Origin of the sequence: Pseudorhizobium endolithicum (assembly GCF_902153245.2) — a bacterium.
Classification (GTDB): Bacteria; Pseudomonadota; Alphaproteobacteria; order Rhizobiales; family Rhizobiaceae; genus Neorhizobium; species Neorhizobium endolithicum.
Map to the genome: position 1 here is coordinate 174437 of NZ_CABFWF030000011.1, position 56544 is coordinate 230980.

General features: G+C 58.8%; 57 protein-coding genes and 1 riboswitch (1 of these 58 running past the window's edge). Of the genes, 27 read left to right on the plus strand and 30 right to left on the minus strand.

The window, feature by feature from the left end; genetic code table 11:
- Positions 1-320, plus strand: a 320-nt coding sequence (locus tag RTCK_RS08885) for a DMT family transporter (protein ID WP_185927965.1), incomplete at its 5' end; no start/stop codon positions are given.
- Positions 321-637: 317 nt separating this feature from the next.
- On the opposite strand, the gene RTCK_RS08890 is transcribed toward RTCK_RS08885, so the two are convergent.
- Positions 638-1621: a GlxA family transcriptional regulator gene (locus RTCK_RS08890; RefSeq protein WP_142592545.1), complete on the minus strand. Its 984-nt coding sequence runs from the start codon at positions 1619-1621 to the stop codon at positions 638-640.
- A 265-nt stretch (positions 1622-1886) separates the two neighbouring features.
- Here RTCK_RS08890 and RTCK_RS08895 point away from each other — a divergent pair, with 265 nt between their 5' ends.
- The 6 genes from RTCK_RS08895 to RTCK_RS08920 all read left to right on the plus strand — a co-directional run bounded on the left by RTCK_RS08895 (position 1887) and on the right by RTCK_RS08920 (position 8089).
- The gene (locus tag RTCK_RS08895; RefSeq protein ID WP_142523400.1) at positions 1887-2729 is read left to right on the plus strand and encodes an alpha/beta fold hydrolase; all 843 of its coding nucleotides are present in this window, start codon (positions 1887-1889) and stop codon (positions 2727-2729) included.
- Between the two features lie 369 nt (positions 2730-3098).
- A complete protein-coding gene (locus RTCK_RS08900; RefSeq protein WP_142523199.1) occupies positions 3099-3833 on the plus strand; it encodes a gluconate 2-dehydrogenase subunit 3 family protein in 735 nt (244 codons plus the stop codon).
- A 34-nt stretch (positions 3834-3867) separates the two neighbouring features.
- Positions 3868-5628 carry a GMC family oxidoreductase gene (locus RTCK_RS08905; RefSeq protein WP_142592546.1) on the plus strand — a complete coding sequence of 587 codons (1761 nt, stop codon included), beginning with the start codon at positions 3868-3870 and terminating at the stop codon, positions 5626-5628.
- Positions 5625-6854: a c-type cytochrome gene (locus RTCK_RS08910; protein WP_142592547.1), complete on the plus strand. Its 1230-nt coding sequence runs from the start codon at positions 5625-5627 to the stop codon at positions 6852-6854. Before RTCK_RS08905 ends, RTCK_RS08910 begins: the two co-directional genes overlap by 4 nt.
- Before the next feature lie 28 nt (positions 6855-6882).
- Positions 6883-7398, plus strand: a complete 516-nt coding sequence (locus tag RTCK_RS08915; RefSeq protein WP_142592548.1) for a superoxide dismutase family protein — start codon at positions 6883-6885, stop codon at positions 7396-7398.
- Positions 7399-7588: 190 nt separating this feature from the next.
- Positions 7589-8089, plus strand: coding sequence for a CopD family protein (locus RTCK_RS08920; RefSeq protein WP_142592549.1), 501 nt, complete (start codon positions 7589-7591; stop codon positions 8087-8089).
- On the opposite strand, the gene RTCK_RS08925 is transcribed toward RTCK_RS08920, so the two are convergent.
- A complete protein-coding gene (locus RTCK_RS08925; RefSeq protein ID WP_142523194.1) occupies positions 8067-8567 on the minus strand; it encodes a DUF2231 domain-containing protein in 501 nt (166 codons plus the stop codon). The genes RTCK_RS08920 and RTCK_RS08925 overlap by 23 nt on opposite strands.
- Positions 8568-8645: 78 nt before the next feature.
- On the opposite strand from RTCK_RS08925, the gene coxB reads away from it, so the two are divergent.
- The 6 genes from coxB (at position 8646) to RTCK_RS21005 (ending at position 13454) form a co-directional block, all read left to right on the plus strand.
- Positions 8646-9296 carry a cytochrome c oxidase subunit II gene (gene coxB / locus RTCK_RS08930; RefSeq protein ID WP_268963126.1) on the plus strand — a complete coding sequence of 217 codons (651 nt, stop codon included), beginning with the start codon at positions 8646-8648 and terminating at the stop codon, positions 9294-9296.
- A complete protein-coding gene (gene ctaD / locus RTCK_RS08935) occupies positions 9293-11806 on the plus strand; it encodes a cytochrome c oxidase subunit I (RefSeq protein ID WP_142592551.1) in 2514 nt (837 codons plus the stop codon). The genes coxB and ctaD overlap by 4 nt, the downstream gene beginning before the upstream one ends.
- Positions 11803-12156, plus strand: a complete 354-nt coding sequence (locus RTCK_RS08940) for a hypothetical protein (RefSeq protein ID WP_142592552.1) — start codon at positions 11803-11805, stop codon at positions 12154-12156. Before ctaD ends, RTCK_RS08940 begins: the two co-directional genes overlap by 4 nt.
- Before the next feature lie 153 nt (positions 12157-12309).
- Positions 12310-12576 (plus strand): type II toxin-antitoxin system ParD family antitoxin, encoded by a 267-nt coding sequence (locus tag RTCK_RS08945; protein WP_142592553.1) that lies wholly within the window; start codon positions 12310-12312, stop codon positions 12574-12576.
- Between the two features lie 456 nt (positions 12577-13032).
- Positions 13033-13284, plus strand: a complete 252-nt coding sequence (locus tag RTCK_RS21000; RefSeq protein ID WP_268963127.1) for a DUF1016 N-terminal domain-containing protein — start codon at positions 13033-13035, stop codon at positions 13282-13284.
- On the plus strand, positions 13185-13454 hold the full coding sequence (locus RTCK_RS21005) for a DUF1016 N-terminal domain-containing protein (protein ID WP_268963125.1): 270 nt from the start codon (positions 13185-13187) through the stop codon (positions 13452-13454). Before RTCK_RS21000 ends, RTCK_RS21005 begins: the two co-directional genes overlap by 100 nt.
- Before the next feature lie 89 nt (positions 13455-13543).
- Here RTCK_RS21005 and RTCK_RS08955 read toward each other — a convergent pair whose 3' ends face one another.
- Positions 13544-14740 (minus strand): MFS transporter, encoded by a 1197-nt coding sequence (locus RTCK_RS08955; RefSeq protein ID WP_142592554.1) that lies wholly within the window; start codon positions 14738-14740, stop codon positions 13544-13546.
- Positions 14741-14800: 60 nt separating this feature from the next.
- On the minus strand, positions 14801-15415 hold the full coding sequence (locus RTCK_RS08960; RefSeq protein WP_142592555.1) for an NADPH-dependent FMN reductase: 615 nt from the start codon (positions 15413-15415) through the stop codon (positions 14801-14803).
- Between the two features lie 233 nt (positions 15416-15648).
- Here RTCK_RS08960 and RTCK_RS08965 point away from each other — a divergent pair, with 233 nt between their 5' ends.
- The 10 genes from RTCK_RS08965 to RTCK_RS09010 all read left to right on the plus strand — a co-directional run bounded on the left by RTCK_RS08965 (position 15649) and on the right by RTCK_RS09010 (position 25544).
- Positions 15649-16533: a LysR family transcriptional regulator gene (locus tag RTCK_RS08965; protein WP_142592556.1), complete on the plus strand. Its 885-nt coding sequence runs from the start codon at positions 15649-15651 to the stop codon at positions 16531-16533.
- 813 nt (positions 16534-17346) lie between these two features.
- Complete coding sequence (locus tag RTCK_RS08970) at positions 17347-17826, plus strand: Hsp20 family protein (protein WP_142523186.1); 480 nt, start codon at positions 17347-17349, stop codon at positions 17824-17826.
- Positions 17827-17915: 89 nt separating this feature from the next.
- Positions 17916-18422: an Hsp20/alpha crystallin family protein gene (locus RTCK_RS08975; RefSeq protein ID WP_142592557.1), complete on the plus strand. Its 507-nt coding sequence runs from the start codon at positions 17916-17918 to the stop codon at positions 18420-18422.
- 180 nt (positions 18423-18602) lie between these two features.
- A complete protein-coding gene (locus RTCK_RS08980; RefSeq protein WP_235988629.1) occupies positions 18603-19232 on the plus strand; it encodes an NADH dehydrogenase ubiquinone Fe-S protein 4 in 630 nt (209 codons plus the stop codon).
- 8 nt (positions 19233-19240) lie between these two features.
- Positions 19241-19558 carry a DNA-directed RNA polymerase subunit omega gene (locus RTCK_RS08985; protein ID WP_142592559.1) on the plus strand — a complete coding sequence of 106 codons (318 nt, stop codon included), beginning with the start codon at positions 19241-19243 and terminating at the stop codon, positions 19556-19558.
- A gap of 44 nt (positions 19559-19602) precedes the next feature.
- A complete protein-coding gene (locus RTCK_RS08990) occupies positions 19603-20967 on the plus strand; it encodes a DegQ family serine endoprotease (RefSeq protein ID WP_142592560.1) in 1365 nt (454 codons plus the stop codon).
- A gap of 125 nt (positions 20968-21092) precedes the next feature.
- Entirely contained in the window at positions 21093-21320 is a 228-nt protein-coding gene (locus tag RTCK_RS08995; protein WP_142592561.1) for a DUF982 domain-containing protein, read from the plus strand.
- Positions 21321-21533: 213 nt separating this feature from the next.
- Positions 21534-22619: a glycosyltransferase family 4 protein gene (locus tag RTCK_RS09000; protein WP_142592562.1), complete on the plus strand. Its 1086-nt coding sequence runs from the start codon at positions 21534-21536 to the stop codon at positions 22617-22619.
- A 15-nt stretch (positions 22620-22634) separates the two neighbouring features.
- Positions 22635-24842 carry an amylo-alpha-1,6-glucosidase gene (locus RTCK_RS09005; RefSeq protein ID WP_142592563.1) on the plus strand — a complete coding sequence of 736 codons (2208 nt, stop codon included), beginning with the start codon at positions 22635-22637 and terminating at the stop codon, positions 24840-24842.
- Between the two features lie 399 nt (positions 24843-25241).
- Positions 25242-25544, plus strand: coding sequence for a DUF982 domain-containing protein (locus RTCK_RS09010; protein ID WP_142523178.1), 303 nt, complete (start codon positions 25242-25244; stop codon positions 25542-25544).
- A 261-nt stretch (positions 25545-25805) separates the two neighbouring features.
- Here the strand turns inward: RTCK_RS09010 and RTCK_RS09015 are convergent, their stop codons facing one another.
- The 3 genes from RTCK_RS09015 to RTCK_RS09025 form a co-directional block, all read right to left on the minus strand.
- Entirely contained in the window at positions 25806-26624 is an 819-nt protein-coding gene (locus RTCK_RS09015; RefSeq protein WP_142592669.1) for a DUF3313 domain-containing protein, read from the minus strand.
- Positions 26625-26838: 214 nt separating this feature from the next.
- Complete coding sequence (locus RTCK_RS09020; RefSeq protein WP_142523177.1) at positions 26839-28176, minus strand: sensor histidine kinase; 1338 nt, start codon at positions 28174-28176, stop codon at positions 26839-26841.
- Positions 28176-28847 (minus strand): response regulator transcription factor, encoded by a 672-nt coding sequence (locus RTCK_RS09025; RefSeq protein ID WP_142523176.1) that lies wholly within the window; start codon positions 28845-28847, stop codon positions 28176-28178. The genes RTCK_RS09020 and RTCK_RS09025 overlap by 1 nt, the downstream gene beginning before the upstream one ends.
- A gap of 78 nt (positions 28848-28925) precedes the next feature.
- On the opposite strand from RTCK_RS09025, the gene RTCK_RS09030 reads away from it, so the two are divergent.
- Entirely contained in the window at positions 28926-29594 is a 669-nt protein-coding gene (locus RTCK_RS09030) for a hypothetical protein (protein ID WP_142592564.1), read from the plus strand.
- A gap of 239 nt (positions 29595-29833) precedes the next feature.
- Here RTCK_RS09030 and RTCK_RS09035 read toward each other — a convergent pair whose 3' ends face one another.
- From RTCK_RS09035 to RTCK_RS09050, 4 genes are all read right to left on the minus strand, one after another.
- Complete coding sequence (locus RTCK_RS09035; protein ID WP_235988652.1) at positions 29834-31045, minus strand: patatin-like phospholipase family protein; 1212 nt, start codon at positions 31043-31045, stop codon at positions 29834-29836.
- Positions 31046-31128: 83 nt separating this feature from the next.
- On the minus strand, positions 31129-32307 hold the full coding sequence (locus RTCK_RS09040; RefSeq protein ID WP_235988630.1) for an MFS transporter: 1179 nt from the start codon (positions 32305-32307) through the stop codon (positions 31129-31131).
- A 41-nt stretch (positions 32308-32348) separates the two neighbouring features.
- A complete protein-coding gene (locus tag RTCK_RS09045; protein WP_142523173.1) occupies positions 32349-33320 on the minus strand; it encodes a quinone oxidoreductase family protein in 972 nt (323 codons plus the stop codon).
- Positions 33317-34828, minus strand: a complete 1512-nt coding sequence (locus RTCK_RS09050; protein ID WP_142592565.1) for an FAD-dependent oxidoreductase — start codon at positions 34826-34828, stop codon at positions 33317-33319. Before RTCK_RS09050 ends, RTCK_RS09045 begins: the two co-directional genes overlap by 4 nt.
- A gap of 44 nt (positions 34829-34872) precedes the next feature.
- Between RTCK_RS09050 and RTCK_RS09055 the strand changes: the two genes are divergently transcribed.
- The gene (locus tag RTCK_RS09055; protein ID WP_142592566.1) at positions 34873-35367 is read left to right on the plus strand and encodes a MarR family winged helix-turn-helix transcriptional regulator; all 495 of its coding nucleotides are present in this window, start codon (positions 34873-34875) and stop codon (positions 35365-35367) included.
- A 550-nt stretch (positions 35368-35917) separates the two neighbouring features.
- Here the strand turns inward: RTCK_RS09055 and RTCK_RS09060 are convergent.
- The 3 genes from RTCK_RS09060 to RTCK_RS09070 form a co-directional block, all read right to left on the minus strand.
- Positions 35918-36307, minus strand: a complete 390-nt coding sequence (locus tag RTCK_RS09060) for a type II toxin-antitoxin system VapC family toxin (RefSeq protein ID WP_142592567.1) — start codon at positions 36305-36307, stop codon at positions 35918-35920.
- Entirely contained in the window at positions 36304-36552 is a 249-nt protein-coding gene (locus RTCK_RS09065) for a type II toxin-antitoxin system VapB family antitoxin (protein ID WP_142592568.1), read from the minus strand. The genes RTCK_RS09060 and RTCK_RS09065 overlap by 4 nt, the downstream gene beginning before the upstream one ends.
- 807 nt (positions 36553-37359) lie before the next feature.
- Positions 37360-37917, minus strand: a complete 558-nt coding sequence (locus tag RTCK_RS09070) for a L,D-transpeptidase (protein WP_235988631.1) — start codon at positions 37915-37917, stop codon at positions 37360-37362.
- A 454-nt stretch (positions 37918-38371) separates the two neighbouring features.
- Positions 38372-38459: riboswitch (glycine riboswitch) on the minus strand.
- A gap of 172 nt (positions 38460-38631) precedes the next feature.
- Between RTCK_RS09070 and RTCK_RS09075 the strand changes: the two genes are divergently transcribed.
- Entirely contained in the window at positions 38632-40392 is a 1761-nt protein-coding gene (locus tag RTCK_RS09075) for a peptidoglycan D,D-transpeptidase FtsI family protein (RefSeq protein WP_142592671.1), read from the plus strand.
- Here the strand turns inward: RTCK_RS09075 and RTCK_RS09080 are convergent.
- The 10 genes from RTCK_RS09080 to RTCK_RS09125 form a co-directional block, all read right to left on the minus strand.
- Complete coding sequence (locus tag RTCK_RS09080; protein WP_211181447.1) at positions 40386-40928, minus strand: TetR/AcrR family transcriptional regulator; 543 nt, start codon at positions 40926-40928, stop codon at positions 40386-40388. The genes RTCK_RS09075 and RTCK_RS09080 overlap by 7 nt on opposite strands.
- Positions 40929-41096: 168 nt before the next feature.
- A complete protein-coding gene (locus tag RTCK_RS09085; RefSeq protein WP_408004519.1) occupies positions 41097-41669 on the minus strand; it encodes a trimeric intracellular cation channel family protein in 573 nt (190 codons plus the stop codon).
- Between the two features lie 454 nt (positions 41670-42123).
- The gene (locus tag RTCK_RS09090) at positions 42124-42477 is read right to left on the minus strand and encodes a DUF4440 domain-containing protein (RefSeq protein WP_142523166.1); all 354 of its coding nucleotides are present in this window, start codon (positions 42475-42477) and stop codon (positions 42124-42126) included.
- Positions 42478-42795: 318 nt separating this feature from the next.
- Positions 42796-43791: a Gfo/Idh/MocA family protein gene (locus RTCK_RS09095; protein ID WP_142523165.1), complete on the minus strand. Its 996-nt coding sequence runs from the start codon at positions 43789-43791 to the stop codon at positions 42796-42798.
- Complete coding sequence (locus tag RTCK_RS09100) at positions 43788-44669, minus strand: sugar phosphate isomerase/epimerase family protein (RefSeq protein ID WP_142523164.1); 882 nt, start codon at positions 44667-44669, stop codon at positions 43788-43790. Before RTCK_RS09100 ends, RTCK_RS09095 begins: the two co-directional genes overlap by 4 nt.
- A gap of 22 nt (positions 44670-44691) precedes the next feature.
- The gene (locus tag RTCK_RS09105) at positions 44692-45525 is read right to left on the minus strand and encodes a carbohydrate ABC transporter permease (protein ID WP_142592569.1); all 834 of its coding nucleotides are present in this window, start codon (positions 45523-45525) and stop codon (positions 44692-44694) included.
- Positions 45522-46445: a carbohydrate ABC transporter permease gene (locus RTCK_RS09110; protein ID WP_142592570.1), complete on the minus strand. Its 924-nt coding sequence runs from the start codon at positions 46443-46445 to the stop codon at positions 45522-45524. Before RTCK_RS09110 ends, RTCK_RS09105 begins: the two co-directional genes overlap by 4 nt.
- A gap of 103 nt (positions 46446-46548) precedes the next feature.
- Complete coding sequence (locus tag RTCK_RS09115) at positions 46549-47751, minus strand: ABC transporter substrate-binding protein (RefSeq protein WP_142592571.1); 1203 nt, start codon at positions 47749-47751, stop codon at positions 46549-46551.
- Between the two features lie 18 nt (positions 47752-47769).
- A complete protein-coding gene (locus RTCK_RS09120) occupies positions 47770-48756 on the minus strand; it encodes an alpha/beta hydrolase (RefSeq protein ID WP_142592572.1) in 987 nt (328 codons plus the stop codon).
- Positions 48753-49457 (minus strand): GntR family transcriptional regulator, encoded by a 705-nt coding sequence (locus RTCK_RS09125; RefSeq protein WP_235988632.1) that lies wholly within the window; start codon positions 49455-49457, stop codon positions 48753-48755. Before RTCK_RS09125 ends, RTCK_RS09120 begins: the two co-directional genes overlap by 4 nt.
- Before the next feature lie 78 nt (positions 49458-49535).
- On the opposite strand from RTCK_RS09125, the gene RTCK_RS09130 reads away from it, so the two are divergent.
- Complete coding sequence (locus tag RTCK_RS09130) at positions 49536-50615, plus strand: ABC transporter ATP-binding protein (protein ID WP_142592574.1); 1080 nt, start codon at positions 49536-49538, stop codon at positions 50613-50615.
- A gap of 306 nt (positions 50616-50921) precedes the next feature.
- Here the strand turns inward: RTCK_RS09130 and RTCK_RS09135 are convergent, their stop codons facing one another.
- The 6 genes from RTCK_RS09135 to RTCK_RS09160 form a co-directional block, all read right to left on the minus strand.
- A complete protein-coding gene (locus RTCK_RS09135) occupies positions 50922-51944 on the minus strand; it encodes an ABC transporter ATP-binding protein (protein WP_142523158.1) in 1023 nt (340 codons plus the stop codon).
- 20 nt (positions 51945-51964) lie between these two features.
- Complete coding sequence (locus RTCK_RS09140) at positions 51965-52819, minus strand: carbohydrate ABC transporter permease (protein WP_142523157.1); 855 nt, start codon at positions 52817-52819, stop codon at positions 51965-51967.
- Positions 52816-53676, minus strand: coding sequence for a carbohydrate ABC transporter permease (locus tag RTCK_RS09145; protein WP_142523156.1), 861 nt, complete (start codon positions 53674-53676; stop codon positions 52816-52818). The genes RTCK_RS09140 and RTCK_RS09145 overlap by 4 nt, the downstream gene beginning before the upstream one ends.
- A gap of 78 nt (positions 53677-53754) precedes the next feature.
- Positions 53755-54999 carry an ABC transporter substrate-binding protein gene (locus tag RTCK_RS09150; RefSeq protein ID WP_142592575.1) on the minus strand — a complete coding sequence of 415 codons (1245 nt, stop codon included), beginning with the start codon at positions 54997-54999 and terminating at the stop codon, positions 53755-53757.
- A gap of 27 nt (positions 55000-55026) precedes the next feature.
- Entirely contained in the window at positions 55027-55926 is a 900-nt protein-coding gene (locus RTCK_RS09155) for an SMP-30/gluconolactonase/LRE family protein (protein WP_142523154.1), read from the minus strand.
- On the minus strand, positions 55923-56544 hold the 3' portion of the coding sequence (locus RTCK_RS09160) for an SDR family NAD(P)-dependent oxidoreductase (protein WP_142523153.1). It continues 176 nt past the right edge of the window; the window shows 622 of its 798 coding nt (coding positions 177-798); the start codon falls outside the window, past its right edge; its stop codon occupies positions 55923-55925. Before RTCK_RS09160 ends, RTCK_RS09155 begins: the two co-directional genes overlap by 4 nt.

Genomic DNA, 56544 nt, shown 5'->3' on the forward strand with positions numbered 1-56544 from the left:
TCTGCTTATGCCGACTGTCCGGTCGAAACGGGGGGCAGTTCAGTGCAGGGATGCAAGGGAGCCTTGCACCGCCAATGACCCGCGAGTTCCTGATCGGCATGATCTGGCTCGTGCTAATCGCCACCTTTCTAGCCTATGCTGTCTATTACACCAGCCTGCGGCTGTTCCCTGTGGCAAAAGTCAGTGCAGCGATCTATCTGAGCCCGCCGGTGACGATGGTGTGGGCATGGATGCTGTTCTCAGAGCCTCTGACCGTGGCGATGTTTGTTGGTCTGGCAGTAACATTCATAGGAGTTTGGATGACCTCACGAAGCGAATGATAGGATTGTTCTGCAGAGAAATCTCCGAAGCAGCTGGGTTGGGCCAACTCTTAACTAATATTGGTTGCGTCTCCTCAAGACCGCTGCGATCTGCTGGTCGTCATCCTCCACATTCGTCGGCACGACTATGAAAGCGTCACCGCTGACGCTGGCGCCCGAGCTAATGTTGCTCGCACCATTCGCTCAGCGGTTTTGCTTACGCTCTAGGGGAGTGCCAATAGTACTGCTTTCAATCCGGAGCTCGTTGAATTGCTGATATTCATCGGCCCTGCTGGGACAAGCGAGACAGATCGGGCTTAAGCAGCGCATTTCTCGGCTTAAGGAGATGCGCGATTCAAGCCAAATCGGCGCCGGTAACTTGCGGGCGTGAGATCCGTCACTCGCTGGAATACGCGTCGAAAAGCGGTTACATCCGAATAGCCGACAGTCCAGGCAATCTGCTCCACGGCATGATTGGTACTTTCCAGCATGTCCCGCGCCCTCATCATCCTCATCTGCTGCAAATATTCGGTTGGTCGCGACCCGGTTGCCTTCTTGAAGCGCCGCAAGAAGGTGCGTTCAGCCAACTTGGCCCGGGCCGCAAGATCGGCCATGTCATGCGCTTCTGCTAGGTTGGCATGAAGATGGTGCTGAACGCTAAGTATGGCAGCGTCGCCATGATCGAGTTTGGGAATGAACATGCGATATATCCCCTGGCTTCGCCGAGGTGGATCAACGAGAAGAAATCGGGCGGTGGAAAGCATCACGCTCGGCCCAAGGAGTTTCTCGACAAGCGTCAGCCCGAGATCCGTCCAGGCCAGGATGCCTCCCGCTGTGACGACATCACCATCGTCAATGACCAAGTTTTCCGCAGCCAGCTCTATTTCAGGGTAGCGCGCGGCAAGTTCGTCGCTGAAGGCCCAATGGGTCGTCGCCCTGCGGCCGTTGATCAAACCGGTCTCTGCCAAAACAAAAGCACCTGCACAGATCGAGCACACCGTCGCGCCTTGCGCATGGACCTCGGCCATCCAGGCTGCAGCAGCCGGCATCGGCGGCATCTGCGCTGGCATGATGATGCTCGGGGGCGCGATGGCAAAGCCAAGGTGGTGGGGACGTTCAGGATGACTGTCCCACACACATGACATTCCCGTCTCAAGCTCCTGCCAATGAGAAACCCGAATGACCCGCTTGGGATCGGCATCCTGCGGAGACCACTCGCTGGCGATGCGAAAAAGATCCGTCAGCCCGTAAATGGCCGACAGCTGGCACCCCGGATAGATCAGCAATCCAACTTCGGAGGCAATCTCCACGGCTTTGGCCATTGTGTCACTTTCAGCATGTTTTATGTCAGTTTTGCCACCCGATCTTTATGTCGGGTATTTCTATTTTTGTCCATGACAACGCAATGAGGCGCTGCACCATCTACGAAGGGAATTGAACATGACATCGACTTCAGAAGTGCGAGCTCTTCAGGCGACCCGCCGAGGCCTTCTGATCGGTGGTGGCGCAGCTATGTCGCTCGCGGTGTTAAACCTATCCGCACAAGCCATGAACTTCACCCTGAACAAGCCAAAGGAAAACCCTGACATGACCAACAGCTTTGTTACCACCAAGGACGGCGTCGAACTCTTCTACAAGGACTGGGGCCCGAAGGACGCGCAGCCGATCGTCTTCCACCACGGCTGGCCGCTTTCTTCTGACGACTGGGATGCCCAGATGCTGTTCTTTCTCGCCAAGGGGTATCGCGTCGTTGCCCATGACCGCCGTGGCCATGGGCGATCCGCCCAGGTGGCCGACGGTCACGACATGGACCATTATGCCGCTGACGCCTTTACGGTCGTAGAAGCACTGGACCTTAAGAATGCCGTGCATATCGGCCATTCGACCGGCGGCGGTGAAGTTGCACGTTACGTGGCAAAACACGGGCAGCCGGCAGGACGAGTTGCTAAGGCGGTGCTGGTCTCGGCCGTCCCGCCGCTGATGCTGAAGACGGATGCCAATCCGGAAGGCCTGCCGATGGATGTCTTCGACGGCTTCCGCTCGGCCCTTGCCGGCAACCGTGCCCAATTCTTCCGCGACGTCCCGGCGGGTCCGTTCTACGGCTTCAATCGTGACGGCACCACAGTGCAGGAAGGCGTGATCCAGAACTGGTGGCGGCAGGGCATGATGGGCGGCGCAAAGGCACATTATGATGGCATCAAGGCCTTCTCCGAAACCGACCAGACGGAAGACCTGAAGGCGATCACCGTGCCAACGCTCGTCCTGCATGGTGAGGACGACCAAATCGTTCCGATCGCGGACTCAGCCTACAAGTCGGTCAAGCTCCTGAAGAAGGGCCAGCTCAAGACCTATCCCGGCTTCTCGCACGGCATGCTGACCGTGAATGCGGATGTGCTGAACGAAGACCTCCTCGCCTTCGTTAAGGCTTGAACGCCCCTTAAGGGGACGAAAGCGCTGCGGCCTCCACAGGCCGCAGCCTGAATAACATCCGCCTCTAGCAGCATTTCCGAGACTTATGGAAGGCAAGCGTCGGAAGTTCTCAAGTACTTGTCGCTGGTTCAGCACGCTCCGGCCCATCTTTCTCACGTATTGTTGATCTATGTCTTCGGTTTGGCTTTGAAGGCTCTCATCGTCGATCTCTGTTATGGCAGAACCGCCTTTGGCCCGGTCGTATGGGTGCTATCGACGGGTCAGCGCCCGCCATCAGATATTGTCCCGTCTGATTTCACGTCAACGCGGCAGGTCATAGGCTGGAACCTACGATGCCTCTCCCCGTTCAGTCCTACAAAGGAGGGGGTCGTGGCGAGCAAGCAACCAACACGCAGACGTTTTCTCTTCGGCATGATGACGGCAACGACCGCCATGACCGTTCCGTCGGTTCTTGCACGGTCGACTTCGGATGAAGTTCCTTGGACGGCCGGTCGAGCGGAATTGCCACCCGCCTATCCCGACCAACGGTTCTTCACTCAGGCAGAGCGGCGTTGTGTCGATGCAATAACCGCTCGTTTGATCCCATCAGACGAGAGTGGTCCTGGCGCTCGCGAAGCTGGCGTTGTGGACTTCATCGACAGTCAGATGGCCGGCTTTTATGGACGCGGCGAACGCTGGTACATGCAAGGACCTTTCCAAAAGGGCTTCGACGGCCAAGGCTATCAGGCTGAGCATCCTCCGGCGGCACTTTACCGTAGAACGATTGAAGCACTCGACGCACACTGTCGTGACGCGTACGACAACCGGCCATTCGCCGATCTGTCGGAGAGTGAGCAGGACGACATTCTCAAGAGAATGGAAGATGGCGAGCTTGAACTGGACGGTGTCTCCGCCCAGACCTTCTTCGATCTTGTTCTGGACAATGCGATCGAGGGGTTCTTTTGCGACCCTATCTACGGTGGCAATCGCGACATGGTCGGCTGGAAGCTCGTCGGCTTCCCCGGTGCACGCTACGACTACCGGGATTTTCTCGACCACAATGGAGCACGAATAGAGCTTGAGCCGGTCAGCCTGAAGGGCAGGCCGGGCTGGAACCCCGCCTGACCCGACCCGTGCGGCAGGCTAGACGGAGGATCACATGGCGCGGAAGCTGCCCCCAGTTGATGTTGTACTCGTTGGTTTCGGCTGGACGGCCGCCATTCTGGCGCAGGAACTAACGGATGAGGGACTTGAAGTCCTTGCGATCGAGCGTGGCGCATGGCGGGACACGCCCACGGACTTTCCTCCCACCCTCGCTCCGGACGAACTGCGCTGGTACTGGCGCAAGGAGATGTTTGCCAACAATTCGCGCAATACGCTGACCTTCCGCAATAACCGGGGCCAGGTAGCACTGCCGATGCGCCGCTGGGGCTCCTTCCTGCCTGGCGAGGGCGTGGGTGGAGCAGGCGTCCACTGGAACGGGCAGACATGGCGTTTCCTGCCCAGCGATTTTGTCGCCGCCAGCCACAATACGGAGCGATACGGTCCCCTGCCAGATGGCATGACGGTGCAAGACTATGGCGTGACCTATGACGAACTGGAGCCGCATTTCGACCGGTTCGACAAGCTCTGCGGCATCGGCGGCAAGGCGGGCAACATTCGGGGCAAGATCCAAGCAGGCGGTAATCCGTTCGAAGGTTCGCGCAGCTCGGAATATCCCAATCCGCCGATGCACATGACCTTCTCGCAGCATCAGTTTGAACGCGCTACGCGCGAACTCGGTCTTAGTCCCTTCCCCGGCCCTTCCGCCAACATGAGCCAGCCTTATACGAACCCGCTGGGCTGTCAGCTCGGCCCCTGCTCCTATTGCGGGTTCTGTGAAAAGTACGGCTGTGGCAACTATTCCAAGGCCTCGCCACAAACCACGATCCTGCCCGTCTTGATGACGAAGCCGAACTTCAAGCTGAAAACACACAATGAGGTTCTGCGGGTGAAGCTCGACAAGTCGGGCCGCCGCGCGACAGGCGTCATCCATGTCGATACCCAGGGAAACGAATACGAACAGCCCGCCGAACTTGTTATCCTATGCGCCTACCAACTCTGGAACACGCATCTGATGATGCTGTCCGGCATTGGGGAGATCTATAATCCCGCCACCGGAGAAGGTCTCGTCGGCAAGAACTATTGCTACCAGGTGATGTCGTCGGCAGACGTCTTCTACGAAGACAAATACACCAACGAGTTCGCTGGAGCAGGCGCGCTCGGCATGTGCGTCGATGACTTCAATGGCGACAACTTCGATCACACAGGATTGGACTTCATCGGCGGCGGCTACATTGCCAACTGGACCACAAATGCGCGTCCGATTGAAACGCACCCTACACCCGAGGGGACGGCGAATTGGGGATCGGCCTGGAAGAAGGCGGTCAAGGAGAACTTTCTGAAGTCGACGAGCGTGGGGGCGCATGGCGCCTCCATGGCCTATGCCAACAACTATCTCGATCTCGATCCCACCTACACGGACGCCTATGGACGACCGCTGATGCGGATGACCTATGACTTCACCCCGAATGACCTCAAGATGAGCGCCTTTCTGACAGAGCGCGTGAAGGAGATCGCAGAGCGTATGGGTGGGCGGGAGATCAAGCTCAACACCCGCGACGGCCCCTACGATTCCATGCCCTACCAGACGACCCACAATACTGGCGGCACGATCATGGGCAGCAACCCCTCGAACAGCGTCGTCAACCGCTACCTACAAAGCTGGGACGTGCCGAACCTGTTCGTCATGGGGGCCGGGGTCTTCCCTCAAAATGCAGGTTACAATCCGACAGGCACGGTAGCTGCCCTCACCTATTGGGCAGCCGATGCGATCCGCAACCAGTACCTTCGCAGTCCAGGCCCGATGGTGCAGGCATGACCAAGACGCCTTTCGCCATTGCCGCAACGCTTGTGTTGACGATTGCTCCAGCATCTTCCTCCGGTCATGCGCAGGAGAACTCGTTCGCGCAGGTCGAACGAGGACGCTATGCAGTCGCCACGGGGAACTGCCAGGGTTGTCACACCATTCCCGGCGAGGCTCCTTTCTCAGGAGGCCGGGGGTTGGAAACGCCGTTTGGCACGATCTACACGCCCAACATAACCTTCGAGGCCGAGACTGGGCTCGGGGAATGGTCAAAGGACGATTTCTGGCAAGCCATGCATAACGGCGTCGGCCGCGACGGTTCTCACCTTTACCCCGCCTTCCCCTACCCGCACTTCACAAAGATGCCTCGAGCAGAGGTCGACGCCATATACGATTACCTCGCCACCATTCCCCGTGTTCGGCGGGAGAAACCGGAAAACGACCTGCCGTTCCCGCTCAACCAGCGCATGGCGCTTCTGGGATGGAAATGGATGTTCTTCGAGCCCGGCGAGTACCAGGAGAATCCCGACAAAAGTCCCGAGTGGAACCGAGGCGCCTATCTTGTGGAAGGTCCCGGCCATTGCGCCGGTTGCCACACGCCGAAAAACCTTGCCGGTGCGGACAAGAAGGACCAGAACCTGCAGGGCGGTGTTCTGGAGAACTGGTCGGCGCCAAGCATTCGCGCCGGGAGGAATGGCGCGTTAGCGGATTGGTCTGAGGACGACATCGTCGAGTTTCTCCGGGCCGGAAGGAACCGACACACGGCGGCCTTCTCTACGATGGCAGAGGTCATCGAACTTTCCACGCAACACATGACGGACCGCGACCTAAGAGCCATTGCGATCTATCTGAAAGACCGGGAGGGTGACGGTGAACGCAAGGAAGCGGATGCACCAGACGAGGTCGTCGTCACCGCTGGTGAAGCCATCTACTTCGACAACTGCAGCGCCTGCCATACCTCGGATGGCTCGGGCATACCACGCTTTTTCGCTCCGTTGGCCGGCTCAGGCAAGGTTAACAATGAAGATGCGACCACGGTAATCCGCGTGATCCTGGAAGGCGCCCGTTCCGTGCCGACCAAGACTCACCCCTCGCCACTTTCGATGCCAGCCTTCGATTGGAAACTGACGGACGAACAGATAGCTGCCGTCGTCAGTTACATTCGTTCAAGCTGGGGAAATCAGGCAGGTGCCGTCACCGCAGACCAGGTGGCGGATCTGCGTGAAGCACTGAAGGATTAGACTGACCAACACCAACGGAGGAAGTTAGATGATACGCCAGATATTGGCCACGACAATTGCAGTCCTGGCGATCAGCGGCGCCGCCAATGCGCAGGATGCAGCAACAGCCTCTGCAAGTTTCGTAAATGCGGACGGACAGGCGAATGGCAATGCAGAGTTGGCCGGTATGACTGCCGGCGGTGTCCTGATCCGGCTGGAAGTCACTGGCCTGCCCGCCAACCAGTGGGTCGCCTTCCATGTTCATGAGACCGGAAGCTGCGACCACGCAACCAACCATGAATCCGCAGGCGGACACTTCAATCCAGGCTCCAGGGAGCACGGCTACAAGTCTGCCAATGGACCCCATGCTGGCGACATGCCCAATCAGTATGTCGGTTCAGATGGTGCATTGCGCGCTGAAATCTTCAACCACATGGTGTCGCTAGACGACGGCGAGACTGGCATCAGGGGACGCGCGCTTATGGTGCATGCAATGGGCGATGACTACGAAAGCCAACCTTCAGGAGATGCAGGTGATCGGCTGGCTTGCGCAGTGATTGAATAGCCGCGACGTTCACGGCTTGTTGTGGGCCATCTACTGGCTCCCACCGTGTCCTGCCCTAGATGGACATTGGAAGTAGGGGAGCCAGAAAATTGATGAAACATCCGGAAAGTGCTGCAGCTCTACCGGCAGGAGGCAGCTCGAAGATAGCGGACACAGGAGTATTCGGTACTGCCCTGAACGGGAACTCAGCGTGATCCTAGCCCTGAAAGTCCTACATATCGCAGCCATCGCCATCTGGGTGGGAGGCATCATCAGCCTTCCGGGCCTCTATGTTCAGCGAGCATATGTTCAGGACAAGGAGTCTCTTTATCGCCTGCAGATGATGGTGCGGTTTGCCTATGTCTCGATCATATCCCCTGCCGCCTTTCTTGCGGTCATCAGCGGCACACTGCTAATCTTCGGAAGAGAAACCTTCGCTGGCTGGTTCTCCATCAAGCTCTTTTTCGTCGGGCTTCTGGTCATCCTGCACGTCCTCACCGGCCTCGTCATCATTCGCCTGTTCAGAGAAGGCGAGATCTATCCGGTTTGGCGGTTCATCGTGACGACCATCATCGCCTGCGCAGTGAGCCTCGTTATTCTGCTGGTTGTCCTGGCCAAGCCGCCGATCGACGTTGCCGTCCCCGAGATCCTCATGGAGCCGGGTGGCTTACGGCGTCTGCTTCAGGACCTCAGTCCCTGGATGATACCATGAGGCCAATGCCGTGATCGAAGATGAGCTTGCCGCCGTGCCATCCGGCCATCCCGGTTATGACAGCCGCCATCACCGAAACGAGCAATCCATGGGGCAACACATTGGCGGCTTCCGTTACCCTCATCCCCCAGTTGAGGCCGCATATCGCGATCAAAGTCACGGCAGCGATGGCGTGTGCCCAACTTGCCACCCGTTCACGTATGCCCGCGACGGCAAGCAATTCGACTGTTCCCACGACGCCAGCCGCCAGGCCCAGAAAGAAGGCGCCACCAGAAGACCAAACACCTACGCGCAACCAGAATGGGTCGGCCGACCACCAGTAAAAGACATCGACGCCAAGCGTGACGAAGACAAGTGCAATCGGAAAATGAACGGTCATGGCATGCAGAGGATGACCGGCGACGGCCACCGCCGAACTCGCGTCCTTCTCCTGGATCTTGGAGATCACCGGGTTGGCACTGTCACTCGTCTCTTCCATTGCGACGCTCCTCTTTGGCGGACAATTCCTCTCCCGCATCGCTTGTTCCCAATGCTCATCGGAACGGTCAGTCTATGCATGCTTGCAGGATGCAGTGGCGATCTTTCTGCCTTGGACCCTGCTGGTCCCTCAGCGGCCTCCATAGCCACCCTATGGTGGGTGATGCTCGCAGTTGCGGCCGTTTTTTTCCTGCTGGTCGTCGGACTGTTCCTTGCGACAGTATTCATTCCCCATTTCGGAAGGGGAGTAACACCACGCCAATGGATCATCTATGGCGGGATTGCGTTGCCGCTACCCCTTCTTGTCCTGCTAACCTTCTTTGCCTTCTGGCAAGGCGAATACCTGCTGCGGGGAGGAGGCCCGCAACCAGGTGATATCTACCGTGTCCAGGCTCATGGCACGATGTGGTCGTGGCGGTTCTCCTATCCGGACGCACCGGAAAAAGCTCCAACACAAGACGTACTGCATATTCCCGCAGCCCGCACCGTCGAGATCGCCGTGACCAGCGGCGACGTCATCCACAGCTTCTGGATCCCCCGTCTGGGCGGCAAGATGGATGCCGTACCGGGCCACGTGAACCACCTGAGGCTGCGGGCTGACCGCCCCGGCCGTTACCGAGGCGTGTGCTCAGAATATTGCGGCACCGGGCATGCGAGCATGCGTTTCGAAGTCGAGGCCTTCGAAGATGCCTCTTCCTTAGCGGCGTCCGAACACGAGGAGCGACGATGACCGAGCTTCGCAAGGAAAGGCTATCTCCGGTGGCGCTCCACCACGCTCTCGAGGCGGTGTGGGGCACAAAGCCCGGTTGGCGCAGGCTGGCGACGATCAACCACAACGTTGTCGGCAAGCGCTTCATGTTGACGGCTCTGATCTTCTTCGGGATCGGCGGCTTGCTGGCGATGCTGATCCGGGTGCAGCTCGCGTCGTCGGAAAGCGTGTTCATGAATGCCGAGCAATACGCTCAGGTCTTCACCATGCACGGCTCCATCATGATGTTCCTGTTCGCCATACCCTTCTTCGAGGGGCTGACGATCTATCTGCTGCCGAAGCTACTCGGAACGCGTGACCTCGCCTTCCCTCGAATGTCCGCCTACGGCTACTGGTGTTACCTTTTCGGCGGGTCCATCCTGATCGCTGCCCTGGTTGCCGGGGTTGCACCCGATAGCGGCTGGTTCATGTACACGCCGCTTTCGTCTGCGACCTATGCGCCTGGCATCAATTCCGACGTCTGGCTGCTCGGCATAACCTTCGTCGAGATCTCGGCACTGTCCGCTGCGATCGAGATCATCGTGACGATCCTCAAGCTCAGGGCAGCCGGAATGTCCTTGGACAGGATGCCGATCTTCGCGTGGTACATGCTGGTGGTTGCCACGATGATGCTGATCGGCTTCCCGCCACTCATTCTCGGGTCCGTCCTTCTGGAACTCGAACGAGCCTTCGACCTCCCCTTTTTCGACCCTTCGCGCGGGGGCGACCCGCTATTATGGCAGCATCTCTTCTGGCTGTTCGGCCATCCCGAGGTCTACATCATCTTCTTGCCGGCCGCGGGGGCCATATCCACTATCCTGCCGGTTTTTGCGGGCACGCCGCTGGCCGGGTACCGCATCATCATCGCGGCGCTTGTGTCCATGGCCTTCCTCTCGTTCGGGCTTTGGGTCCACCACATGTACACGACGGGAATTCCGCATGTGGCGCTATCCTTCTTTTCAGCGGCAAGCGCCCTGGTGGCGGTTCCCACGGCGATCCAGATCTTTGCCTGGCTTGCGACCATCAGCCACGGAAGGCCTCGGTTCAGCATTCCGATGCTGCATATCTTCGGCTTCTTCTTCGTCTTCGTTATCGGAGGCTTGACCGGGGTGATGCTGGCTATGGTCCCGTTTGACTGGCAGGCCCACGACACGCATTTCGTTGTTGCGCATCTTCACTATGTCCTAGTCGGCGGTTTCGTGTTTCCGATGATGGCTGCAGCCTATTACTGGCTCCCTCACATTACCGGACGGCAACCGGTCCAGCACCTGTCGCAGGCCTCGTTCTGGATGATCTTCGTCGGCTTCAATGTTACCTTCTTCATGATGCACCTTACCGGCCTGCGCGGAATGCCGAGGCGGATTTTCGAGTATCCAAGCGAGGCGGGATGGGAGACGCTGAACTTCATCTCGTCGATCGGAAGTTTCGTCATGGCGGCGGGCTTCGCATTGCTGGCCCTGGATTTCATTTTGCTCTTCCGGTTCGGGCGGCGATATCATCGAAATCCATGGAAAGCCGGGACCCTGGAATGGGCCATGCCGACACCGCCGGCATCCTATAATTTCGCATCGCTGCCTTCGGTCGACCGGCGTGCAGATCAACTCGATCCCCACACTCTGGGAGCGCAGCTCGCCGCGGGCGATGGTTATCTCGGATTTCTGCGCGACGACCGCATGGAACTCCTTGCAGTTGATATCGTCTCCGGCGAACCGGAACACGTGGTTCGCTTCCCTCGCCAGAGCTATCTTCCGCTATGGACGGCTATCGCTACCGGCAGCGTTTTCGTTTTATTGCTGCTGAAACTGTATTGGCTGGTACCGATCGCTTTCACCGTCGTTGTCATCCTCTTCCTGTTCTGGACACCAGACACGGCCGAGACACGTGACATTCATAGCTTGCCCATAGGCAACAGCTTAGAACTGCCACCGCATCTTGAAGTCGAGCGCCCACCGTCCTGGTGGGGTGTGGTCCTTGCGATCGTTGCAGACGCTACGGCCTATACCTCCCTTATCTTCGGAGGTCTTTTCCTCTGGGTTTCGGCACCAAACTGGCCGCCCGCAGACAAGGTCGAACTTGCACTTGCACCTTCCATAGGCATCGCCGCGATGCTGTTGGCTTCAGCGCTGACATCCTATAGAGCAGCTTCCGCAGGACCACACGCTTCTCGCTATCTCCTCATCTGCGCTTTTGCTCAAGCTATTAGCGCCATAGGCTTCGTCTGGCTCTCATTCACTGGTCTTACGGATCCCACCGAGCATGCGGTGGCAGCTACTCTTCTCGTTGTTTTCGCCTATGCAGCACTTCATTGCGGGGTGGGCGTCGTTCTAGCTGGCTACGGCGTATGGCGTGTTCACTGCGGCTACGTGTCAGCGCGACGAAATCTGGATCTGCGCATATCAAAGCTCTGGCAGGGATACTCGGCTGCGATCGGCATCATGTCATTGTTGTCCCCTGTGCTACTCGGCAGCCTCGCCAGCGGATTCTCGCCATGAACATCCCGCCGCTCATCTCACTCATCGCGGGCTTTCTGATGTGGAGCATCATCTTCGTTCTGCTGTACGCTGCGCAGGCAACTGGATGTCATTTCTCCGGTGACAATCTAGCAGCGGTTGCTTCCGACCCCACCCTTTTGCGCGTGGTTCTCAGCCTGTTGGTTGCAGTCGCAACGACAGCGATGCTGCTGCTGTTCTTGAAACACAAGCGGCTTGCCGGGCGGGATCTGCAGAACGAGACGACCTCCGGCTTCTTTCGTGAACTCTCCGCCTATGTGTGGGCTGCAGCACTGGTCGCGACCCCGTTCTGCTTCGGTGGGGTCGCTTGGCTCACTCTCTGCGGAACCTAATGCCGGTCGGCTCTGCCTTGATCTGAATCGAACCGAGAACCCAGCAGTTGCGCTACCTTTAAGCGGCGGCCCGCCGCGGGGAAGAGTCTGGTCGCTTTTGATAATAGTTGATAAAGAGCCTATCTTTCTCCATCACGTCAAATGGAGAACCGCATGATCAGCGCCGATCTAGGAAAACAGCTCGAAAGCTACATCCAGCAACTCGTCGATACAGGTCGCTATGGCTCGAAAAGCAAAGTCCTACGCGAAGGTGTGCGACTGATCCAGGACCGCGAGACCCGGCTTGTCGCGCTGGATGCTTCCATCATGCGCGGCATTGCAGATGCGGACGCTGGACGAACGAAGCTGGCGTGCGATGTGTTCGATCGTCTCGACGCCAAATACCGTGTGATGGCGAACAAGGCCGAAAAATCTGCATGATCCTTGAGTTTTAACCGAGGCGGAAAGCGACCTGTTCAGATCCGATTATCGCTGAAGACGATCCCCGACGGGCCTGTCATCCGTCTCAGAGGCGGAGCAAGTGCGAGGGTCTCCCCAATGCTCTGAACAGCTTCGCCTCCGTTCCCGCTTGGAGCACCATGGTATTCGTCAGCGCGTTCATGGCAAGGACCTGATCTTCTACCGCGTCGAGTCCGAAACGGTAGTCTTCATCCATCTCCTGCATGGTGCCACCGACTATGGTGCCATCCTGTTGTACGAATAAACCAAGGGTCGATCTGGCGCGACCTCGCCCCAAAAATTCTGCCGATTCCACGATGGTTTTGCACTTGATGGGATTTCGAACCACCAGATGGTAGTTATGTATCCCTACTTGCAGAGCTCAAGGAAAGAATCCGAGCGGCTCGGCTCAAGGCGGCCGTTGCTGTCAACCAAGAACTGATCATGCTCTATTGGAGCGTCGGCCGCGACATCCTCGCCCGCCAGACGGCGGAAGGTTGGGGAGCCCGCGTGATCGATCGGCTGGCAGCAGACCTCGGGCGCGATTTTCCGGAAATGACTGGCCTTTCCGCCCTCGAAACCTCAAATATATGCGTGCCTTTGCTGAAGCATTCCCAAACGAGGAAATCGTGCAACAGCTTGTTGCACATTTGCCCTGGGGCGATAACGTCAAGCTCATCGAGATGCTGAAGGACTCTGAGGAGCGTCTCTGGTACGCGCGCCAGGCAGTAGAACACCGATGGAGTCGCAACATCCTCGTGCATCAAATTGAAGGCGGACTTCATCGTCGGCAGGGAAACACCCCATGCCAGCAGATTCCAAACTGCCCTTGCTCTCGGTCACCGATGCTGGCGGCGTGACGGTTCCGCTGGCAGAACCCAACTGCGCACGGCGCTGTGCCCGCCCCGGACCGCACCTCTTCAGAGGCCCGGCGGAGGCACCTAACAGCTTACGTCCTAGCCGGTAGCCAAGCCCGACCCAGCGCTGTCGCGGCCGCCAGGACGGCAGCGACGGAAAGCGCAACGCTTCCCCAGCCGAGGCTGGGGGCGAGCGCACCAGCCACTGCCGGCCCAGCAAGCATCCCCAGATTGTTGCCCTGCATAGCAAGGCCTAAGGTCGCTCCAACCAGATCCGGCCGAGGTGCCAGCATTGGCAGGCAAGTCATCAGCACGACTGGGACTAACCCGGCCATGAAGGAGAACAGAATTGAGAAGCTGACGACGAACTGCCACCCCATACCGGCTGCCAGGATGCCATAGCCAAACCCCATCATAGCAACGAATCCTGCCATTAAAACAAGGGTCGGACGTCTCCACGTTGAAAGCAGGAAGCCGGAGACGAGATTGCCGATCCCACCAGCCGCTATCGAGATGGCGGTAACGATCCCAGCGAGGTTTCGGCTGAGACCAACCTGCTCTTGCAGCAGCGTTGGCAAGAAGCCAAAGATCGCAAAGAAGGCGGTAGAGAAGGCCGCGAAAAGGGCAGCTAGAACCCAAGGCCCAGGCGCACCAGCAACCTGTGTCAGCTGCTCCTTGACAGGCTGGTCCTGCGTCCCAATTGTTATCGCCGGAATCGAGGCAACGGAGAGCAAGCCGTAGCTAAGCAGAAGCGCGGCGTTAAGCATCCAAAACCCGCGCCAGTCGAAATAGCTCAGCAGCGGCGCGCAAAGCATGGCTAGCGCCATTCCGACGGGCATGACGGTCGCCCAGATGGCAATCGCCCGTTCGCGTAGCCTCGGGGAAGGAATGGCGAAGATCAATGTGGGCGCGGCCACCACCACTGAAACAAAGCCAAGTCCCTCCAAAACCCGCCACAGGATCAGATCTCCGGCGCCGCCGGCCGTGGCGCCGAGGCCGGACCCCAGCGCCTGCATCAGAAGCCCTCCCAGGACCATTTGTTTGGCACCAAGCCGGTCGACCGCTAGTCCGATGGGCGTGCCAAAAATGGCCCCAACTATCGAAAAGGCAGAGATGACCCAGGATGCGACAACAAGGTCGACCTCCAGGTCGCTTTGGACGAGGCCCAACGCAATCGGTGCCTTTCCCACTTGCAACGCGGAAATGGCACCTGCCCCCGCGATGACAAGCACGGTGGGCCAACCTACCGGTGTCGTCCGGGCCTCTTCAAGATGATGCGCAATAGACATGTCAAGGTCTCCGACCAAACAAGGGCGTGTACCGACTGGGCGCGAAGTTGCGACCAGCGTTTACGCGGCGGCGTCCAGCTCGCCTCTCTCATTCTTGCTTGGCGCTGCGGTATACGGTTCGGCGGCACGCGCCCGACGCAAGGCCGTGGCCCACCACTTCAACTGATGCAGCATTGCAGTAGCGGCCCCTGCACAACTTGCAGGGTCAATCGGCCGTCCATGATCATCGAAGACGTCCCATGCGTTCCGGAAGCTGACGGTGTCGCGCATCGTCACCGTATGCAGCTCCGCCATTACGCCCCGCAGGTGCTCTACCGCGCGAAGGCCTGCCCCAAACCCGCCGTAGGAGACGAACCCCACCGGTTTGGCCTGCCATTCCTGATAACCAAAATCGATGGCGTGCTTGAGAATGGCAGGGAAGCTGTGATTGTATTCCGGCACAACGAAGACAAAGGCATCGGCATCGGCAAGACGCTGGCAGAACGCGACAGCTTCTGGACCTGGCGTGTCCGAAATGACCACCGGCAACTCAACCTTCGCCAGATCAATAACATCAACCGAGAAGCTGTCGTCCGATGGAATCTGCTCAATGAACCATTCCGTGACGGTGGGCGCGAGCCGACCCTCGCGATTGCTGCCCACGAGAATGGCGAGGTGGATTGGCTTGTCTGACATGATCCTTCTCCTTCATCATAGGTACTGCAACACGCCCGTGCAGTCGCAACGCCGGCACGCCGAGCTGTCATTGTCATGGACCTGCACTACCGGCGCAGACGTGCATCTGCCGCGCGATCTGAGTGGCAATCTCTTTCTAACTTCGTTGCCCTTTCATTCGGGCTGAGGTGAGGATAGATCAGACGAACAGATAAAAAAGCGCATTTTTTAGAGGAAAACCATCGGATGGCTCGATGCTTCTAATTACGCTCGAGCAATGGCGTGCTCTTGTTGGCGTCGTTGATGCTGGCAGCTACGCCTTGGCCGCAGAGGCGCTTGGCAAAAGCCAGTCCTCCGTCAGCTATGCGGTGGCGCAGATCGAAGAGCGGACCGGCGTCCAGATCTTCCAGATCCATGGGAGGAAGGCCATGCTGACGGCCGAAGGCAAGGCATTGTATCTGCGCGCCAGATACCTCTTGTCTGAGGCAAGCCGCCTGGAGAAAGCCGCTGCCCAAATGGCTCTTGGTCACGAGGCCGAGCTGCGCCTGGCGGCAGACATCATGTTTCCCCCCACCATCCTCATAGAGGCCATCCAGCGTCACGCCCAAGAACGGCAAACGGCGCGCGTCGAAATCTATGAAACGGTGGTATCTGGCTTCAGGGGGCTGCTTGAAGATGGGAAAGTCGATCTGGCAATCGCGCCTGAAGTTCCCGACGGCTTCCTCGGCGAGCCAATCATGCGCGTATCATTTCTCCCGGTCGCGGCGCCAGGGCATCCCCTCCACAAGCTTGATCAAGTGACGTTGCATGACCTTCGAGATCACCATCATCTGATTATTCGTGACAGCGGCGAACGCCGGGCCGACCAAGGCGCCTGGCACGTATCACAAAACAGGATCGTGTTCTCCCAGACGTCGACATCAATCGAGGCTGCGCGGCGCGGGCTGGGGTTCAGCTGGTTCGCCGAGACTCTCATCGAGGAGGATCTCAGGGCCGGCACCTTGAAGGAACTGCCAATGGCGGAACGTGCGCAAAGATCGGTTGAACTATTTCTGATTTTTCGTGACCCTGTGGGAGCAAGCCCCGGGGTGCGGGCATTGGCGGAGGCGCTGCGAGCGGCAGTGAAGCCGGGTCAGTGACGGCTGGCAGGTCTAGTACGGCGATTGTAGCCTGGCTGAGGCTGCCAACATCTATATCGGAGCTTGCCAGCACCGCCTGCCTCCGTGGCTAGAATAATCCTCGGCCTCAGCCTGCCACCAACCGGCTATACCGGAGCCTTGGAACGGAAAAAAGTGCGCTAGTAGAGGTTTCAGCCGTATGTGTAATGTGAACCTGCCGCGCCGACTTGACGTCGCGGACACATCGGACATGGCGTTTATCGTCAATGTCGGCAGTATACGATCTGCTTTCGGCGGAGAGACCTCGACTTCGGATTCGTCAACTGCGGGTCGTCCGGCAGCATCCGCATCACCGATTGCTACGTCACCTGCTGCCGATTTTAGATCCAGATCGTCCCAGATGGAGTTCGGCTTCCTGTCTGTTTCCGAGGACCGGATTTGCGTCTCTGACATACCATTCGACTGAGGCTCGCGACAGAAGTGAAGCAGGGTATCAGAGGGCCTGGGAAATAGCGTCGTGTCACGCGCTCTATAGCCGGTCTGTTGTCTGAGAGATGCTTGGTAGCATGGGGCGCTCTCGTTGTTGGGAGGCGTTCCATGTACGAACTTAGACGCGGAGCCCACTTGTGACCAATAAAAGGAATTGGCTGTGCGGACGAAACGCAGCCCTTTCACACCGGCCTGACGCGGCACCCTTGAACGAAAAAAACGGCGTTACTAGATTAATTTCAGCCGGATGCACGATAGTGATCTGGCAATGCTAAGCTGGCGTCGAGGACGCTTCAGACTTGGCGCTTGTCTTGTATCCATGTTGCTTCAAAGGAGGATGTGGCTATGAGAACCACGACTTTTGACTTCTCTCCCCTGTTCCGGTCGAGCGTCGGCTTCGACCGGCTGCTCGGTGCTCTCGAAGCGGCAAGCCGTATCGAAACGATCGACAACTGGCCGCCCTATGACATCGTCAAAACCGGCGATGACGACTACCGCATCACCATGGCGGTCGCCGGCTTCTCCCAGGGGGAGTTGAGCATCACACAGGAGCAGAACATGCTCCTTGTGTCGGGCCAGAAGGCGAACGACCAGGGCGGCGAATATCTGCACCGCGGGATCGCGGGACGGTCGTTCCAACGTCGCTTTGAGCTCGCTGACCATGTTAAGGTGACAGGTGCCAACCTCGCCGATGGCCTGCTGACGGTCGATCTCAAGCGTGAGGTTCCCGAAGAAATGAAGCCTCGCCTAATCGAGATCAAGAGCGATCTGGCTCTTCCTGGGAACGACACGAAGCAGATCGAAGGCGACAAGGTCGCAGCCTGAACCAACAACATCAGAGACGACGGCAGGCGCCGGGTTAGACCCGGCGCCAGGGCTGGCGTCTGGGTTGAAGGAACAGAAAGGAGGAACTTGTGACCATCCGCGATTTGATCCCCTGGGGCCGCAACAACGGCCAATCCGCACCCACTGTCTTCAACGACGACCGCGATCCATTCCTCTCCCTGCACAGAGAGGTTAACCGGCTGTTCGACGACGTCTTCCGCGGCTTCGGTGGAGGCCTTCCCTCACTGACTGGCGGTGCTGGTTTCGGTAAGGGATGGCCGAGCGTCGAGATCTCTGACCACGACAAGGAGATCAGGGTGACGGCCGAAGTGCCCGGCCTGGACGAGAAGGACATAGAGGTCCTGCTCAATGACGGTGTCCTGACACTGAGAGGCGAGAAGCGCTCGGAAACCGACGACAAGGAAAGGCAGTTTTCCGAGCGCTATTATGGGCGCTTTGAGCGGAGAATTCCTGTCGGCTACGACGTCGAGGAGGACAAGGTCGACGCTCAGTTCAAGAATGGCGTTCTGACCGTCGTGCTGCCGAAGACGGAGAAGGCGCAGTCGAGGGTGAAACGCATCGCCATCAGGCACTGAATCCGCGCGGGCGGCCGCACATCAGGCGGCCGTCCAGGTCCTTCGCCATCGCGGGAGGGATGAACCATGGAGAAAATCGTAAGACAGTACGCAACCCCTACTGAGCTATTCGCTGGGCTGGGCCACTCGAATGATAATTGCCGGCGCAGCACGACTCGATCCATCTTTCCAGCCGACGCAATGGCGCGCATCTATAAACCCGCGCGCTCGGTAGCGACATCTGGAACAGCCCTCACCAAGGGCTGGCGGCTTGCCTTCGAGCATCGCAGCCGCCCGTTCCTAGATCCTCTCATCGGCTATACCGGATGCACGGATCCACTGCCACAGTTGGAGCTGAGCTTCCCAACGCTCCGATCCGCTGTCAGCTATGCGCAGCGGCATGGGCTGACCTATGTGGTTCAACGCAAACGTGACAAGTGTCGTGCCGGGGCAAAGGGAGAGGCGACCCGCCGAGGACACAAACCATCTGCGGCATTCACCGATGCCACTCTGGATCGGCTGGGGCTTGGTTCCCTTCAGCAGGATTACGGGCAGGCCCTGGATGACGCTGATCACGGCGGCGAGCCAGCGCGGCGGGAGACTTGGTCCTCGCCAATGCAAGTGGTCAACGATCCGACATTGTCCTTGTCGGAGAAGCGGTCGATTCTGATGAACTGGGCCTGGACCGAGTATCTCGTCGACCAGGCGACAAACGAGGGCATGCCGGAGTATTGGCGCCCGTCCCGCCTGGATGAGGTCGAGCAGGCACTGCTCTCACTGGAGCGACAGGTCGGCTGCATCCAGAACGCCGGCGGCCGACAAGCTGCGTGAGGTGGGCCATGGATGCTCATGTCGTCTTCATGTGTCAGAACGTCCTGCCAAACCCGTTTGTGCTGACGGTCGCTGCTGCAGCACGCGCTCGCGCGCTGAATGCGGGTGCAGAACCACGAGTAACGGCAGCCGGCACAAGTATCGCCGAGATCGCCTTGCAGGAGATCGCCAACGGCGCGTTCGGCGATCACGAACTGGCGCCTTTTCTGACTGAACGAATGCCCGCGGCAAAGCTGGCAGCACCTGCGGTCCGCCGAACAAATACAGGGAAGCCCGGCGTATCGGGTTCCGCCAGATACTCCTTGGCATATGGAGCTGTTTGTTGAACTTGCGACGGAGAAGGTTGGCGAGAGAATTTAAGGAGCAGACGATGGTGCTGACGTCCATAAGAGCTTGCAAGGTTGCCGCCGTAATGACACTCGCTTTAGCGACCGCCGGCTTCACGCCCGGCAGCGTAGCTGCGCAGATGGGAGCGACGCCATCGTCTTCCACGTCCCTACCGACACTCGCGCCAATGCTGGAAGATGTGACGCCGGCAGTGGTCAACATCTCGGTCCTGACGCGGACACCGATCCAGGACAATCCCCTATATGCTGACCCAAACTTTCGACGCTTCTTCAGCCTGCCTGAACAGCGATCGCAGGCAAAAATGAGCGCCGGCTCCGGCGTCATCGTCGACGCCACCAGAGGTTATGTTATCACCAATCACCACGTCATCGACGGTGGAAGTGAAATCTCAGTAACGCTCAAGGATGGCCGTCAGCTTACAGCCGAACTGATCGGCAGTGACGAGGAAACCGACATCGCTCTCTTGAGGATAGAACCTGACGATTTGAATGCCATCGCGATCGCAGACTCAGACAACCTCAAGGTCGGAGATTATGTAGTCGCAATCGGAAATCCCTTCGGTCTTGGCCAGACCGTCACCTCCGGCATTGTCAGCGCCCTCGGGCGCGGCGGGCTCAACATCGAATCCTACGAGGACTTCATTCAGACGGACGCCTCCATTAATCCGGGCAATTCGGGGGGAGCCTTGGTGACTTTGGATGGCAAGCTGGTTGGTATCAATACGGCGATTATCAGTCCGGCCGGCGCCAATGTCGGGATCGGTTTTGCTGTTCCGAGCAATATTGCGGTGTCCGTCATGCAGCAATTGGCAGCCCATGGGGAGGTGAGGCGCGGCAGGCTGGGCATCGGCATTCAGGACCTGACACCTGATCTTGCTGGGGCTCTGCAGGTAAGTGAATTGCGGGGTGCACTTGTCGCGAATGTTGAGGCTGGATCATCCGCCGAACAGGCTGGCTTGCGACCTGGAGACGTGGTGACTGCTGTGGACGGGCGCGACATTCAAAGTGCGCGGGATCTCAGAAATTACATCGGCCTCATGCCCGTGGACAGCAAGGTGGTTCTATCTGTGAGGCGCGGCGATGAGCAGCTTGCCATAGAAGTTGTCATAACGGCTGACAATCTGGCTTCCATAGACGCAGCCGGGACGCCGCTGGACGGCGTCACCTTCAGCCCGGCGGCAGACGGGGCCGGATTGATGATCGAACGAATCGATCCAGGCAGCCCGGCAGAGCGTGCCGGATTGCGGCAGGGAGACATCCTAGTAAGCGTCAACCGCAGCCGCGTGGTGTCGGTAGAGGCGCTGCAGAAAGCAATTGCTGCCCGGCCATCCACTCTTGCTTTAGAGATCATCCGAGATGGGAGGCACCTGCTCCTGATCGCCAAATGATGTCTGACGGCGGGCCAGAGGACCGGAAGAGGCCGCACCGGATCAGATTGTGGCGCACCGGCTGGCGCCATCTACTAGATAACTCATCCAGTTGATTTGCCGCTTCAAGAAATGGAGGTGATGGCATGATGCTGTTCAACCAACCGATCTTTCTCGACAAGGGCCGATATGTTCAGGAGATCGCGACTCTTGAAGATGCACTCGATTTCCTGGAGGAATGGTCGGGAAACAAGCGCGAGCTTGCCTACGAGACAGTAGCAAGCGCATGCCTGAGGCCTATGCCGGCGTTGACTGGTGCCAGTCGGCAGGTGGCGAGGCATCAACATCTTGATGCTTCGCACCGGCTTTCCTAGATCAAAACTGCTTCCGCATCCCGGCAAGTTTCATGGCATCTTGGTCCTGCTGAACAGGTGAAGGCATATGTCTTTGTCTCCTTGGCGCGACATGTCGTGCATCTCTTCTTCCTCATGCCGCGCCAGCCCTGTGGCATTCAACAGCGACCAGTGCCTCAGACACGGCCGGTGCGGGTTTAGATCTACCTTGCTTGTTGAAGGAGGTTGTTCATCATGAAGATTGCCCAGATCGCTCCGCTCGCCGAACGTGTTCCGCCCAAGCTTTACGGGGGAACTGAGCGGATTGTATCATACCTGACCGAGGAGCTTGTTCGGCAGGGCCATGAGGTGACACTCTTTGCCAGCGGTGACTCGATCACCTCGGCTGAACTTGTTGCCACTTCTCCCACCGCGCTGAGGCTTGATCCTGCGGTACAGGATCCATTGCCACATCACATGATGATGCTGGAAGAGGTCCGCAGACAGGCGCCCAAGTTCGATATCCTGCACTTCCACATCGACCTTCTGCATTACCCCATGCTGGCGCAGTTGAATGCTCCCGCGCTCACGACACTCCACGGGCGGCTTGACCTTCCGGATCTGCGGCCGTTCTATGCTTACTTCCCCGACCGACCGCTGGTTTCAATCTCCGACGATCAGCGCAAGCCAATGCCGCCTGTAAACTGGGCAGGCACAGTCTATCACGGGCTACCGCGCGACATACTACCGTTCACAGAAAATCCGGTAGGCGACTACGTGGCCTTCCTTGGCAGGATTTCGCCGGAGAAACGTCCTGACCGAGCCATCGAGATTGCCAAACGTGCCGGCGTGAAGCTGAAAATAGCAGCTAAGATCGACGACGCCGACCGCGACTACTGGACGTCAGTAATCGAGCCAATGGTGCGCCAGAGCCCAAATGTCGAATTCATCGGCGAGATCGGCGAGCACGAAAAGGCGAGCTTCCTCGGCAATGCCAGGGCTTTGCTCTTTCCGATCGACTGGCCGGAGCCGTTTGGATTGGTGATGATCGAGGCCATGGCCTGCGGCACGCCGGTCATCGCATTCCGTAACGGGTCGGTACCGGAAATCATCGACCACGGTATCTCGGGACTGATTGTGAGCGACATCCAGTCCGCGATCTCTGCTGTGGAGCTGGTTGATGAACTTCCGAGACGGGACGTTCGTAACACGTTTGAGCAACGGTTCACGGTGGAGCGGATGGCGAAAGACTACCTCTCAATCTACGAGAGCCTGGCATCGGGTACCCACTCGCATCAGGCCCCAACGAACGACAACCTCGACCTTCAAGGTGTTGCCTGAATCAGGAGGTGGTTGATGGACATTCCAAACATCCAATCTCAAGCTGCCAATCTCCCGGGACTTCAGCTTAGTTCGGTCGGGCAGTTTTTCATTCCTGCCTCGGCATCCTTGCAGGAACGCCGACCTCGCACGCTCAAACATGGCGACACTTTTGCCGTGTTTGACCACAACGGCGATGTCATATCCGGTCCCGGAAGCCCGGAGGGCATCTTCCACCGTGATACGCGCTATCTCTCCCACTTCTACATGACGATTGGCGGCGCGCGCCCAATGCTGCTCAGCTCCACCTTGAGAGACGATAACGCGACGTTGACCTGCGACCTCACGAACCCTGATCTGTTCGACGAAAGCGGAAAGATGGTGCTCGAACACGATCTGGTTCACATCAGACGAACGCGCTTCCTGTGGCAAGGCCGTTGTCTGGAGCGCCTGTTGGTCAGGAATTTCGACGATCAGCCGCATGAGGTCTCGGTTGAGCTCGCCGTCGATGCCGACTTCGCAGATCTCTTCGAGGTCCGAGGAACGAAGCGGAGCAAACGCGGGAGACGACATCCGACGATCACGACCAAAGACGGGATTGAGCTTTCATACACGGGGCTCGATGAATTCCGGCGAAGCACCTCGATCCGCTTTGAACCTGCACCAGCGAAGGTGACCGCTCAACAGGCGGTCTACCGTCTGCAACTCCAGCCCAGGCAGGCCAGCTCGATCTTTATCGAGATCGCCTGCAACTTGGAACCGGGCGGCTCGCCCACCGCCGCCTTCTTCAAGGGGCTGCGGGATGCCCGCAGGGCCCTGCGCCTGTCTTCCTCGAGAGCGGCGGCAGTGGAGACATCCAACGATATCTTTAACGAGGCGCTGCGCAGGAGCGTATCCGACATCTACATGCTTCTGACGGATACCCCGGAAGGGCCGTACCCTTACGCCGGTATACCATGGTTCAGCACTGTCTTCGGCAGGGACGCCATCATCACCGCGCTGCAGACGCTGTGGCTCGATCCCACCATCGCAAAGGGCGTGCTGGGTCACCTGGCCGCCAATCAGGCAACAGGCGTCGATCCTGCGGCGGATGCCGAGCCGGGAAAGATCCTTCACGAGGTGCGCTATGGAGAGATGGCGGAACTCGGAGAGGTCCCCTTCCGCCGATATTATGGCAGCGTCGACTCCACGCCGCTCTTCGTGATGCTTGCAGGAGCTTACCTCGAACGCACGGGGGATCTGGAGACACTAGGGCGCCTTTGGCCAAACATAGAAGCTGCCCTCGCTTGGATTGAGGACTATGGCGACCGTGACGGAGACGGCTTCGTTGAATATGGGCGGATGACCGAAGAGGGTCTGGTCAACCAGGGCTGGAAAGACAGCTATGATTCAGTCTTCCACGCCGATGGCACCTTAGCCAGGGGCCCGATAGCCCTGGCCGAGGTACAGGCATATGTCTACGCGGCCTTCAGTGCCGCAGCCCTGATTTGTCGCAAGTTGAACCGCCGGCAGCAAGCGTCACGCTACTCTGCGCGTGCCGCGTCACTTCAGTTCGCATTCGATGCTGCTTTCTTCGATGAAGCTTTGGGTACCTTCGTACTTGCCTTGGATGGGGACAAGCGGGCGTGCCGTGTCCGAGCGTCAAATGCCGGTCATGCGCTGCTGACAGGTATAGCCTATTCGGAACGGGCGGAAGCGGTGGTGAAGACACTGATGGAACCATCATCCTTCTGCGGCTGGGGTATCCGGACCATCCCTTCCACCGAAGCTCGATACAACCCGATGAGCTATCACAACGGCTCCGTATGGCCTCACGACAATTCGCTCATTGCTTCTGGTCTCGGCCGTTATGGCTACAGAAAGGAAGCCTCAAAGGTGTTCGAAGGACTCTTTGCTGCGTCGACCTACATCGACCTGCGCCGCCTACCAGAGCTGTTTTGCGGGTTCAGGCGTCATCGAGCGCAGGGGCCAACCTTCTATCCGGTCGCTTGCTCACCTCAAGCCTGGGCAGCCGCAGCGCCCTTGTCTCTACTCCAGTCGACCCTTGGGCTGACATTCGATCCCGATAACGCTCAGGTTACCTTTGAGCGACCAGTCCTGCCGGCCTTCCTCGAGGAAGTCATCATCCGCAACCTTAGTGTCGGCAACGGCGCGGTCGACGTCGCACTTCGCCGCTCAGGCAAGCAGGTGACGGTCGAGGTGCTGGATCGACGCGGAGGCTTGAACGTAGTGTCCGTAAGCTAAACGGTGTTTGCCTTGATTGCGACTTGGCCGCTCGCATGAAGAGAGCGGCCATCTTCAGTTTGCGCTCAACGAGCACGAGCCGCCTCTGGTAACGGCGTCGCTGCTACCGTTCTGCGGTCTCACAGTCAGATATGAGGCCGCAAGCTGCTCTGTATACAAGGTACCAGCAAGTGAACGACCATTTGTCCTCCGGTCTTCTCGTCATGGCGGCAAGATCTTCCGCGTTCACCAGAGCTTCTTGGCAAGCCTCACTGACCCCCGTTGCAGTCTCTTCTGACCTGACCTCCCCCTCGCATACTTGGGCCGTCTTGAAGGCGTGGCTCGGGATGCCCAGATCAGACTTGTGGCGCGTAATTCGCCCAAACCTTGTTGAGCACTTGTATAATCAGTGAGGTAGAAATGACTCCGAACCTGTTCAATCGCCCGGTCTACCTGAAGGAGAAGAAGGACTTGGTGCGAGAGATAGTTTCCATCGAAGATGCCATAGACTACCTGGAAGAGTGGCCCGAGCGTGAGCGCGACCTCGTCCACGACGTAGCGCTGAAAACGTGCTACATGGCTCTCGACGGCCATAAGCCGATCCAGTCGGCACGTGATGCGGTCCGTGCCTTCGGAAAGAAGAAGGGCATCCTTGTCAAACAGCCCGCAGTTCAGCCTTGGATGGTGAAGACGCCGGCCGGGGGAGGACGGGTGACCTTGTAAGGTCACGGCAAACAAGCGGAGGCCGTACATCCGCCCGCCGTGGCAAATCGGGCTGCTGCCCCAAGCCTGTTCATAACGTCTGGTGGAGGCGGATTCCTCACTCGCAAGGTGCCCCTTCTGCTTCGGCAGGATCAGCACCTTGTGAGCTAGAGCCTTTCAGGTCAGGAGTGACGAGGACAAAGACAATATGCCGCTCCTCCCGTATCCGCGTCAGTTCCACCTCCATGGTCATGGGCCATCGCATCGAGGGCGCCCAAAGGATCACCCAGGGGTTTTCCCCCTCTTGTCAGTCCACTGTGGAGGCAGACCGAACTTCGCCGAAAGAGCCCCAGGTAGTCCAGGAGCTCGCCCGTAGGCTTCACATGCCTCATATTTTGGCTTTCCACCGAACCACGACCGCACCCGATGACCTGATGGCAGGGAAAGGTCCAGCATTCGTGGCTCGCGGCCCTTGATGAGCAGTCGTGAGAAATCCCTCGCGAATTTCGTAGCCTGGCTGTAGGCGTCACCAACCTCCGAATAACGTGGCTTGTCCTGCAGGAAGTTTGCGCTGCGACCCCACATCATCGCTGCACGCTGGACATTCCGGCTGTCGACAGCTTCTGCCTCGACCGAGAGGCCGCCCAATCCGAATGGTATGCGTGGCACTCCCACAACCGGAATGTTCTCGGGAAGAGCAAAGCCTCCGCCGACGCTCACGACCGTCGCAGCGGCCGCCACACGTTTGTTAGTGGGGACTATATCTGTAATGACAGAACGTACTGTTAAGTCAGCCTGCCGGTCAGGAGGCACCAGGTGATACCTGTCGCTGAGTGCGACGCACAATGCTCTATCAAGGGCGTTGGTCACAAGTGAACGGTCCGCCGGTGTCTTGACTTTGGACGCCGCGACAAAGGTGTAGCTGGCGGGGATGATCCTCACCGTCCTGACTTGGGACAGGTAGTCGCCATCGACGAACAACCTCCGCTTCTTGCCCAGTTTAGACTTCTGCGCGCCGAGGTTGCTGTAGGAAGTGAGCGTTCCACTTTCTTCCATCGGCATTGTCGTACATCCCGTCGCGGCCAACACGATGCCGGCCATCAAGATCGTCGCTAAGCGATTCGAGGAAGCGTGGGCCACGCGGCGGAACAGATCAAATTGGCTGGACACTATCGATTGCCTCCACAAGAAACTGCGAGGACAATTGCGGCGGAGGATTGCCGCAGCATTACAGAAAGGTTCGCGCGATTCCCCGAAAGCTGAAAGGATGGCATTCTCGCGGCCGGCTGCAGTTACTCCCTGTGGCAGCCAGCTCTCAAAGCTTGATCGTCACGATCGTCCCCTGTTGATCGCTTTTCATGAACACGCGAGCGTGGTGGTTGTCGACAATCTGCTTGACCAGGCTCAGGCCCAGGCCTGTACCCTGACTTTTGGGAGTCACACGGTAAAAGGGCGCGAAGACCAGTTCTTGATGCTCTGCCGGGATGCCGGGTCCTTGGTCTGCCACAGCTATCGCTCCATCACCTGACACCGAAACCACAATCTCTCCCCGACCCTCGCAATGATCGATTGCATTGCGGACGAGATTGCTGACAGCTCTCGCTAGCGCTACAGCATTTCCCTTGCGATCGAGGCTTCCGACTTCGCTGCAAAAAGATATCTGGTAACCAGCTGCAATTGCCACTGGTGCGATATCGGCCACGACAGTTCGCGCCATCTCAACCAGATCAACTGTACCATTGAGCTCTCCGACTTGGTCGTGACGCTCAAAATCCAGAAGTTGCTCGGCGGAGTCTGCCAGACGAGCGACGTCGCACAACAGGCGCCGCCGCTCCGGCCCCTCGGGCATCCCATCAATCCGTGTCTGCATGATTGCGATCGGTGTTCTCAGTTCGTGGGCTGCATCTATGAGAAAGCGCTGTCGTTTCTTGGCTTCGCCCTCCAGGCGATCGAGGGCTTCGTTGAAGGCCGTAACCAAAGGGACGACTTCCTTGGGTATACCGTCCGTAGGAAGACGTGCGCCATGTCGGCGTGGTTCAATCTGTGCTGCTCGCTCAGCAACTTCGCTCACTCGAACAAGCGCCTGGCTGACGATCCGCGGAACGGCAAAGAAAATCGCGGGCAAGGCCACGGCAAGCAGTGAGGCGTAAATCGGGTAAGCTCTGGCGAAAAGAGCGAGAACAGGAGAACCTTTGTCAGCTACACCTCCGAAGAGAACCCGGACCTCACCAACCACTGTTTCTACGGCGTCTATCGTTGCCGCTTCGCTGCTCAGATGCGCGCCCCGAATATCTGCGTCCTGGAAGAGGGAGACCAGATGTGCGAGCCCCTCATATTCCCCAGGTACTGTTCCATAGGACGTGGAGGCGCCGTTTACGGTGGCGGCGATGTACCAGAGGGCCGGGTTCTGGTCCTTGAGCGCTATCAGTTCCTGTGTTTCTTGTAGTTCGAGCCGTCCCACGTCTTCGTTAGTCACGGCCCCGGCGATTGCGGCGGCAACCGTCTCTTCCATGGCTATATTGGGGGACATGATCGTAGCAGCCCAGACGCAAAGCCCAAAGATCACTGCGCCGATAACACCGACGATGACCAGGCCGAGCTGCCAACTCAGTCTCCACCAGAGGGACGAAGCCGCGGTACCTGCCGTGCCCATCATTCTTCCTTCAGAAGGTAACCGACACCCCGGATATTGTGGATGGAGACGCCACAGTTTGCATCTGCCAATCTCTTCCGCAGTCGGGAGATATGCGCATCGATTGCGTTCGACTGGATCTCCTCCTCATAGTTGTAGACCGCTTCTTCCAGGGTGGTGCGAAGGACCGTTTTGTTCTTTCGCTTCGCCATGGCGATGAGGATGGACAGTTCGCGTCTGGGCAGATCCAGTTGGCGCGACCCCACGGCAACGTCGAGGTGCAACGGATTGATCACCATTCGCCCCGCAACAATCTCTGGCTCTGCGAGATTGATGGGCCGTCGAAGGACTGCACGCACACGCGCCAACAGTTCCTCCACCATGAAAGGTTTGCCGAGGTAGTCATCGGCGCCGAGATTGAGCCCCTCGACACGCTCCAGGGGCTCGTTTCGCGCAGTCATGACAATGATTGGAGTGTCTCGCTGCGACCGGCGCAGCTTCGAAATGAGCGTCAGCCCTTCCCCGTCAGGAAGACGCCGGTCCAGCAGGATGGCATCGTAGTCATTCTGAAGCGTCAATTCGAATGCATCGGCGAGACGAGCCGTGTTGTCGATGACGATACCGTGCTTGCCCAAAGCAACTGCCAGCGCCGCCGCCAGTTCCTTCTCGTCTTCTACGAGCAGAAGCCTCATCTATAGCACCACCTTCCGTAACGCCATTATCCATGGTGGAGATTGCAGCAGCATTACGGTCTGGCTTTGGGAACTGTAATGCTGCTGCAATTGTGGAAGTCGAGATTGGAATTATCCACCGCAAAGAGGTGCGGTGAACGGCCCTCAACGATCTTAAAAAAAGGGGTACTCGACATGGCCTGGGTATGGACCAAAGAGGTAGCGGCAGCGGCAGTACTCTTGGGAGGCAGCTTGACTGTCACCAACCTCGACCTCGCTTCTGCAACGGCAGATCCCAATGAACGGCTCAAGGCTCTGGTGGCGGCAATCACCGCGGAGCGCATGGCGATTTCGCCCGTGCTGCCGCGAGCAGCGCAACTCTCTAGGACAGCTGACGAGACGTTACCGAACACCCAGCCTGTGCGCGGGCCGGCTTCCGTCAGCGCAATGAATGGTGGCGAGATAGGTGGTACCCGAAGGGCTGGAACTGCGATCAGATGTGGAGATTTCTTTGTCCTGATTGATGCGGTGGAGCTCCGTTCGATAGGTGCGAAATGGGCAGCTGACTGCCACTTCGATGACTGGAATCCGTTCCCTGCCGAGCTGTTCTCTGCCGGGAAAGAGCAACTGGCTCCAAAATCCATTGCTCACCGGTCGGATCCGGAACGCAGTGGGTTGAGTACTGCAGCAGCTCCCATCGATATTGTAACGAAGTCTCTTGCCAAACCGAAAGGGCTGTCGACGGGTTACGCAGTTGACTGGCCATGACTCGCAAGATGCTGAAGAGGAATGCGGCCCGCCTGTTATACGCCGTGATCATGCTCGCGGCACTATTGGGAGGCCCTCTTCTGCTACTTCTCTTCGTTGCCAGCCGGTTCCACTGAGCGGCCGAACCAGACGTCCCCTCACGTGAACACAGGCACTGAGCAGGACCCGACTGAATGTTTCGCACTAGCAGCAAGCTAAAAACCGCTGCCGCTCGCCACGAGCCCGCGACGAGCGGCTGGTTAAAGTTCGCCAGCCTGGCGGAACCCCGCCTTCGTGAACAAAGGGCGCTTCACCCATAGACGGTTCGCAACTGTTCTCCGATAACCGATGAGATAGACAGAGGTCATGTAGTGGTGATTGAGAGGGTCCGTCATCGAGTAAGGTACCTGCGCATCGATCGAGGCAATGTCGAGATCGACGTCTGAATGCTGCGCGAAGTTATAGAGTGCCATCAGACCTTGCCTAGTATGGGTTTTCAGTAGGATCGCATAGGCACGCGCCATGATGGGAAAAGCCCGTTCAGGCGACATTGCAAACTCGGGGATGAGGGCGTTGTTTATGATGACATAAATATGCAGTTTCTCCTTCCCCTTAGCCCTTGGGGCAATGATCAGTTGCTCAGGCAGGGTGAAAAACTGTGCTGAACTACCGCCGTCCGAGTGTAACTCCTCGATCTCCTTTCCATCCACGACCGCCTTTATCGAGACAGGTGGCAGAATCCCCGGGACACTGGCGGATGCCACCAACACCTGCCGAACCAGCGCCAACGCATGCTGGCTCCCGCTGTCTGCCATCGCGCCTATGTTCCAGACAACCGCACGCTGCGTATCCAGATTGGTCGTCATCACAAGAAGCCGGCGTCCGGCACGATGTTCCAGCGCGATGCGTCGCAGGATGTCGTCAGTGATATTTTCTGCGACCATGCGGCGCAGCGCGTCTCCTCGAAGGAGACTGGGCGAGAAGATTCCGAACCCTCTCCAATCGAGATCGACAAGATCGCGCGCGTGATCGGATAGATAAAGTTCTCGTAGCCGTTGGTCATATGCCGGACCAAGGAACGCGAGAGGCGCGATCAGCGCGCCGGTGCTGACGCCCGTTACGACGTCGAACTTCGGGCGAGTTCCCAGTTCACTCCAGGCGGATAAAATGCCGACGGAGAAAGCGCCGCCTGCGCCACCACCAGACATCGCCAGCATGGCAGGCTGGGCTTTGCTGGTGACTGGCCTCCAGGGATCATCGCCTGATTGGAAAGGTCGGGGATCATCGATATGGATCCTGATATTCTCAAAGCCGACAATCTGCGTCCGCCTGGCTTCCAAAGCGTCGTAGGCCTGGCGAGGGGGTGCGGCGCACCCCCCTACCATCAGCAAGACGCCGACACAGAGGCGCATATATCTCAACAGGTCGGCACTGCCGTTGGTACACGCGGGGCATGCTTCCTGATCATGCATTTCATCCACGGTACTCCCAAATCCGAGGCACCGGAGAGACATGCGCTCTGTTCGACCGGGCTGCTTCGCCCTTGCGAGCCGCTTCACGATTTGTCACTAGGCCGCAATCGGGCCGCTGTTATCAGCGCTCCTGTGATTGCCATGGCCACGGCTAAGCCGATCCAGAGCCCGTACAACGCATAGCCGAGAATGAAACCTCCCAACACCGGCGAGGCGATATCGGCTACTGCCACGAGAGACTGGGCTGCACCGAGGGCGATGCCTTGCCGCTGCGAAGGAACACGAGTCGACAACGCTGCCATATAGGTCGGTTTGGCCAAGGCATCTCCGGTGCTGACGCAGGCAACCGCCAGGAATAAAACCGGGATGGTGGCGGCAAGGCTTGCCGTTAGAAAGCCGACCGAAATGAGTGCGAAGATCAGAAGGATCAGGCTGCGCTCGGTCAGGTATCTGCTCAGCCAACCCAGCAGGAAGAGCTGCGCAAAGACATTGATCCCGCCATCGGCCATGATGAGGTAGCTGAGTTCCTTCGCTCCGAACTGATGATTGTTCCATATGAACGTATCACCAAGGAAGACCGGCATCTGCGAGGTGTACATGCCATAGGCGAAGAAATGGCAAAGCATCACCACGATGAGTATTCGAATTGCGGGAGAGGCCAGGACAGCGCGCAATGACCTCCGCTCCTCCAGGTGTTGATCATTGCTGTGCGGAGAAGAGTGTTTACCGTCCAGCCGGGATACCGTCACAATGATCGATAGAAGCACCAAACTGAACGCTACAAGGATTGGCGCTGTCAGTGACGTATCCGCCAGAAGCCCGGATATCCCCGCGCCGATGATCCCACCCACGCCGGCACCCCCCATCAGGATACCCATGGCCTGCCGCCGGCTCTTGGCGTCCGTATGATCCGCGACATAGGCGGCGGTGACAGAAATATTGCCTGCGGTCAGACCGAACAATGCACGGGCGAGCAGGATGAACGCGATGCTGGGAGCAAAAGCGAGCAATAGAAGACTTGCCGCAGCAATGGTCTGACTGCCGATGAGAATATTCTTGCGGCCGAAGCGGTCCGAAAGCTGCCCGAGGGCCGGAGCGGAGGCGAACTGACCGACGGCTTCCGCCGCCACGATGATGCCGAGCACAAGGGGAGAACCTCCCATAGCGCGAATGTGAAAGGGCAGCACCGGCAGGACTGCGGCGCTTCCTGCCGCATAGGTGCAGACGATCGCGAAGACCGGTGCGATACGGCGCCATGTCATCGTCCGGCCCTCGGCCGTTCCGTGAGACCGAAAAGGGGTCGTCATGCAGGCCCCTCGGTGTCCATGGTGAAAACGGTGCGGCAGGCACTATTATCCTGTGGCCAGGCCCTGTCGAAATCGGAGAAAGCCGCCGGCTTGAGGGCGATCTGCAGCCCGGCCGTCGCGGCTGCTTGTAGCACCTCCTCAATGACGGCAATCAGCCGTGGCACAGAGACACTGCCGCCGCCGCTGCCCATCAGCTCGACGGCCTTGGCGCGCAGGACGGCCGCTGGCAGCATGATATCCCCCGCTGAGCTCGATCCGATCTGGACAAAGCGCATCGGAACCGCGTCAAAACCCTTGGTGGCTGCAGCCTGGAGGAGGCTTTCCGCGCTCGGGCCCCATAGGTAATCCAGCACGATGTCCACGCCCTTGGCGAACTCCTCGGCGAAGCGCTGCTCAAGATTGTCCATGTCTTCCCCGATTTGGATGGCCACATCTGCGCCAAGCGATCGTACTTCTTCAAGCGCTCCGGCATTCCTTCCGGTCGCAACAATACGGCCTGCACCCAGCAGCCGGGCGACCTGGACCGCAAGCCGACCGGAGGTGCCGGTAGCGCCGTTGATAAGGACAGTTTCGCCTCGTTTGATACGAGCTCGGTCAGTGAGGGCAGCCCAGGAGGACATGCCTGGATTTGCAATCGCTGCGGCGGTCAGATCATCAAGTTCTTCTGGCACCGGCACACAAAGACGCGCATCAACCACGGTAAAGTCGGCCATACTGCCATAGGGCCTGCGCGGCAGGGCAAAATACACCCGACTGCCATCTTCCAGCCGGCCCACACCGTCTATGCCGACGCCGAACGGAAACCGCCCGCTGTCAGTATAGTGCGCTCCCAAGGCTCGAGCTTTGGTAAGATGGCTGATAGCAGCGGCGCCTACCCGGATCAGCCTCTCACCTATTGCGGGTTTGGGGAGTGCGGTTTCTGCCAGGGCTGGGTCCTGTCCCGCCGCGGAAACGAGTGCGGCCCTCATCGCGAACCCTCCCCACAAAAAGAAAGTGCAATTCGACCCAGATACGCTTCAAGGCGCGCGACCCCGTCCGAGTTGAGCGGCAGGATTCCGGCAATGTACCCGTCCGGCCGAACCAGCACGCCTTCATCCGACTGCAATTGGTAGGCTTCGCCGACATGCCCGAACGCGTCGACGATGTCCCCCTTGCGGCCGAGACGATGGATCTGCAGGCCGGGCCGTGATGAGAAATCGGCTTGGCCATTGATAAGCAATGTCCAGTGGGGACCCCTGAACAACTGGAATAGCCGGCTTGGCTGGCCCGCCGCGCCGACGATCGGAGCATCCGGCGCACGATCTCCAGCCCGGAGCCCTACTCTTTCCCGCGATGCCATCGAAAGCGGCGATTCCGGATAACCGATGTCGAGCTGCCGAACCTCACGCCCTCGCTTTATCTCGCCCAGCCTGCTGGCATCAAGCAATCGGGTTGATAAACCGAGCATGGTCTCGGCCACGGGGCGGCGCTCGATCTCGTAACTGTTGAGTAGTGCATCGTGAGCGCCAGCCAGTATGGCAGCCAGCTTCCAACCGAGATTGTATGCATCCTGCACGCTGGTGTTCAGACCCTGCCCGCCGGTCGGCGGGTGGATGTGTGCGGCGTCGCCGACGAGGAAGACGCGGTCGACGCGGTAACGGTCAGCAAGTCGTGCATTCATCTGATAGACCGAAGCCCAGTTGACCGACTGGATCCCGATATCATGAGCATGCGTCCGTTCGGCGATCATCCGCTCGAGTCGCCCAGCGGAAAGATCAACCTCCCCTTCTTGCGGCACAGGAGCTTGAAGCTGAAACAGGTTAGTTCCCGCCAACGGGCAGATCGAGATCATCCGCTCCATGTTGCTGTCGTTAAACTGATGCCACCAGCCTTGATCGAGCCCGGTCAGGGTTACGTCGGCGACCAAGGCCCGCACACCGAGCGTTTTCCCGGGAAAGCCAACGCCGAGCGCTTTGCGAACGAAGCTACCTCCGCCGTCAGCTCCAAGGAGGTAACGTACGCGGACCGTCTCTTCTCCTCCCGGACCGGAAACTTGTGCTGTGACACCCTCCTGGTCTTGTTCGAAGCCGATCAACTCGCAGCCGAACTCCACATGACCACCCAGTTCGACAAGCCTCTGGCGCATGATGCGCTCGGTAAGAAACTGCGGGATCATGAGCGGAATGTGAAAAGGCTCTGCAGGCGTGGCTTCGGACCTCTTTCCGAGATCTTTCTCAACGAAGCTACCGTCTTCGCGATAGACGCGCATTAGCGGGTACTCGCCACCTGCTGCGACGACCTTGTCGATGATGCCAAGATCCTCAAAAACTTCCTGCGTGCGGGGCTGGATGCCCTTTCCGCGTGAGCCGTGGAAGGGAACGGGCATCTTCTCGATCAGTCGGAATGTGATGTTCCGCCGCGCCAGGTCGATAGCAAGCGTAAGGCCAGCCGCTCCCGCGCCGCAGATGAGCACATCTGCTGCAAAGTGATTTGTCATTTCTGTCTCCGTATGTGTATTATGCACATAACAGGAGATCTGAAATGCCGTCAAGAGAACCCGTGCAAAATACACATATAAGGCAGAAGATTCGCGAACTGCATGGCTCGCTCATCGACATCGTCACTCTGATGAACCGGCCACAACGCGACGAGGCGCTGGTGCGGGAGGCCGGGATTGCGCTTGATCGTGCCCTCTTCCCTCTACTGGTCGGGATCGAACGGCGCGGGCCAATCGGCATCGTCGATCTCGCTGCCGGCGTCGGGCGTGACTACACCACCGTCAGCCGCCAGGTGGCAAAGCTGGAAAGCCTTGGTCTGGCAGAACGCAGGCAGAGTGCGGCCGACCGTCGTGTCAACGAAGCCGTCATCACGGCCAAGGGAAAGGCGATGACGGACAACATTGATGCAGCGCGTGAAAGAATAGCTCTTGCCGTCTTCGCGACGTGGGAAGCAGACGAGGTTGACGATCTTGTGCGGTTGATGCGTAAATTTGCCGACGCCATGGGAGAGGTATCCGAAAATCCAGTTGCTCCCTGAGCGGGAGCTACGGAAGGATGGCGACTTATGCAAAGGCACAAAAGGCTTCCCGACGTCCACAATCGTACCGTTGAGCGGATTTCAACCGCCGGCCATCAGTAACTGCCTGCCGATGAATTCATCTCACGGGCAATTCAAGGCATTAGCCCCGCGGGCTGGTCCGCTTTGGGCCACGTAGCCTCCGGCGCTGCTTTGGCCCGAAGGCGGGCCACATCGCCTGATGCCTGATGTCCGCTATCGCAATTCGGCGCGCCAAGATCGACAGCCCGTTCACGGCCTCAGGTCTCCCCAAGCAAGCCGTTTCGGACCCATTCCCTACCTTTAAGAGCTGCCGTTCCCCACCAGAAAAAAGTGACGTCGCCGCAGGTGCTTTGCGCGATTTTGCGCTAAAACGATGCGAGGTCCCCTAAGCTTGGGCGTTCCTTGGAGCTCTGCAAAATGACGGTAGGGGCTTGTTGTCGATGACTCGAACGAACCGAAAACGAAGTCGCTTCCGGGCGCCAAAGCACTAGTCAGCACGTCAGCCTAACCCATCATTCCAGTTCGTGCGTCATGCTGCCGAACGAATGTCCGTCTCTGTGAAGTCGTTGCCCTTGAATAGCAACGGCTCGTCGAAATCCTTGGCGAGAGCGTAGGCAAAACAATCACCGAAATTCAGCCCAGCTCTATGCCTGCCCTTCCCAAAATCGAGAAAAGCCTGTCGGGCCAGATGGCCTTGCTCAACTGTCACAGGCTCGATGTCGATCGCTGCACGGCGAAAGAAGGCATCGGCCTGTCTCATGCCTTCCGGCCCGAGCTGCTTCTCAATCGCCATGGACAGTTCCAAATAGTTTGCCACGCTGATCCGGCCGGCTGCGGAATCATGAATTAGTCGCGTAAAGGCAGCAGCCTCCGGCTCGCCATAGAGGATCGCCACCATGGCGGATGTGTCGATAATCATTTCGGCAGGCCGTCCTCGTCATAGAGAAGCTCGGCGTGATCGGTATAAGGCCGACTTAGATGGGCTGCGGCCCTACGGGCGATGGTAAGAAGTTCTTCAACAGACGCCCTCCCTCTCTGTTTCTCAATCTGCGCGTAACGCTCACGCAGCGCATCGGTCACCACACGGCTCATACTCTGCCCAGTCGCACGGGCGATCGCCCGTGCGAGGCGATGCGCTTCGGGGTCTTTCACGTTCAGGCTCATATGGGGATTCCATTCTACCTAATTGGCTAACTTTCTACCATTCTACCTCACTGCCCCACAGTGTCAAAGACTACACCGCACTTAAGGCACTTCGGATTCTCGCTCCCGATGCCAAGGTTCAAAGTGTCTATCGAGCGATGAGGTTGCGGGTGTCATCGAGACGCTCTTCCAGATCAGGTCCAGGTTCTGTGTGCGGAGCTGCCGCCAGACGAATGTCTCCAAGGCTATCATCGTCATGCTGACACACCCGAGGAACGTCACGATCCGCGACATGATCGTCTTGCCGACCAATTTCGACGTCAGGTGCAAGGCTCGTTGCTAAGACCCAATCATTGGACCGGCGGGTGGCGTAATGCTGGACAAGTCGGCCATTGGGAAGGATCTCCTGTACGGGGCCGGCTTCGGTCGCCCCGACCCTCCCCTACTTGCTTGGCACCGACGATTTTTTCTCGGGCAGTTGCTGCGTCGCAAGTGCGGAGTTTCTGCGATAGCTGCAATGTCGGGTATCTGCGCTCAGGCGACGCGAAATGCTCCTCGGGCCATGGCCGTTCTGAAATCTGGATCCGGGGTCTTCTATGATCGACCTGGAGGCGCAGAACTGCTTTCTGCCGAGGCACGGCCCCGCTGTAGCGCGAGGCACATTTTCATATCTCTGTATGCGAACGGGCCGATAGCTGACTGTCCGCTTGTTGGATTTTCAGCAGGAGAAGCGGACATTGGCGTAAGGTCGAGATGTCATCTCGCACGCTCGATGGGACCGGCTCCGCTACCGAGGCCAATTGGGCCGCGGCCTTCAACAAGAGCGTACTAAGCCGTCACTATGATCGTGGAGCCGGGGCGGACACGATCGTGGAGGTCGATGATGTCCTGATGCAGGAGGCGGACACACCCTGAAGAAATCGCTTTGCCGATCGTGTGCACCTCCCCTGTGCCGTGGAGACGATAAAGCGTGTCACGGTTGCCTTGGTGAATATAGAGCGCCCTCGCTCCCAAAGGATTGCTGATGCCGGGCGGTTGCCCATTTCTCCATTTTTCCAGTTGCGGCTGGCGAGCGATCATGTCCGCCGGAGGCGTCCAGACCGGCCATTCGCGCTTGTAGGCAATGTGCGCCCGACCTGACCAGTCGAAGCCACTCCTGCCTATACCGACGCCGTAGCGAACGGCGGTGCCTCCTTCCTGGACGTGATAGAGGTAGCGCTCGGTGGTGTTGACGATGACGGTGCCGGGCTTCTCCGCGGTTGAGTAGTCAACGATCTGTCGATGAAAGCGCGGCTCCAGCTTGGTAAGGTCCACCGCCGGGATCGGGAACCGTTCTTCGGGCATGGCCCGGTACATCAGGAGAGCGCTCTCCGAGATCGATTGCATCGGAGGTTCTGCCGGCACGGAGGGCGGTGATGCGATGACCGGCGCGGGAGACTGTGTGGCACAGCCTGTCGCCAATGCCGTCACCGTGACCCCGAGGGAAGAGAGAAACGCGCGGCGACATAGGATCGGATTGGAAAGTGTCATTGCTGGTCCTGTAGAAGAGACGTTGTTGGCGAAGTGACGAAGCTCTGCGACAGCAGCGTCACTGTGGGCGCGCCGTGTCATCGGCAACACCTCCCTCATGCTCCAGACAAGGGAAGAGAGGTCGTCGCGCCTGCGAGCTACGAGTATGTAAGATGATCAGGATATGTAGTTCATATCAGGCCCTCAGAGTTGGCAGCATGCAAGGCATGCAGGCCCCCTCTGTCATCGGCCTGAGAGTTTGATCACCGCCGATACGCAGCAGTGACTTACACCTTCGGCGGGAGCGACTGCTCCACTTTCCAGAGTTCTTCCCCAGCGAACGGTCCCTGTGCCTGAGAGTTTCCGGGGCGGTTGCTCCTTCGGCGGCCGCCACGGCGACGCTCTCCCACTCGCTGTCTGCACCAGGAAGTCTCATGGAGGTGTTCCCCATGAAGCACGACGCGGCGCGACCTCATTAAGCATTAAGTAAGCAGTTAATGCAACATCAATTGCATTAACTGTCGCGGATGACCTTGAACTCGGATCTTGGGAGGCTCCGAAAGCGCGACGCGGGACGCATTGGAGACGCGGATGGCAACGATCTCTCACATTTTCAGGCGTAGAAGCCGATCGCACCTGCGCATGGAGGCCAGTGGTTGCCGTGAGGCTCCTATTATTCTTGGCAGGGCCAAACGACGGGTTCGGATGGGCAAGCATCGGCTTGGCCTGATCATGCTTTCGTTCACCATTGTCTATCTGGGGCTAGGAGCCCGGCTCGTTCAATATGGTCTTGCCACTCCCGAAATCACCAATTCCATCAACGCCATCCCGCCTCCCGCGGCTCGCCCTGACATCATCGATCGGAATGGAGAGCTTCTTGCAACCGACCTCAACATGATGTCGCTCTATGCCGAGCCGATCAGGATCGTGGATGCCGACGAGGTGGTAGAAAAGCTTGCGACCGTGATTCCCGACCTCGACTGGGGCACCACCCATCGGAAGCTTCGCTCCAAGTCAGCCTTTCAATGGCTCAAACGTCAGCTCACTCCCCGGCAGCAGGCGGATATCTTGGCGCTTGGCTTACCGGGGATAGGGTTCCGCCCCGAGAAGCGCCGCTTCTACCCAGGAGGCGCTACTGCCTCGCACATTCTCGGCCACGTCAACGTCGACAACCGCGGGCTAGCAGGCATGGAGCGCTACATTGATCGTCAGGGTCTGGCCGACCTGATGACGGTAGGCATGACCGGCAACACACCACTCGAACCGGTTCGGCTCTCCATCGACCTTCGCGTCCAGAGCATTGTTCGCAGCGTCATCGAAAAGGCGATGCATTCCTACCATGCGGAAGCCGCCGGCGCGGTTGTCCTTGACGTCCATACGGGAGAAATCCTGGCAATGGCATCGGTCCCGGACTACGATCCCAACCAGCCATCCAGGATGCTGCCAGACGGCAGCATAGACACGGAGTACGAGAAGGGCTGGTTCAACAGGATGAGCAATGCGACCTTCGAAATGGGGTCGACCATCAAGAGCTTCACGATCGCCATGGGGCTAGACAGCGGTAAGATCGTCCTCGATTCCGTCGTGGATGCGTCGCGCCCGATCAGGATGGGCGGCTTTACCATCAACGATTTTCACGGCCGCCACCGGCCCCTCACGGTCCCGGAAGTGTTCCGCTATTCTTCCAACATTGCTACCGTGAAAATTGCCGAAATGGTCGGAATTGAGGGACACAAGGAATTCCTGACCCGATTGGGGCTCTTGTCTCGGCTGGAGACGGAACTGCCCGAGATTGCCACCCCGACTCAACCACCCACGTGGAAGAGGATCCATTCGGCGACCATCTCCTACGGTCATGGGATGGCGACGACACCATTACAGACGGCCGTTGCCGCGGCCGCGCTGGTAAATGGCGGAAAGCTCATCCAGCCAACATTCCTGGCGCGGAATGATGAGGAAGCAGCTCCGGCTTCAGTTCAAGTCCTGGATGAGAAGGCCAGTGCGGATATGCGCCACCTCTTCGATTGGAACGGCAAGACAGGATCTGGCCGGAGCGCGGATGTGCCGGGATTTCATGTCGGTGGCAAGACCGGGACGGCAGACAAGGTAGTCAACGGTCGTTACGCGACTGACCTGAACTTCAACGCCTTCCTCGGCAGCTTTCCCATGCATGATCCCCGCTACGTTGTGCTGTCGATCATCGACGCTCCCCTGACGGGTGAATCGGGCCGTCGCTTGGCTGCCTACACGGCAGCCCCCATGATCAAGGAGATCGTCAGTCGTGCCGCACCATTGCTCGGCGTCAAGCCTTACTTCGGACCGGGTCAATCCGGTCTGCTGATCGGTTACTGAGCACCATCTTCGTAGATGACATAGTCCTTGATGGAGGCCTGAGCACCAAAGGGCTGCATGATCATCGGCGACTGCAGCGCGTGGTGGACCAGTTCGGCCTGATATTGGTTGGAGATCGTCTGTCCGGCGAAGAATATCCGATAGATGACAGGGGCAACGAGTAGATCCATGAGGCGGTCGGGCATCGGCGGCGGCTCACCCCGGCCCTCGCATCGGCCGCACAGCAAAACCAGGTTCTGGAACGCATAGCCGGCCGCGACCCGCGCCGCACGCACATCCGTCATCCGTTCACGCAGGAGAGCATTACCGGGCCCGGAGGAAAGATCGTCCACCAACTGCTCAAGCCAGACCGTCAGATCACCTTCCAGCGTCCCCGTGTCGGCGGGCAGCGTGTCCGGCAGAAAGCGCTCGCTGGCGACATCTGCAAGGAGTTGCTGGAGTGTCTGCCATCGTCGATAAATCGTCGAAGGGGGCACCTGCGCCCGCGCCGCGATCATCGCCACTGTCAGGTGCTGATCGGGCAGTTCCTCCGTCAACTCCTGGACCGCCTTGTGTACGGCAAGCTGAATGCGTTCGCTTCGACCGCCGGGCCGGATCAATGTTCGCGCCACCAGAATCCCCTTTCTTGTTGACGGCAACTAGCACACGCTCAAGGCCCCCGAAAGAATAGGTCTTCCGAACTTCGGAAGCTGCGCCCTCGCGGCTCAGTAGTCGGCGTCACCGTAGATGAACTTCGGCAGGCTCCAGTGGAAGCGGATTGCGGCAAGTCTCACGAGAAGTCCAATCGAGCTCCCCCCCAGAAGGGCAAGACCTTCGCCGACGCCCGATGTCATCAAGGCGAGATAGGTCAAGGCGACGAGCACAGAAACAGTTGCATAAAGCTCAGCGCGAAAGAGCAGCGGCACCTGGGCACACAGTACGTCTCGCAAGACACCGCCCACACAACCGGTGATGACACCAGACGCAACCACTACGACCAACGGAAGACCGAGGCCGTCGGCAATACGGCAGCCGATGATGGTAAACACAACGAGCCCTATCGCATCCAGGAAGAGGAACAGGTGACGCAGTCGGGGCATCATCCGAGCAATGGCGATAGTAGCAAGTGCTGCTCCACCAGTGACGAAGAGGAGGTAGGGCCGCTCCACCCATGACAGCGGGTGATGATCAAGCACGATGTCCCGCACTGACCCACCCCCAAGCGCTGTTACGCTGCCAAGTACGCAGACGCCCAGCCAGTCCATCTGCCTGCGACCGGCCGCGATGGCTGCGGTCATTGCTTCAACGACTATGGCGACGAGATAAAGAGCATTGATGACTGTCTCGACTGAGATACTGTACACGTCAAACCCAACTGTTGGAGCGCACGTTCCTCCACCATGCGTGCCCAGATTGATACACTAGCGTCCCGGATAGCAGCGGGGAACAGAAAGCGAAAGCTCGTTCGCAGCGATGCAGGCGAACGCGTTGCCCATCATCCCGCCACAGAGTGCCAATGTTAGTGGCTGATGGGCGCGGAGGGCCATTCGGTCCTGATCGCCGGTGTCTTCCCCATCACCTCATTCGCAAAAGCCTTCGATCGCCAGGCACCTGGCGGGCGCAAGATAATCCTGAGTTTCTGATCCTGCAAACATGGAGGCAAAAGCCCCACAGCCTGAGCCAGTTCAAACCATCGGCTCCGCTGTCCGTCTGTGGCGGGCTGCTTGCAACCAGCCTTTCCCGGACCCGCATCTAATCAATATACTGATCAGCGAGCGTTTGCTGGTGCTGCACCAGCTTCCAAACCCCACCCACAGCACAATACGTGGAGGTGCAGAAACAGCGATAGGGGTCTGATCCCTCGCGCTGACCCTCGGCGGTGTAACCTAAAACAAAAACACTGCCCGCCCGACTTGTCTGGCGATCCATCATCGTCACTGATACCCACCGGGGAGCGACTTTGAGACCTTCAAGGACATCCGCGATCTGTAGCACTCCCATTCCTGGGAAAGCCATCAAACAGGAGTGGTCTACAATTTCGGCGTAAGCGGACGCCCCCTCCAGCCACAAGCGTTCTTCCCTTTTCCAGAAGGTCTCGTTGTTCATAGTAGTAAACCTACGTTTCTAGCTTCCAAAGCGGAGCGGCTGCTGGCTAGGCAATGAGAGGCTGGGCTACTTGTGTGGCGAGAGTTCGAAGCTCTACGTGACCCTTAGATCTCAACCGATTTCGTATCGGTAGACGCTCGGACACGTCCCCAGCACCCCTTCATCTCGAGTGGCTTTGAGAAGCCGAAACTATGACTGAACTAGCCCGAACCAGCCAACAGCTCACTGTCGAGGTGCAGCATCCCGTAAGGCCAACGCCTGAGCCACTGTATCGGCGATCGACGGTGCGTTTGTACTGAACTATGCGTACCGAGAACTCTATAAGGCCAGCTCACCCCGAAGCGACTCGAGGCGCTCCATCGCAACGACACCGTCCTTTATCGTTGGCGCCGGCGTCTCGTCTCCCATAAGGGCCGGGACGACGTCGGCGAGCAGCGAGTGATAGCCCTTTGGATCCTCGTTGGCCGCCGCCGTGAAATTTGGTTTCCAGATGAGCGTGTCGGCAGCATCGTCAAGCGTGGCAGCGGGATCATCGACCTTGAAGGGCGGGTTACGGTTCCAGCGCACTTCGATGACGTTGTCGACCTCTATACGCTGATGATCGCCCATGATCTCAATGCGCTCGACGGGAGCACCGCGCGATTGGGCTGTCCCCATTGCTATGGTGCCGATGGCACCGCATTCGAAATCGAAGTTCACATGGAAGAGCACCTTGCCCCTGTCCTTTTCGACCTTGCGGGCTGTCAGCTTGGTGACCGGTGACACAAGGAAGGAAACCAGGTCCATGTAGTGGACGCAATGATGCAGGAAGAAACCGGTATAGTCGACATTGCCGGCAAAATAGCCCGGGGCAGTCATGTAGTAGCCAGTAAGGCCGTAGATTTCGCCAAAATGACCCGAGCGCAGGATATTGGCCGCGATCTTGTTTCCGGCCGAGTAACGCTTCATGAAGCCCAGAAGCAGCGGCTTGCCGGTTTTTTCCGAGGCGGCAAGCAGTTCGCGCGCACCTGCGGCGCTTCCGGATGGCGGCTTCTCCATGAAGACCGGGAGCCCCCGCTGCAGAGCCATCTTGCCGAACTGGAGATGCTGGTCCGGGCCAACGGCCATACCAACCGCGTCGATATCCGAGCGATGTATCAACTCCTCCGCATCGTTTGTAAGGTTCCTCACACCGAACTGCCGTCCCGCAGATGCCAGACGTTGGCCGTCAATGTCGCAAAGCGCAGCAATTTGAACGTCGTGGCGAACGAGCTGCGGAAGCAGCATCTGGCTTGCGTGGACGCCGCAGCCAATCCAACCAATCTTCAGGGTCATCGACGATATTCCGTAAGCAGGATGTGGGACTTGATGAATTGCGCACTGGCGGCGAGACGCTCGTTCTCGTCCTCGTGTGGCGCGCGCCACTGAGCGAAGGGAACGCCGAAGCGGTCGTCGTCGCGCCGGAAGGGTTCGAGCGATATTGGGCCGCCATAGCCGATGTCATGGAGCGCCCGGAATACCTCGACCCAATCCGTTGCGCCGGTACCGGGAAAGCCACGATGGTTCTCGTTGGCCTGGAAGTGGACGACGCGCTTTCCGCCCAGCCGGATCGCCTCGGCAATGGAGGCTTCTTCCATGTGCATGTGGAACGTGTCGAGCATGAGCTGGACGGCTGGGTGATCCACCGCGTCGAGCAGTTCGATTGCCTGCTGCGTCGTGCAAAGCACATCGCTCTCGAAGCGATTAAGGGGTTCGACCGCCAGTACCACGTCACGGCTGGCGGCATGATCTCCAGCCTCCTTCAGACCGGCGACGCAGCGGGCCTTTCGCGCCTGCCGCTCCTGCTCGCTCACCGGCTGCGGTGGCCGTCCGGCAAAGACGAGGGGATTTCCGGTAAGCGGACCGCCGACGATCGTGGAGCCGAGAGCCGCGGCACAATCGACCGCATACTTCAGGTAGTCGATGCCGGCGCGGTGCGCAGACGGCTCATCTGACGACAGGTTGCGCTGCAGGTTGACGCGCGCGGCGAGCACGACACCAAGCTGCGCTTCCTCCAGCGCTTGGCGAGCCTCCTTGAGGTTGAGCTCACCCGGCTCCGGGACAAGAAGCTCGACGAAATCATAGCCGAGCCTACGCATCTCGGAGAACAGTGGGAAATGCTCTGCCGTGAATGGGCGCGCGTACTGCATGGAGATCAACCCGACAGGGTTCATTATCTTTCCTCTTTCATTTGGATCAGCCCTTCACTGCGCCCTGCGTCATTCCGCCAATCAGTCGACGCTGCACAAGAAGGAAAAGAATGGTAGCCGGCATGGCACCAACGACGGCACCCGCAGCAAGCAGGCCCCACTCGATCTGGTACTCTCCAATGAGGGTCTGTATCGCAACGGTAACTGGACGAACGTTTCGTCCGCCGAGAGTCAGCGCATAGAGATACTCATTCCAAGCGGTAATGAAGATGTAGATGCCCGTGGAGATGATCCCAGGTAGCATCAACGGTAGAACAATCCGCCTGAGCGCCGTCAGCCGCGAACAGCCGTCGACCATCGCAGCCTCGTCCAGGCTCTTTGGAATGGCGCCGACATAGCTCGTAAGCATCCAAACCGCGAAGGGGATGGCAACGGTCGCATTGGCTAGGATCAGACCGAAATGGGTGTCGAGCAAGCCGACCTTCCGCATCAGCACAAAGAGGGGCAGGATCAGCAGCACGATCGGGAACATGTTGATCAGCAGAAACTGCAGCATGAGGAGCTTGCGCCCGGTGAAGCGGAAGCGCGAAAAGGCGTAGGCGGCCGTGACAGCGACAGCCAGTCCAAGTGCCATGGTACCGCAAGCAATGATCAGGCTGTCGAGCATGTTGCCGAGGAAGGAAGTCTGCTGCAGCAGGCGGATATAATTGTCGAGGCTCCAGCCTGCAGGGGAAATTGAAACGCCCGTTGCGTTCAGCGCGTCGGTCGGTGTCAGAGACGTCAGTACCATCCAGGCGAAGGGCGCCATTGCAAAAAGCACAATAATCAAAACCGGCAAGTCTGTTGTAATGATACGGCGGTAGGTGGAGGGCTTGTTCATCGTTCCACCTCGCGCATTGTACGAGCTAGATAAAGGGCAACGACTGCACCAAGGAGGATGGTGAAAGTAACCGCAATGGTCGTGCCATAGCCGAAGTCCAGGTTCTGGCGGGCACGCACGAAGGCGTAGAGCGGCAGCGTATGGGTGACATAACCCGGCCCGCCGCCCGTCATCACGAAAATAACGTCCATGGAATTGGCGACCCAGATGACCCGGAGCAGGCCGGCCGTCGCCAGAACCGGAGCGATACCCGGCAAAGTGATGTGCACGAACTGTCGCCAGGTCGAAGCCCCGTCGATGGAAGCTGCCTCGTAGTGGCTCTTCGGAATCCCCTGCAGCCCGGCAAGGATCATGACTGCAAAGAAGGGGAAGCCCTGCCAGGTCAGTGTCGCAATGATCGCATAGAGAGCAAGATCTGGATCGGCCAGCCATGGCACGGCAGACTGCACGACCGACAGATAGATCAGGATGTCGTTCAGCACACCCGTATTCGGGTCGTAGATCCAGCGCCACATCAGGGCGATCACCACGCTCGGCAGCGCCCAGGGAATGATGATCAGTCCGCGCGCCAGGCCGCGCCACGGGAACTCCCGATTCAGCAAGAGCGCGGTCATAAGACCGAGGCCCATCTGCAGCGGCACGGTCAGGCCGATCCAGATGACGGTATTGCCAAGCGCGGTCCAGAAGACCGGATCGGCAAACAGCTTCACATAGTTGCCAAACCCGACGAAGCGGCTGGCATTGGGCTTCCAGAGGATGAGATCATAGAAGCTGGTGACAAGCGCCTGCACCATCGGAAAGAAGACAATGAATACGGTGACGAGGACCGCGGGTGCCAGCAGCATGTATGGCATCAGGCGGACACCCCAAGGTATCGGGATGGTCGCAGCGGTCGATGGTGAGGCGGTCGTCGCGGTCATTCGGTCGTTCCCGGCCGTTGTCATCAAAGATCCCATCCGCCCTGATGTTCGGGCCGGGCGGATGGGAGAGGCCAAGGGGCGCAACGCGCCCTCTTGTGGGAGGTTACTGCTGCGCGAAGAGCGCCTCGAGCTGCTGCATCATCTGCTCGGAGGTGATCTGGCCGGTTAGAGCCTGCTGCATCGCCGTCTGCCAGGCTGTGTTCACGAACTCCGACGTTGCAGTGTTCTGCGGCAGTACTTTAGCGAAGGGTAGCGATTGCACGGTCGCATCGACGAACCGGCGCTCATGCAGCGTCCAGTTTTCCGATCCGCTTTTGGTGACAGTCATCTGGCCCGTTGCCTTGTTGAACGCGACGTTGTTGTCGCCCTCTGCAAGGAAGGAGATCCACTTCCAGGCTGCATCCTTGACCTGCGAAGAGGAGAAGATAGCCAGGGACTCGTCGCCATAGGACGTCCAGCGTCCGCCACCGCACTCGGGAACGGGCACAGCCGAAACCTTGTCGCCGAGCGCCTTGACCATGTCATTGGACGAGCCAATGTGATGGATGGTCATTGCCGTCGTACCGTTCTTGAAGGCGCCGGTGATTTCCTGAAAGCCGTCATTTGGTGCGGACGGAGGGATAACCTTGTCCTTCTGGAAGAGGTCGATCAACCATTGATTGGCAGCAATCGCTTCAGGCGTGGTCAAGCCGCCCGGCTCCAGCTTTGCGCCTTGCGACAGGACGAAGGCTCCCCACTGGTCCCAGCCGCCCTTCCCGCCACGCAGGCCAAAGCCGTAGGTCTCCGGCGCTTTGGTCAGTTTGATTGCGGCATCCCGGAACTCGTCGCACGTCGCCGGCGGCTCCAAGCCTGCCTGTTCGAACAGGTCTGCCCGGTAGTAGAGATAGAGCACGACGTACTGAATCGGCAGATAGTACTGCTGACCATCCGGTCCCTTGTTGATCTCCAGCAGGTTGTCGAGAAGGTCTGCCTTTCCCGACCAGGCCTCGACCTGCTCGCCGATGGGCTCTAGCGCTCCCATCTCGATGAGGCGCGGCTGCGCGAACAGCTTCACCATGGCCGCATCAGGTGCATTTCCACCGACCAGGGCTGTGTAAAGATTATCGTAATAGCTGTTCCATGGAACGTTTTCAGCTTCGATCTCGATGCCTGGATTGGCAGCCTCGAACTTGGCTACCAGGTCGTTCATCGGGTTTTCCGGATTATCGAAATGATACCAGAACCGGACGGTTTCCGCGGATGCGGTGCTTGCAAGCAGCGCGGTCGCAAGGGCCGCGCCGGCGGCCAGTTTCTTCAGCACTTTCATTTTCTCCTCCTCTGAAAATCAAGGTCGGGTTCCGGCGACCATGTCCTTTGCCGCCTTCCCTGCCGCCGCCAGCGCCTCCCGCGCGGCGGCAAGATCGATCGTGTTCTGCAAAAAGCCGTGGGTGACACCAGGGATGACCGTCAGCGCGTCGCTGCGCCCGAGACCCTTGAGGCGCTCGTGCAACAGGATACTGTCCGAAAGCAGCGGATCCACACCCGCGGCCATCAGATGGAGTGGCGGCAGCGCCTTCAGTGCCTCTTTCGAAGCGGCCAGTGGACACGCCAGCGGATCGGTCGAGACATCGCGGCCACCGACATACCAGGTCCAGTAGCGCTGCATCTTGGCAGTCGTCAGTCCCGGGCCATGTTCGAAATCACGGTACGACTGCGTGTGGAAGGACGCCGCATAGGTTCCGTAGAACAGCAAGGCGCCCGCCACGGCGGCGCTTGATCGAGGTTGCTCGTGCAGTAACGCCGCGAGCGCAAGATTCGCTCCTGCGGAGTCGCCTGCCATAACGACTGGACCTTCCTCAACGCCGAGGGCACCTGCTGCGGCGAAGGCCGCTCGCAAGGTGGCGACCACGTCCATCAATCCCGCAGGATAGGGATGCTCGGGTGAAAGTCGATAGTCCGGCAGCAGGACCGGCAGGCCTGACTCGACCGCTAGTACGCGCGCGCATCGCTCGTGCGTCTCAGGACTACAGAATGCAAACCCGCCGCCATGCACGAAGATCACCGCGCCCGGCCGATGCCCCGGCGGCACCAGAACCTTCAGGCGAACGCCCGCCGAGCCGAGGCTTTTATCCGCATCGACCCAGGCGTCACCAGCGGCGGCCATCTCCGGCAGATCGACATTCCAACGGCGATTGCCCTCAAGCGTGACCGCCCTTCCCTCTGACGGGGTTAGCAGCGTCGGATCAGGTTGCGGACCCACTTCCCGTTCGACGCGCTCAAGGAGCCGTGCCATTTCGCCAGAAAGCAGAGTAATGTCGGGCGCTGCGGTCATTGACGCTCATCCGGGAAAACGTCAGGGCCAAGGTCAACGATCGTCGCGATGTGGTGACGCAGCGCCTCTGACGCCATCGCCACATTTCGCGCCTCGACAGCGTCGATGATCAAGGCATGCCGCTGTGCTGTTGCGACAAGATCGCGTGGGCTGGTACTGCGTGAAATCTTGAAGCGGTGATTGTGCACCAGGCAGCGGTGCAGGATCGGGTCGAGCGCGGGAAGCTGCGCGTCCTGAAACAGCCGACGGTGAAAATCCCGATCGAGCGAGGCCAGTTCCAGCTCGTCGCCAGCCGTCGCCGCCTCCAGCATCTTGTCAAACAGGGTTTTCAAGTCGGCAGTCAGCGTGCGTGTGGGCATCTGCAATGCTCGCACGATGCCATTGCACTCGATCTGCTGGCGCACCCGGAACATTTCCACCGCTTCGGCTTCCGTGCATTCGGAGACCTGCGTACCGCGATGGCCCTGCCGTCGAACAAGCCCTTCCTCCTGCAATTGCAGCAGCGCTTCGCGCACGGTTCCCTGACTGCAGGAAAAATGGGCTGCAAGATCCAGCTCGGTCAGAGCGGTTCCAGCCGGAAGTACCCCGAGCATGATGTCCCGCTTGAGCGCGCTGAAGGCCGCGGCCGATTTTGCCGGCTTAGCCTCACGTGCATGCGATTGGGCAGAAAAATAGGTCATTTGCGTCCGCAGAGTTGCCAATCAACTTTCCTCTCATTATTGATATTGATATCGATAATGAAGGTCAAGGGCGGATGAGACCTTGCGAAGGAGCATATCGTGACTGCAATCAGCTTGAGGGAGATACGGAAATCCTACGGATCGCTGCAGGTCATCCACGACATCGACATTGAAATCGAGAGCGGCGAGTTTCTTGTTCTGGTAGGTCCCTCCGGCTGCGGAAAATCCACATTGCTTCGAATGATCGCGGGACTTGAGGAAATCTCCGGAGGCCGCCTCGAGATCGGCGGCAAGCTGGTCAACGCCCTGCCGCCGTCCCAAAGGGACATTGCAATGGTGTTCCAGGACTATGCGCTCTATCCGCACATGACCGTGCTGGAGAACATGGCATTCGGGCTGAAGATGCGCGGTACAAACCAGGCCGTCATCCAGCAGCGCGTCGCGCAGGCGGCCGATGTCCTTCGGATCCGGCCGTTTCTTAACCGACGGCCTGCCCAGCTTTCCGGCGGCCAACGCCAGCGCGTCGCCATGGGCCGCGCCATCGTGAGGGAGCCTTCCGCATTCCTATTCGACGAGCCACTTTCAAATCTCGACGCCGCATTGCGGGTCGAAATGCGCCTAGAGATCGCAAAGCTCCACAATCGCATGAAGGCGACCACAGTCTATGTCACTCACGACCAGGTCGAGGCGATGACGCTTGCGGATCGAATTGTGGTTCTGAATACCGGGCGCATAGAACAGATCGGTCCTCCGCTGGAGCTTTACCACCGTCCCGCCAGCCTCTTTGTAGCCCGCTTCATCGGCAGCCCGACAATGAACACTCTCCCCGCGGAGCTCGTCATCCAGGGCGGCGAAGTCGCCATACGCCTAAAGGACCGGACCATCGCGCTAAAGGGTGCGGCCGACCAGAACTTGCGAGCCGGGGCGGTAACCGTCGGGATCAGACCTGAGGATCTGGCCGTCTGCAATCCAGAAGAAGCCTGGTTCGGCGGGAAACTCGCCGTGGCGGAGCGACTGGGTACCCAGACTTACGGCTATCTTGAGACTGGCGACGCCCGCATGCTCACGGTGGAGTTTTCTCGTGACGCCGCAATCAACGTAGGCGATCTGATCCACGTGCGCCCCAACATGGACGCTATTCATGTATTCGAGGAAGCTTCGGGTCGAAGGTTGAACTAACGGCCGACGAGCCGCTGAAAACGTAGACGGGGTCTGATTTCCACTGCAAGAGTTCCGGAGGCATTTCCTCGACCTTGACCTGGCCTTTACGTCTACGGTGATCTTCATTCGCGAAGCTTCAATTTGCTGGAAGCTCTCCAGTTCTCTGGATGGGGCGCAGCATGGTAATTCAAGACCCGGGCAGCATGAGCCTTGAAGGGCGCTGGCGAGATATTTCGGTTCTTCTGGACGTTAAACTACGATACTATCTGCATCGCATAGCTGGTTTCCTTCGGAGCTCTCAGCCGAGGTAAGTCGTAAGGTGCTCTAATGCTTTTTCAACGCCTGACCCGCGCTGTTAAAGCAGTGAATGCTGCCTTTGTCGGCTCTTAGACCAACTCTCGCATCCGGGGCGATCTCAGTTGCATCTGCGACAACCAGGCAGGTTTCTCCGCTATCGAGCGCGATGTGAAGCAGCGATGATGCACCCGTATATTCGCTTACGAGGACCGTGCCCACCAACTCACCTTCAGCCGATGGCACGACCGACAAATGCTCCGGGCGTATGCCGATCTGGGCTGTACCGCTCGGACCTGTCCCAAGTCCCGCCGCTGATGCAGCTGGGAGGATGTTCATCTTGGGGCTACCGATAAATTGTGCAACGAACACATTGTCTGGCCGTTCATACAGCTCGCGTGGGCTGCCTATTTGCTCGATAAAGCCGTCCCGCAGAACGACGATCTTGTCCGCAAGCGTCATTGCCTCGACCTGGTCATGAGTGACATAGATCATCGTATTCCCGAGCCGCTTGTGCAGGGCGGCGATCTCGGAGCGCATGTGAACACGCAGTTCCGCGTCGAGGTTGGAAAGCGGCTCGTCGAACAGGAAAACATCCGGATACCCGACAATCGCGCGCCCAATAGCGACACGCTGCCTTTGTCCGCCGGACAGTTCGCGCGGGAAGCGGTCAAGTAAGCTTTCCAACCTAAGAAGCGCCGCCGCCTCGGCCACACGTCGCCCTCGTTCGGCCACAGCAACTTTGCGAACCTTCAGGCCAAAGCCCATATTCTCCCGCACCGTCAGGTGTGGGTACAAAGCATAGGACTGGAAAACCATGGCGACGCCGCGTTTGGCCGGCTGAACCTCATTGACGATGCGGTCTCCGATACGCAATTCGCCGCTGGTGACGTCCTCAAGCCCGGAGATCATACGTAGAAGCGTCGACTTCCCGCAACCGGATGGACCGACGAACACGACGAACTCTCCGTCGGAGACGTCGAGGTCGACGCCGCGGATCACATCTACGGTACCAAAGCGCTTCTTAAGATTGCGAAGAGTGAGGCTGGACATGGCTATTCCGTGATTGACTGTTAGCCCTTGACGCCCGAAAGCGCGAAGCTCTCGATGATCTGGCGCTGGGCGATCAAGTAGACGATGAGGATTGGACCGACAGCAAGCGTGGTGGCAGCAAGTTGCAGGTGCCACAGCGGCGAGCCATATGGGTCGGTGAAGTTCGACAGCGCCAACGGGAGCGTGAACTTTTCGAGTGACGAGATGAAGATCAGCGGCTCGAGGAAGAGGTTCCAGGAATTGAGGAAGGTAATGATGGCGACTGCGGCCAGCGCCGGACGCGACATCGGCAGCGCGATACGCCACCACACACCCAGGCGCGACAGACCGTCCATCTTGCCTGCTTCTTCCAGCTCTTTGGGGAGAGCGAGGAAATACTGGCGCATCAAGAATGTACCAACGATCCCCTGAGGACCGAATACAGGCAGCAGGATGAGCGGCCAGTGTGTGTCGCTGAGGCCCAACCAACGGATCAGGAAGAAGTTCGGAATGATCGTAACTTCCTCCGGCACCATCAGTGCAGACACGAGGAAAAGCCCCACAAGCGCAGCGCCAGCGAAGCGGAGGCGGGCAAGCGCATAGCCGGCAAGAGACGAGATGAACAGCGTCAGGACCGTGACGGCAACAGCGATGTATAGCGAGTTGAAATACTGCCTGGCGAAGGGCTGGTAGCTGAAGACCTCCAGGTAATTGCTCCAGCGCAGCTCAGTCGGGATCAGGCTGGGCTGTCCGAAAATCTCCGACGGTCCTTTGAGCCCTGCCGAGATCATCCAAAGGAACGGAAAGACGAAAGGGATCGCCACGACACCAAGAGAGAGCGTCCAGCAGATCTGCTTGATCACCTTGAGGCGAGGTTGCGAGAGGAGGTTGGTCATGTATCCCTCCGACGCAGCGCGAGCTGCGTGATGGTAAGCCCCATTACGATCACAAACATGATCATTGCGAGCGCGGATGCATAGCCAACATCAAAGAACTGGAACCCTTGCTGATAGATATAGAAGGCGAGAACAAGCGTGCCGTTCTCGGGTCCACCACCGGTCATGAGATAGATATGATCAAAGACCTTGAACGAGCCGATGGTGGTGATGACCATGATGACGAGTGTCGTGGGACCCAACAATGGCCAGGTGATCATACGAAAGATCTGCCAGCTGGACGCCCCTTCCAGGCGTGCCGCCGCTTCGTAATCTCGCGGGATCGCCTGAAGGGCGGCGATGTAAAGGATCATGTTGAGCCCGACCATCTTGATCACCCGCGTGATGATGACTGCAACCATGGCCCAGTCCGGTTCGCGCAGCCAGTTCGGTCCGTGGATACCGACCTGAGCCAGCAATTGGTTCACGAAGCCAGCGTCGCCCTGAAGCAGGAACTTCCACACAATGGCCCAGGCAACCGCAGAGGTCACCACCGGCGCGAAAAACACTGTCCGGAAGAAGATGACGCCACGGAAAGGTCTCGACAGGGCGAGTGCAAGTGCCAGAGCCATGCCCATGTTGAGCGGCACAAGGCCAATCGCGAAGATGATGGAATTGCGAACCACCTTCCAGAAGTCCGCATTGCGGACAAGCGCGTCCTGGTAGTTGTCAAGGCCGACGAAGACTGACTGCTGAGACAGCAGGTTCCACTCGGTCAACGAATACCACACCACGGCGACCAAAGGGCCAACAAAGAAGATAAGGAAGCCGGCAAGCGTTGGGCTGATGAAGAGCCATGCCTCCATGGTCTCGCGCATCTTCAGCGTGAGCCATGGGACAGTCTTGTCTTGCCCCCCGGTGTGCCGTGCCAGCTTCCTAGCCACTGGACCACCCTCCTATAGCAGCGGCTGGATTGCTGCACAGACGGCCTTGAGCGAGGCCTCGACATCGGCGTCCGCCCGCCACAGTGCATCGACGCGCGGTTTCATCGCAGCAAGGATCTGGGGACTGCGTTCATGGCTGGGAAGAACCTTGCCCTTGGTGATCGCATCTTTGACCACCTCCATCTGTTCCGTCGGGATCAGCTTGTTGGATTCTGTGAATGCTTCACTTGAGAGCACGCTCTTGCGGGCCGGCGGGAAGAACTGCGCCATCTTTGCGACATTGCTCTCGCTCGTCATATGACGAACGAACGCCGCTGCGAGTTCTTTCTGGTCGCCCGCCGTGAACACGACAATGCCAGCCTGCCCAATAACAGGTGACTCTCCACCTGGGCCCGACGGAAGCGGTGCGATCCCCCAGCCAAACCCCGCGTCCTTCATCAACGACGCGCGGGAAATCTGGTTGACCGTCATCGCCGAGCTACCGGAAAAGAAGTCACCATTTTCCCCCGGTGGCACGATGGACTTGTCCTTGAACACCATGTCGTGCAGCTGCTTGACAGCGGCGACCGCTTCCGGCTTGTCGAACCCACATTCCTGGTTGGCCCAGACATCGCCGCCATAGGCGCGGATCGGCGGCATCAGCGCGTGCATGATGCGGGTCTCATAACCTTGACCATCCTTGAACTCGAAACCCCATTTGCCCGTAGCGTCGGTCAAGGTTTTCGCCACCTCCTGGAACTTCTCCATGTTCCACTCACCCTTTGCGGCAAGTGAGAACGGATCTTCCAGACCCGCCTGGTCGAACAGGTCCTTGTTGTAGAAGATGACGAAGGGCGAAGTGGAGAACGGCACCCCCCACACCTTGCCGTCACCGCTCCAGAGCCCCCTAGCTGGCTCGGAGAAGTCGGGAAGGTCATAGCCGTCGTCGGCATTTAAGGTCGGAGCGAGGTCTTCAAGCACTCCGGCACCCACAAAGGTTGGGGCTGCATCCTCCATCATCCACCCTGCATCCGGAGGATTGCCGCCCGCCAGCTGGAACGTCAGCTTCTGCGTATAGTCGCCGGCGGGGATAGTCTCAAATCTCACCGTCACATCTGGATGAGATTCCTTGAAGCTGTCAGCCATGCCATTGAGCAGCGCAAGGTGGGCTTCATTTCCCGTCCACACCGTGAAGCGGAGTTCGGCTGCTGCAAGCGCCGACGACATCATTCCTAACGCCATCGTCGACAGGGTTATGCTGCTTATGATCGATTTCATGATTTCTCCTCCCATGGTTACCGTTCGTCAGTGCGCTCGCATCTCCTTGCGAGCACCGGTGTAGCCCAAAGCCAGCCGGGGCTGCGGCCAACCCCTAACGCCGGACGGTAGCGTCAGGAGGGAGCCAGCCAGTTTCTCTCCTTGCGTTCCAACCGACATCGTCGTGACGGCCAAAGCCGACAAGTCCGTTCCATAAAATGCAAGATTGGTCGGACGAGAGACGGGTAGTGGTATCGCCTCCATCTCCCGCCCCAGCGGATCGAGCCTAATGATGAGACCAGCGTCAATCGCAGCAAACCAATAGCAACCATCTGCATCGACCGCTGCCCCATCGGGGCGGCCTCTCGACACCTGATGGAAGACCCGGCGGTTCTCCAAAACGCCTGCTTCGACATCGAAGTCGTAGGCCCAGATGACTCGCAGATCCGGATGACTGTCGGCGACATAGAATGTCGCACCATCAGGCGAGATGGCCGTTCCATTCTGCGTCCGCAGCCCATCAACTGCTTCCAGCACGCCATCTGATCCAAATCGGTAGAGCGCTCCCACCGGCACCGGTTGCGGCGTCAAAGGGACTGTACCGACCCAGAACCTGCCCGCGTGATCAACGGCGCCGTCATTCATCCGCATGGAAGAAGAAGAGCCGGGCGCCTCTCCAATCGTCTCGAACGAGCCGCATTCGGTGATACGATACAAGCCCATGCCACCGGCGATGTTGACATGACGGTCTTCACCAAGTGCGAGTGCGCCTGGGATGAACGGTGTCTCGAGACTGCTCACCACGCCTGAGGCAAAGTCACGGCGGCGAACCGCCCGGCAGGCAATATCGACCCACCAGAGAACGTTTCTCTCGCTGTCCCATAACGGGCTTTCTCCCACAAGGTCGGCTGCATCATGAAGAACTTCGATTTTTCTCGCGCATGTCATGGCGTCGCTCCGGGCAATCCACCTGGCGCGTCACCAATGGTCCATCCGCCGTCGACCGGGATATTGACGCCGGTCACATAGGCTCCTGCATCCGAGCAGAGCATCAGCACCGGCCCAACGACATCATCAGGACGACCCGGCCGGCCCATGGGGATCTTCGCAGTCACCGCCTTGCGAAAGGCAGGATCTGCATAGCGACTGGCCATCGGCTTCGTTTCGACTGCACCGGGGGAAACGACATTCATTGTTACCCCATGCGGAGCAACATCACGGGCCATTGCACGCATGGCCGTCCATTGAGCTGATTTGGCAGCCGCATAAGGGATTGTCTCGGCGCGCGGACGGTCTGAGAGCACCGTACCGATTGCAACAACCCTGCCCCACCCTCGCTCGCACATTGGCGGCACCAGCACCGAGCACAGCGAGATCAGCGCCGTCACCCCCGCCGCCAGATGCTCGTGGAAGTCCGCGGCCGTCACCTGAGACCAGGGTTTGCGCCGTTCCACTGCCGCACACGAGATGATGATATCGATGGGACCGTAGTCTCTCAAAAGGGTAGCTGCGAAGGGAGCGACGGATTGTACATCCAGAAAGTCAGCTTCTACCACCTGCGTTTGG

Bases quoted from the DNA above. Each gene is read 5' to 3' on its own strand.
- RTCK_RS08890 (WP_142592545.1), bottom strand. From the start codon at position 1,621: ATGGCCAAAGCCGTGGAGATTGCCTCCGAAGTTGGATTGCTGATCTAT.
- RTCK_RS08895 (WP_142523400.1), top strand. From the start codon at position 1,887: ATGACCAACAGCTTTGTTACCACCAAGGACGGCGTCGAACTCTTCTAC.
- RTCK_RS08905 (WP_142592546.1), top strand. From the start codon at position 3,868: ATGGCGCGGAAGCTGCCCCCAGTTGATGTTGTACTCGTTGGTTTCGGC.
- RTCK_RS08910 (WP_142592547.1), top strand. From the start codon at position 5,625: ATGACCAAGACGCCTTTCGCCATTGCCGCAACGCTTGTGTTGACGATT.
- RTCK_RS08915 (WP_142592548.1), top strand. From the start codon at position 6,883: ATGATACGCCAGATATTGGCCACGACAATTGCAGTCCTGGCGATCAGC.
- RTCK_RS08925 (WP_142523194.1), bottom strand. From the start codon at position 8,567: ATGGAAGAGACGAGTGACAGTGCCAACCCGGTGATCTCCAAGATCCAG.
- coxB (WP_268963126.1), top strand. From the start codon at position 8,646: ATGCTTGCAGGATGCAGTGGCGATCTTTCTGCCTTGGACCCTGCTGGT.
- ctaD (WP_142592551.1), top strand. From the start codon at position 9,293: ATGACCGAGCTTCGCAAGGAAAGGCTATCTCCGGTGGCGCTCCACCAC.
- RTCK_RS08940 (WP_142592552.1), top strand. From the start codon at position 11,803: ATGAACATCCCGCCGCTCATCTCACTCATCGCGGGCTTTCTGATGTGG.
- RTCK_RS08945 (WP_142592553.1), top strand. From the start codon at position 12,310: ATGATCAGCGCCGATCTAGGAAAACAGCTCGAAAGCTACATCCAGCAA.
- RTCK_RS21005 (WP_268963125.1), top strand. From the start codon at position 13,185: ATGCGTGCCTTTGCTGAAGCATTCCCAAACGAGGAAATCGTGCAACAG.
- RTCK_RS08955 (WP_142592554.1), bottom strand. From the start codon at position 14,740: ATGTCTATTGCGCATCATCTTGAAGAGGCCCGGACGACACCGGTAGGT.
- RTCK_RS08960 (WP_142592555.1), bottom strand. From the start codon at position 15,415: ATGTCAGACAAGCCAATCCACCTCGCCATTCTCGTGGGCAGCAATCGC.
- RTCK_RS08965 (WP_142592556.1), top strand. From the start codon at position 15,649: ATGCTTCTAATTACGCTCGAGCAATGGCGTGCTCTTGTTGGCGTCGTT.
- RTCK_RS08970 (WP_142523186.1), top strand. From the start codon at position 17,347: ATGAGAACCACGACTTTTGACTTCTCTCCCCTGTTCCGGTCGAGCGTC.
- RTCK_RS08980 (WP_235988629.1), top strand. From the start codon at position 18,603: ATGGCGCGCATCTATAAACCCGCGCGCTCGGTAGCGACATCTGGAACA.
- RTCK_RS08985 (WP_142592559.1), top strand. From the start codon at position 19,241: ATGGATGCTCATGTCGTCTTCATGTGTCAGAACGTCCTGCCAAACCCG.
- RTCK_RS08990 (WP_142592560.1), top strand. From the start codon at position 19,603: ATGGTGCTGACGTCCATAAGAGCTTGCAAGGTTGCCGCCGTAATGACA.
- RTCK_RS08995 (WP_142592561.1), top strand. From the start codon at position 21,093: ATGATGCTGTTCAACCAACCGATCTTTCTCGACAAGGGCCGATATGTT.
- RTCK_RS09000 (WP_142592562.1), top strand. From the start codon at position 21,534: ATGAAGATTGCCCAGATCGCTCCGCTCGCCGAACGTGTTCCGCCCAAG.
- RTCK_RS09005 (WP_142592563.1), top strand. From the start codon at position 22,635: ATGGACATTCCAAACATCCAATCTCAAGCTGCCAATCTCCCGGGACTT.
- RTCK_RS09010 (WP_142523178.1), top strand. From the start codon at position 25,242: ATGACTCCGAACCTGTTCAATCGCCCGGTCTACCTGAAGGAGAAGAAG.
- RTCK_RS09015 (WP_142592669.1), bottom strand. From the start codon at position 26,624: ATGGCCGGCATCGTGTTGGCCGCGACGGGATGTACGACAATGCCGATG.
- RTCK_RS09020 (WP_142523177.1), bottom strand. From the start codon at position 28,176: ATGGGCACGGCAGGTACCGCGGCTTCGTCCCTCTGGTGGAGACTGAGT.
- RTCK_RS09025 (WP_142523176.1), bottom strand. From the start codon at position 28,847: ATGAGGCTTCTGCTCGTAGAAGACGAGAAGGAACTGGCGGCGGCGCTG.
- RTCK_RS09030 (WP_142592564.1), top strand. From the start codon at position 28,926: ATGCTGCTGCAATTGTGGAAGTCGAGATTGGAATTATCCACCGCAAAG.
- RTCK_RS09035 (WP_235988652.1), bottom strand. From the start codon at position 31,045: ATGCATGATCAGGAAGCATGCCCCGCGTGTACCAACGGCAGTGCCGAC.
- RTCK_RS09040 (WP_235988630.1), bottom strand. From the start codon at position 32,307: ATGACATGGCGCCGTATCGCACCGGTCTTCGCGATCGTCTGCACCTAT.
- RTCK_RS09045 (WP_142523173.1), bottom strand. From the start codon at position 33,320: ATGAGGGCCGCACTCGTTTCCGCGGCGGGACAGGACCCAGCCCTGGCA.
- RTCK_RS09050 (WP_142592565.1), bottom strand. From the start codon at position 34,828: ATGACAAATCACTTTGCAGCAGATGTGCTCATCTGCGGCGCGGGAGCG.
- RTCK_RS09055 (WP_142592566.1), top strand. From the start codon at position 34,873: ATGCCGTCAAGAGAACCCGTGCAAAATACACATATAAGGCAGAAGATT.
- RTCK_RS09060 (WP_142592567.1), bottom strand. From the start codon at position 36,307: ATGATTATCGACACATCCGCCATGGTGGCGATCCTCTATGGCGAGCCG.
- RTCK_RS09065 (WP_142592568.1), bottom strand. From the start codon at position 36,552: ATGAGCCTGAACGTGAAAGACCCCGAAGCGCATCGCCTCGCACGGGCG.
- RTCK_RS09070 (WP_235988631.1), bottom strand. From the start codon at position 37,917: ATGCAATCGATCTCGGAGAGCGCTCTCCTGATGTACCGGGCCATGCCC.
- RTCK_RS09075 (WP_142592671.1), top strand. From the start codon at position 38,632: ATGGCAACGATCTCTCACATTTTCAGGCGTAGAAGCCGATCGCACCTG.
- RTCK_RS09085 (WP_408004519.1), bottom strand. From the start codon at position 41,669: ATGACCGCAGCCATCGCGGCCGGTCGCAGGCAGATGGACTGGCTGGGC.
- RTCK_RS09090 (WP_142523166.1), bottom strand. From the start codon at position 42,477: ATGAACAACGAGACCTTCTGGAAAAGGGAAGAACGCTTGTGGCTGGAG.
- RTCK_RS09095 (WP_142523165.1), bottom strand. From the start codon at position 43,791: ATGACCCTGAAGATTGGTTGGATTGGCTGCGGCGTCCACGCAAGCCAG.
- RTCK_RS09100 (WP_142523164.1), bottom strand. From the start codon at position 44,669: ATGAACCCTGTCGGGTTGATCTCCATGCAGTACGCGCGCCCATTCACG.
- RTCK_RS09105 (WP_142592569.1), bottom strand. From the start codon at position 45,525: ATGAACAAGCCCTCCACCTACCGCCGTATCATTACAACAGACTTGCCG.
- RTCK_RS09110 (WP_142592570.1), bottom strand. From the start codon at position 46,445: ATGACCGCGACGACCGCCTCACCATCGACCGCTGCGACCATCCCGATA.
- RTCK_RS09115 (WP_142592571.1), bottom strand. From the start codon at position 47,751: ATGAAAGTGCTGAAGAAACTGGCCGCCGGCGCGGCCCTTGCGACCGCG.
- RTCK_RS09120 (WP_142592572.1), bottom strand. From the start codon at position 48,756: ATGACCGCAGCGCCCGACATTACTCTGCTTTCTGGCGAAATGGCACGG.
- RTCK_RS09135 (WP_142523158.1), bottom strand. From the start codon at position 51,944: ATGTCCAGCCTCACTCTTCGCAATCTTAAGAAGCGCTTTGGTACCGTA.
- RTCK_RS09140 (WP_142523157.1), bottom strand. From the start codon at position 52,819: ATGACCAACCTCCTCTCGCAACCTCGCCTCAAGGTGATCAAGCAGATC.
- RTCK_RS09145 (WP_142523156.1), bottom strand. From the start codon at position 53,676: ATGCGCGAGACCATGGAGGCATGGCTCTTCATCAGCCCAACGCTTGCC.
- RTCK_RS09150 (WP_142592575.1), bottom strand. From the start codon at position 54,999: ATGAAATCGATCATAAGCAGCATAACCCTGTCGACGATGGCGTTAGGA.
- RTCK_RS09155 (WP_142523154.1), bottom strand. From the start codon at position 55,926: ATGACATGCGCGAGAAAAATCGAAGTTCTTCATGATGCAGCCGACCTT.